This window comes from Pseudomonas sp. S2_E02 (assembly GCF_054668355.1).
The window spans coordinates 2,343,586-2,395,000 of the sequence record NZ_CP162761.1; the positions used below are offsets into that span (position 1 = coordinate 2,343,586).

Annotated in this window: 37 protein-coding genes and 2 rRNA genes (2 of these 39 running past the window's edge); 16 read left to right on the plus strand and 23 right to left on the minus strand. The window is 58.6% G+C overall.

Going from position 1 to position 51,415, the window contains the following annotated elements; translation table 11 throughout:
* Positions 1 to 629, minus strand: the start of a protein-coding gene (sthA, locus tag AB4O01_RS10420; protein WP_064117858.1) for a Si-specific NAD(P)(+) transhydrogenase. The gene continues 766 nt to the left of window position 1, outside the view; 629 of the gene's 1,395 nt are visible here — the first part of the coding sequence; it begins with the start codon at positions 627 to 629; the stop codon falls past the left edge of the window.
* 197 nt (positions 630 to 826) lie between these two features.
* Positions 827 to 1,771, minus strand: coding sequence for an FAD:protein FMN transferase (locus AB4O01_RS10425; RefSeq protein WP_460092246.1), 945 nt, complete (start codon positions 1,769 to 1,771; stop codon positions 827 to 829).
* 162 nt (positions 1,772 to 1,933) lie between these two features.
* On the opposite strand from AB4O01_RS10425, the gene tcuC reads away from it, so the two are divergent.
* Positions 1,934 to 3,235 (plus strand): MFS transporter, encoded by a 1,302-nt coding sequence (gene tcuC, locus AB4O01_RS10430; RefSeq protein WP_016986740.1) that lies wholly within the window; start codon positions 1,934 to 1,936, stop codon positions 3,233 to 3,235.
* A gap of 170 nt (positions 3,236 to 3,405) precedes the next feature.
* Here tcuC and AB4O01_RS10435 read toward each other — a convergent pair whose 3' ends face one another.
* Complete coding sequence (locus tag AB4O01_RS10435) at positions 3,406 to 4,869, minus strand: glyceraldehyde-3-phosphate dehydrogenase (protein ID WP_186624461.1); 1,464 nt, start codon at positions 4,867 to 4,869, stop codon at positions 3,406 to 3,408.
* A 354-nt stretch (positions 4,870 to 5,223) separates the two neighbouring features.
* Here AB4O01_RS10435 and mfd point away from each other — a divergent pair, with 354 nt between their 5' ends.
* From mfd to AB4O01_RS10450, 3 genes are read left to right on the plus strand one after another with little or no spacing between them, the layout of a single operon-like run.
* On the plus strand, positions 5,224 to 8,673 hold the full coding sequence (gene mfd / locus AB4O01_RS10440; RefSeq protein ID WP_460091623.1) for a transcription-repair coupling factor: 3,450 nt from the start codon (positions 5,224 to 5,226) through the stop codon (positions 8,671 to 8,673).
* 10 nt (positions 8,674 to 8,683) lie between these two features.
* Positions 8,684 to 9,250 (plus strand): CsiV family protein, encoded by a 567-nt coding sequence (locus AB4O01_RS10445; RefSeq protein ID WP_460091624.1) that lies wholly within the window; start codon positions 8,684 to 8,686, stop codon positions 9,248 to 9,250.
* Positions 9,251 to 9,261: 11 nt separating this feature from the next.
* A complete protein-coding gene (locus AB4O01_RS10450; RefSeq protein WP_093433684.1) occupies positions 9,262 to 11,952 on the plus strand; it encodes a DEAD/DEAH box helicase in 2,691 nt (896 codons plus the stop codon).
* Between the two features lie 169 nt (positions 11,953 to 12,121).
* Here AB4O01_RS10450 and AB4O01_RS10455 read toward each other — a convergent pair whose 3' ends face one another.
* From AB4O01_RS10455 to AB4O01_RS10470, 4 genes are all read right to left on the minus strand, one after another.
* Positions 12,122 to 15,415: a DEAD/DEAH box helicase gene (locus AB4O01_RS10455; protein ID WP_460091626.1), complete on the minus strand. Its 3,294-nt coding sequence runs from the start codon at positions 15,413 to 15,415 to the stop codon at positions 12,122 to 12,124.
* 9 nt (positions 15,416 to 15,424) lie between these two features.
* Positions 15,425 to 16,162 carry an S-methyl-5'-thioinosine phosphorylase gene (locus AB4O01_RS10460; protein ID WP_460091627.1) on the minus strand — a complete coding sequence of 246 codons (738 nt, stop codon included), beginning with the start codon at positions 16,160 to 16,162 and terminating at the stop codon, positions 15,425 to 15,427.
* Positions 16,163 to 16,173: 11 nt separating this feature from the next.
* On the minus strand, positions 16,174 to 17,184 hold the full coding sequence (gene nagZ / locus AB4O01_RS10465; RefSeq protein WP_093433674.1) for a beta-N-acetylhexosaminidase: 1,011 nt from the start codon (positions 17,182 to 17,184) through the stop codon (positions 16,174 to 16,176).
* A gap of 158 nt (positions 17,185 to 17,342) precedes the next feature.
* Entirely contained in the window at positions 17,343 to 18,050 is a 708-nt protein-coding gene (locus tag AB4O01_RS10470) for a TetR/AcrR family transcriptional regulator (protein ID WP_007910473.1), read from the minus strand.
* A gap of 229 nt (positions 18,051 to 18,279) precedes the next feature.
* Here AB4O01_RS10470 and lexA point away from each other — a divergent pair, with 229 nt between their 5' ends.
* Positions 18,280 to 18,888 carry a transcriptional repressor LexA gene (gene lexA / locus AB4O01_RS10475; protein WP_003226590.1) on the plus strand — a complete coding sequence of 203 codons (609 nt, stop codon included), beginning with the start codon at positions 18,280 to 18,282 and terminating at the stop codon, positions 18,886 to 18,888.
* A gap of 10 nt (positions 18,889 to 18,898) precedes the next feature.
* Positions 18,899 to 19,372, plus strand: a complete 474-nt coding sequence (gene sulA / locus AB4O01_RS10480) for an SOS-induced cell division inhibitor SulA (protein WP_095050467.1) — start codon at positions 18,899 to 18,901, stop codon at positions 19,370 to 19,372.
* A gap of 92 nt (positions 19,373 to 19,464) precedes the next feature.
* Here the strand turns inward: sulA and AB4O01_RS10485 are convergent, their stop codons facing one another.
* The 7 genes from AB4O01_RS10485 to AB4O01_RS10515 all read right to left on the minus strand — a co-directional run bounded on the left by AB4O01_RS10485 (position 19,465) and on the right by AB4O01_RS10515 (position 27,864).
* Positions 19,465 to 19,698, minus strand: a complete 234-nt coding sequence (locus AB4O01_RS10485; RefSeq protein ID WP_007910471.1) for a hypothetical protein — start codon at positions 19,696 to 19,698, stop codon at positions 19,465 to 19,467.
* A gap of 106 nt (positions 19,699 to 19,804) precedes the next feature.
* Positions 19,805 to 20,329, minus strand: coding sequence for a DUF6586 family protein (locus AB4O01_RS10490; RefSeq protein WP_099756794.1), 525 nt, complete (start codon positions 20,327 to 20,329; stop codon positions 19,805 to 19,807).
* A 145-nt stretch (positions 20,330 to 20,474) separates the two neighbouring features.
* Positions 20,475 to 23,105 (minus strand): type I DNA topoisomerase, encoded by a 2,631-nt coding sequence (topA, locus tag AB4O01_RS10495; protein WP_093433668.1) that lies wholly within the window; start codon positions 23,103 to 23,105, stop codon positions 20,475 to 20,477.
* 114 nt (positions 23,106 to 23,219) lie between these two features.
* On the minus strand, positions 23,220 to 23,456 hold the full coding sequence (locus AB4O01_RS10500; protein WP_007910467.1) for a DUF1653 domain-containing protein: 237 nt from the start codon (positions 23,454 to 23,456) through the stop codon (positions 23,220 to 23,222).
* A gap of 99 nt (positions 23,457 to 23,555) precedes the next feature.
* Positions 23,556 to 24,731, minus strand: coding sequence for an acetyl-CoA C-acyltransferase FadA (gene fadA, locus AB4O01_RS10505; RefSeq protein WP_007910465.1), 1,176 nt, complete (start codon positions 24,729 to 24,731; stop codon positions 23,556 to 23,558).
* Between the two features lie 29 nt (positions 24,732 to 24,760).
* Complete coding sequence (fadB, locus tag AB4O01_RS10510) at positions 24,761 to 26,908, minus strand: fatty acid oxidation complex subunit alpha FadB (protein WP_460091629.1); 2,148 nt, start codon at positions 26,906 to 26,908, stop codon at positions 24,761 to 24,763.
* Positions 26,909 to 27,426: 518 nt separating this feature from the next.
* Positions 27,427 to 27,864, minus strand: a complete 438-nt coding sequence (locus tag AB4O01_RS10515; protein WP_095050464.1) for a hypothetical protein — start codon at positions 27,862 to 27,864, stop codon at positions 27,427 to 27,429.
* Positions 27,865 to 27,967: 103 nt separating this feature from the next.
* Here AB4O01_RS10515 and AB4O01_RS10520 point away from each other — a divergent pair, with 103 nt between their 5' ends.
* Positions 27,968 to 28,405 carry a universal stress protein gene (locus AB4O01_RS10520; protein ID WP_093433662.1) on the plus strand — a complete coding sequence of 146 codons (438 nt, stop codon included), beginning with the start codon at positions 27,968 to 27,970 and terminating at the stop codon, positions 28,403 to 28,405.
* 174 nt (positions 28,406 to 28,579) lie between these two features.
* Here AB4O01_RS10520 and AB4O01_RS10525 read toward each other — a convergent pair whose 3' ends face one another.
* The gene (locus tag AB4O01_RS10525) at positions 28,580 to 30,502 is read right to left on the minus strand and encodes an ATP-binding cassette domain-containing protein (protein WP_093433660.1); all 1,923 of its coding nucleotides are present in this window, start codon (positions 30,500 to 30,502) and stop codon (positions 28,580 to 28,582) included.
* Between the two features lie 214 nt (positions 30,503 to 30,716).
* Between AB4O01_RS10525 and AB4O01_RS10530 the strand changes: the two genes are divergently transcribed.
* Complete coding sequence (locus AB4O01_RS10530) at positions 30,717 to 32,645, plus strand: transglycosylase SLT domain-containing protein (RefSeq protein WP_093433658.1); 1,929 nt, start codon at positions 30,717 to 30,719, stop codon at positions 32,643 to 32,645.
* Positions 32,646 to 32,727: 82 nt separating this feature from the next.
* Here the strand turns inward: AB4O01_RS10530 and AB4O01_RS10535 are convergent, their stop codons facing one another.
* Positions 32,728 to 34,533: an ABC transporter transmembrane domain-containing protein gene (locus AB4O01_RS10535; RefSeq protein ID WP_186624467.1), complete on the minus strand. Its 1,806-nt coding sequence runs from the start codon at positions 34,531 to 34,533 to the stop codon at positions 32,728 to 32,730.
* A gap of 256 nt (positions 34,534 to 34,789) precedes the next feature.
* Here AB4O01_RS10535 and AB4O01_RS10540 point away from each other — a divergent pair, with 256 nt between their 5' ends.
* Entirely contained in the window at positions 34,790 to 34,969 is a 180-nt protein-coding gene (locus AB4O01_RS10540; RefSeq protein WP_093433652.1) for a PA1571 family protein, read from the plus strand.
* Positions 34,970 to 35,137: 168 nt separating this feature from the next.
* Here AB4O01_RS10540 and pdxB read toward each other — a convergent pair whose 3' ends face one another.
* Complete coding sequence (gene pdxB, locus AB4O01_RS10545) at positions 35,138 to 36,280, minus strand: 4-phosphoerythronate dehydrogenase PdxB (RefSeq protein WP_460091632.1); 1,143 nt, start codon at positions 36,278 to 36,280, stop codon at positions 35,138 to 35,140.
* Positions 36,281 to 36,439: 159 nt separating this feature from the next.
* Between pdxB and AB4O01_RS10550 the strand changes: the two genes are divergently transcribed.
* On the plus strand, positions 36,440 to 37,849 hold the full coding sequence (locus AB4O01_RS10550) for an MATE family efflux transporter (RefSeq protein WP_099756799.1): 1,410 nt from the start codon (positions 36,440 to 36,442) through the stop codon (positions 37,847 to 37,849).
* A gap of 49 nt (positions 37,850 to 37,898) precedes the next feature.
* Here the strand turns inward: AB4O01_RS10550 and tusA are convergent, their stop codons facing one another.
* Both tusA and rlmM read right to left on the minus strand, forming a co-directional pair.
* Entirely contained in the window at positions 37,899 to 38,147 is a 249-nt protein-coding gene (gene tusA / locus AB4O01_RS10555) for a sulfurtransferase TusA (RefSeq protein WP_093433644.1), read from the minus strand.
* A 182-nt stretch (positions 38,148 to 38,329) separates the two neighbouring features.
* Positions 38,330 to 39,403 (minus strand): 23S rRNA (cytidine(2498)-2'-O)-methyltransferase RlmM, encoded by a 1,074-nt coding sequence (gene rlmM, locus AB4O01_RS10560; RefSeq protein ID WP_093433641.1) that lies wholly within the window; start codon positions 39,401 to 39,403, stop codon positions 38,330 to 38,332.
* Positions 39,404 to 39,625: 222 nt separating this feature from the next.
* On the opposite strand from rlmM, the gene acnA reads away from it, so the two are divergent.
* Positions 39,626 to 42,367 (plus strand): aconitate hydratase AcnA, encoded by a 2,742-nt coding sequence (gene acnA / locus AB4O01_RS10565; RefSeq protein WP_460091634.1) that lies wholly within the window; start codon positions 39,626 to 39,628, stop codon positions 42,365 to 42,367.
* A 444-nt stretch (positions 42,368 to 42,811) separates the two neighbouring features.
* Here acnA and AB4O01_RS10570 read toward each other — a convergent pair whose 3' ends face one another.
* Positions 42,812 to 43,300 (minus strand): SRPBCC family protein, encoded by a 489-nt coding sequence (locus AB4O01_RS10570; RefSeq protein WP_093433632.1) that lies wholly within the window; start codon positions 43,298 to 43,300, stop codon positions 42,812 to 42,814.
* A 196-nt stretch (positions 43,301 to 43,496) separates the two neighbouring features.
* On the opposite strand from AB4O01_RS10570, the gene AB4O01_RS10575 reads away from it, so the two are divergent.
* The 5 genes from AB4O01_RS10575 (at position 43,497) to AB4O01_RS10595 (ending at position 47,062) form a co-directional block, all read left to right on the plus strand.
* On the plus strand, positions 43,497 to 44,417 hold the full coding sequence (locus tag AB4O01_RS10575) for an ADP-ribosylglycohydrolase family protein (RefSeq protein WP_460091636.1): 921 nt from the start codon (positions 43,497 to 43,499) through the stop codon (positions 44,415 to 44,417).
* A gap of 57 nt (positions 44,418 to 44,474) precedes the next feature.
* A complete protein-coding gene (locus AB4O01_RS10580) occupies positions 44,475 to 44,879 on the plus strand; it encodes a lysozyme inhibitor LprI family protein (RefSeq protein WP_414926287.1) in 405 nt (134 codons plus the stop codon).
* A 604-nt stretch (positions 44,880 to 45,483) separates the two neighbouring features.
* The gene (locus AB4O01_RS10585; protein WP_460091638.1) at positions 45,484 to 46,089 is read left to right on the plus strand and encodes a hypothetical protein; all 606 of its coding nucleotides are present in this window, start codon (positions 45,484 to 45,486) and stop codon (positions 46,087 to 46,089) included.
* Positions 46,090 to 46,098: 9 nt separating this feature from the next.
* Entirely contained in the window at positions 46,099 to 46,305 is a 207-nt protein-coding gene (locus AB4O01_RS10590) for a helix-turn-helix domain-containing protein (protein WP_007910409.1), read from the plus strand.
* A gap of 85 nt (positions 46,306 to 46,390) precedes the next feature.
* Positions 46,391 to 47,062: a hypothetical protein gene (locus tag AB4O01_RS10595; RefSeq protein ID WP_099756803.1), complete on the plus strand. Its 672-nt coding sequence runs from the start codon at positions 46,391 to 46,393 to the stop codon at positions 47,060 to 47,062.
* Between the two features lie 65 nt (positions 47,063 to 47,127).
* On the opposite strand, the gene mrdA is transcribed toward AB4O01_RS10595, so the two are convergent.
* From mrdA to AB4O01_RS10610, 3 genes are all read right to left on the minus strand, one after another.
* Positions 47,128 to 49,020 (minus strand): penicillin-binding protein 2, encoded by a 1,893-nt coding sequence (mrdA, locus tag AB4O01_RS10600; RefSeq protein ID WP_034156458.1) that lies wholly within the window; start codon positions 49,018 to 49,020, stop codon positions 47,128 to 47,130.
* A 224-nt stretch (positions 49,021 to 49,244) separates the two neighbouring features.
* Positions 49,245 to 49,360 (minus strand): 5S ribosomal RNA (rrf, locus tag AB4O01_RS10605).
* 152 nt (positions 49,361 to 49,512) lie between these two features.
* Positions 49,513 to 51,415: ribosomal RNA gene (locus AB4O01_RS10610) — 23S ribosomal RNA — on the minus strand; it runs 991 nt beyond the window's last position.

Consider the following 51,415-nt stretch of genomic DNA (forward strand, 5'->3'; position numbering starts at 1 on the left):
AACTGACCACGGTTATCGACCAGTTCAACCAACACACCCAGACCGCTGAAGATCGACGCGTATTCGCAACCGATCACGCCGGCGCCGTAAACGATCAGTTTGCGCGGGGTGTGGCCGAGGCTGAGGATGGTGTCGCTATCGTAGATACGCGGGTGGTGGAAATCGATGTCCGCCGGGCGATACGGGCGCGAACCGGTGGCGATGATGATGTGCTTGGCCACCAGTTTCTCGACCACGCCGTTGGCGCAAACCACTTCGATGGTTTGCTCGTCGGCGAAGCTGCCGGTGCCGAAGAACACGTCGACGCGGTTACGGGCGTAGTAGCCGGTGCGTGAAGCGACTTGTTTGGAAATGACTTTCTCGGCGCTTTTCAACACGTCCGGGAAGGAGAACCAGCGTGGTTCGCCGATCGCCCGGAACATCGGGTTAGTGTTGAACTGCATGATCTGCCGCACCGAGTGACGCAGTGCCTTGGACGGGATGGTGCCGAGGTGGGTGCAGTTGCCGCCGACCTGGCGACGGCTGTCGACCATCGCGACCTTGCGCCCTGCTTTGGCGGCGTTCATTGCCGCGCCTTCTCCCGCCGGGCCGGAACCCAGCACCACCACGTCGTAGTTGTAGACAGCCATGCGTACTCCTCAGAACAGGCCGCGGTGCCAGCAGCACCGGCGGCTAAATCACGCCGAACGGCGGCGCGAAGGAACAATTGGGGGTCAATCAAGAACCCGGACACAGTCTATAGAAGCGTCAACGCCGCGCACATTAACCCTTGGTCGCGTCGTAGGCTACTTTTGCCTGCACTACAACGCCAGCTTTCGTATTGTTCTCAGTCAGTTTTCTTGCCAGTGAGGCGCTCGAAAGCCGTATTGGTACGAACGACAAAACCTGTATCGGCACGAATCACAAAGAATGCACCAATGTCATGTTTTTCCGCATAGTCCCACGCCCTTTCCGGGCCAAGAATCAGCAACAATGTCGATAGGCCATCGGCCATCAGCGCTGAAGGATGAATCACCGTGACGGACGCCAGGTCGTGTAGGACCGGTGCGCCGGTGCGCGCATCGAAGGTGTGGGAATAACGCCGGCCGTTCTGCAGGAAATAGTTGCGGTAGTCGCCGGAGGTGGAAACGCCGTAGCCGTCGACATTGATAATGTGCTCGGTCACCTGTTGATCGTCACGAGGCTCTTCCAGCGCGATGCGCCACGATGAGCCGTCAAGCTTTCGCCCCTTTGCCTTTAGCTCACCCGTGGCTTCAGCGAGGTAATCGTGGATGCCCATGGCATCGAGCCGTGCCGCGATGGTGTCGACGGCATAACCGGCAGCGATGCTGTTGAAATCGACCTCGACGGCGGCGTCCTTGCACAACTGCTCGCCATTGATGCGCAAGTGCTGATAACCGACGCGCGACATCACCTCGGCGAGTGCGGCGGCGCCAGGGACTTTCTCTTCGCGCCCCTGCGGGCCGAATCCCCAGAGATTCATCAGCGGTTCGACAGTCAGGTCGTAGGAGCCTTCGCTTTGCGCTGACAGTTGTTCGCCTGTGCGGACCAGTTCAAGTACCGCTGCAGGCATTTTCTGACAGCTGTTGGCGGGCAAAGCGTTGAAGCGCTCGATGTCCGAATCGTTGCGATAGGTGGATAGCTGCCGATCGACTTCGCCGAGGATCCCCTCCACTTCACCGCGAACTTGCTTCGGCTCGGGCAAGCCGGCGCGGCGCACATACTTGATTGAATACGTGCTGCCCATGGTCGGCCCACCAAAGCCTTCCATGGAGTCGCCATTGCCGCAGCCAGCCAATAAGCCAGCCAGAATCACAAGCCCCAGCAACCGTCCAGTGAACAATTATTCATCTCTCCGTAAAACCGCGACGGCCATTATGAATTAAAGGATCTGCAACATCTTTATACAAAATCCAATAGTGAGTACCTGAACATGTCCTCCACCACGGGCAAAGGCAAAGCGATTTTTCGCGTTGTCAGCGGCAACTTCCTCGAAATGTTCGATTTCATGGTCTACGGCTTTTACGCCACAGCCATTGCCAAGACCTTCTTCCCCACCGACAGCGCCTTCGCTTCGCTGATGCTTTCACTGGCAACCTTTGGTGCCGGCTTCCTGATGCGACCGCTCGGGGCGATTTTCCTCGGCGCCTATATCGACCGCCATGGCCGTCGCCAAGGTCTGATCATCACGCTGGCACTGATGGCTGCCGGTACGGTGCTGATTGCCTGTGTGCCGGGCTACGCCACCCTCGGCGTCGCCGCGCCACTGATCGTGCTGTTCGGTCGCTTGCTGCAAGGCTTTTCCGCTGGCGTAGAACTGGGCGGCGTATCTGTCTATCTGGCAGAGATCGCCACCCCAGGCCGCAAGGGCTTCTTTGTCAGTTGGCAATCCGCCAGTCAGCAAGCGGCAGTGGTTTTCGCCGGCCTGCTCGGGGTCGGCCTCAACCACTGGCTGAGCCCGGAACAAATGGGCGATTGGGGCTGGCGCGTGCCGTTCCTGATCGGCTGCATGATTGTGCCGGTAATCTTCGTCATTCGCCGCTCGCTGGAGGAAACCCCGGAGTTCCAGGCCAGAAAACACCGCCCTACCCTGCGGGAAATCGTCCGCTCGATCGGTCAGAACTTCGGCATCGTCATCGCCGGCATGGCGCTGGTGGTGATGACCACGGTTTCTTTTTACCTGATCACCGCCTACACCCCGACGTTCGGCAAGGCTGAGCTGCACCTGTCGGATTTCGACGCGTTGCTGGTGACGGTGTGCATCGGCCTGTCGAACTTCTTCTGGTTGCCGGTGATGGGCTCGGTGTCTGACAAGATCGGCCGTAAACCCTTACTGCTGGCGGCGACGATTCTGGCGATCCTGACCGCCTACCCGGCGCTGTCGTGGCTCGTGGCGAACCCGAGCTTCAGCCATTTGCTGATTGTCGAGTTGTGGCTGTCGTTCCTCTACGGTTCGTACAACGGCGCGATGGTGGTGGCGCTGACCGAGATCATGCCGGTGGAGGTGCGCACGACCGGTTTCTCGCTGGCTTACAGCCTGGCAACCGCGACGTTCGGCGGGTTTACCCCGGCGGCGTGTACGTATCTGATTCATGTGCTGGATAACAAGGCTGCGCCGGGGATCTGGCTCAGTGGTGCGGCGGTGTTGGGATTGATTGCAACGCTGGTGTTGTTCCGCGGCAATAAGCATGAACTGCGCACCGCGCAAGCGGCCATACCCGGCGGCGCTCGATAGAACGCTTTCGCGAGCAGGCTCGCTCCTACACTGGATCTGTGTCGTTCACAAATCCCCATGTGGGAGCGAGCCTGCTCGCGAAGAGGCCGCTACTGACAACACAGCTCTAAAAGGCACACAAACAAAAACGCCCCGACCTAAGTCGGGGCGTTTTCATTTGCAACGAGTGCTTAGCGCGGGAACGCTGGCGGGTTTACACCAGCCATGTCTTCCATCACGCGAACCACCTGGCAGCTGTAGCCGAACTCGTTGTCGTACCAGACGTACAGAACAACGCGGTTGTCCTGAACGATGGTCGCTTCAGCGTCGACCACACCGGCGTGGCGCGAACCGACGAAGTCAGTCGAAACCACTTCCTGCGAGTTGACGAAGTCGATTTGCTTGTGCAGATCGGAGTGCAGCGCCATGTAGCGCAGGTACTCGTTCATCTCTTCACGGGTAGCGGCTTTCTCAAGGTTGAGGTTGAGAATGGCCATCGACACGTTTGGCGTCGGAACGCGGATCGCGTTACCGGTCAGCTTGCCGGCCAGCTCAGGCAGGGCCTTGGCAGCAGCGGTGGCAGCACCGGTCTCGGTGATGACCATGTTCAGCGCGGCGCTACGGCCACGGCGATCGCCCTTGTGGAAGTTGTCGATCAGGTTCTGGTCGTTGGTGTACGAGTGAACGGTTTCGACGTGACCGTTGATGATGCCGAACTTGTCATTCACAGCTTTCAGCACCGGCACGATGGCGTTGGTAGTGCAGGAAGCGGCGGACACGATCTTGTCGTCAGCGGTGATTTCGTTGTGGTTGATGCCGTGAACGATGTTCTTCAGCTTGCCTTTGCCAGGCGCGGTCAGAACAACGCGGTCGATACCCGGGCAGGCCAGGTGCTGACCGAGGCCATCGGCGTCACGCCATACACCGGTGTTATCCACCAGCAGCGCGTCTTTGATGCCGTACTGGGTGTAATCCACCTCGGTCGGGTTCTTCGCGTAGATCACCTGGATCAGGTTACCGTTGGCGGTGATGGTGTTGTTTTCTTCGTCGATGGTAATGGTGCCGTTGAACGAACCATGGACCGAATCGCGACGCAGCAGGCTGGCGCGCTTGGTCAGGTCGTTGTCGGCGCCTTTGCGCACGACGATGGCACGCAGACGCAGACCGTCGCCACCACCGGTTTTCTCGATCAGGATGCGCGCCAGCAAACGGCCGATACGACCGAAGCCGTACAGCACAACGTCGGTGCCTTTACGTGCGGAAGCGTTTTGCTGGCCAACCACGTCAGCCATTTCTTCACGAACGAATTGCTCGGCGCTGCGGCCATTGCCTTCGTTACGGAATTTGAACGCCAACTTGCCCAGATCTACCGAAGCCGCGCCGAGCTTGAGCTCGCTCATGGCCTTGAGCAGTGGGAATGTTTCGTGGACGGAGAGTTCGCTGTCGTCGGAAGAACGGTGGCGCGCAAAGCGGTGAGCTTTGAGAATCGCGATGACAGACTGGTTGATCAGGCTGCGGCCATAGATCGAGCTCACCACGTTGTTATTGCGGTAGAGCTGACCGATAAGCGGAATCATCGCTTCTGCGAGTGCTTCACGGTCGATCCATTCACCAAGACACTGGTCGGGCTTCTGAGTCACGGTAACCTTCCACATGTAGGGGCAGAAAAAAGGGGCTACATTATGCCGCCGACAACCTCATTCAGCAATGCGCGCTTGTCGCGAAATCGGTAACAAAATCCCGTTCAAAAAAATTACGCCTCGCGCCAGCCCAGTAAAACCGGGGCTTTCAGCGCAGTCAATTTTTCGACGACTGTTAGACGATGTCTGTAACCCTCCGTAACACCAGCCACTTTCGGCACTACATAATCGCTAAAAAACCGCTGGTTTTTATGGTTACCACTACATTTCGCGCAAACATCGAAGATAGACGTAGTCTGCAACTGACAGGCGGCACCGGACGCCGCTACAATTACCGACTTTGTCGCAAAGCCTGGAGCTCAACCTTCCGTGCCCGTTCTGCGTCTACCGCTACTCCCTGCCGAGGCAGGTAAACAGCATTGGGGCAATCTGCCCGGTGCTGCCCTCAGTCTCGCGATTGCCGAGGCTGCCAGCGCTGCCAAGCGCTTCACCCTGCTACTGACCGCCGACAGCCAGAGTGCTGAACGACTGGAACAGGAGCTGAGTTTCTTCGCCCCGGATTTGCCCGTTCTGCATTTCCCTGACTGGGAAACCCTGCCGTACGACCTGTTCTCGCCGCACCAGGACATCATTTCCCAGCGCATCGCCAGCTTGTATAGGCTGCCAGAGCTGGCGCATGGCGTGCTGGTGGTGCCGATCACCACAGCGTTGCACCGGTTGGCGCCGACCAAGTTCCTGCTCGGCAGCAGCCTGGTGCTGGATGTCGGCCAGAAGCTCGATGTTGAACAGATGCGTGCGCGGCTCGAAGCCAGTGGCTATCGCTACGTAGACACGGTTTATGAGCACGGCGAGTTCACCGTTCGCGGCGCACTGATCGATCTATTCCCGATGGGCAGCAAACTGCCCTATCGCATCGACCTGTTCGACGACGAAATCGAAACCCTGCGTACCTTCGACCCGGAAAACCAGCGCTCCATCGACAAGGTCGATTCGGTCAAGCTGCTGCCGGCCCGTGAGTTTCCACTGCAGAAAGACGCAGTCACCCGCTTCAAGGCGCGTTTCCGCGAGCGTTTCGACGTCGACTTCCGTCGCTGCCCGATCTTTCAGGATCTGAGCAGCGGCATCACCCCGGCCGGGATCGAGTATTACCTGCCGCTGTTTTTCGACGAAACCTCGACGCTGTTCGATTACCTGCCGCAAGACACGCAAGTGTTCTCGCTGCCCGGCATCGAACAAGCTGCGGAGAATTTCTGGAACGACGTGCGCAATCGTTATGAAGAGCGCCGCGTCGACCCTTCGCGTCCTTTATTGCCGCCGGCAGAATTGTTCCTGCCGGTGGAAGACTGTTTCGCCCGTTTGAAGAGCTGGCCACGTGTGATCGCCAGTCAACAAGACGTGGAAACCGGCGTCGGCCGCGAGCGCTTCCCCGCGCAAGCACTGCCGAATCTGGCAATCGAGGCCAAAGCCACGCAACCGCTGGCGGCGCTGTCGGCGTTCCTCGATGAGTTCCCCGGTCGCGTGCTGTTCACCGCCGAATCCGCGGGCCGTCGTGAAGTCCTGCTGGAGTTGCTTGAGCGCCTGAAGCTGCGACCGAAAAATGTCGACAGCTGGCCTGATTTCGTCGCGAGCAAGGATCGTCTGGCGATCACCATTGCCCCGCTCGACGAAGGCCTGATGCTGGATGAGCCGGCGCTGGCACTCGTCGCGGAAAGTCCGCTGTTCGGTCAGCGTGTGATGCAACGTCGTCGCCGCGAGAAACGCAGCGACGTCAGCAATGACGCGGTGATCAAGAACCTCACCGAGCTGCGCGAAGGCGCGCCGGTGGTGCACATCGATCACGGTGTCGGCCGCTATCTGGGCCTGACGATTCTGGAAATCGACAATCAGGCGGCCGAATTCCTCACCCTCGAATACGCCGAGAACGCCAAGCTTTACGTGCCCGTAGCCAACCTGCATTTGATCGCGCGTTACACCGGTAGCGACGATGCGCTGGCCCCGCTGCACCGCCTTGGTTCGGAAACCTGGCAGAAGGCCAAGCGCAAAGCCGCCGAACAGGTGCGCGATGTTGCCGCTGAACTGCTCGATATTTACGCCCGGCGTGCCGCTCGCGAAGGTTATGCATTCGCCGACCCGAAAGCCGATTACGCGACGTTCAGCGCCGGGTTCCCGTTCGAAGAAACCCCGGACCAGCAATCGACCATCGAAGCCGTGCGCGAAGACATGCTCGCGCCGAAACCGATGGATCGCCTGGTCTGCGGCGACGTCGGTTTCGGCAAGACCGAAGTGGCCATGCGTGCGGCATTCATCGCCGTGCACGGCGGTCGTCAGGTGGCGATTCTGGTGCCGACCACCCTGCTCGCCCAGCAGCACTACAACAGCTTCCGCGACCGCTTCGCCGACTGGCCCGTGACAGTAGAAGTAATGAGCCGCTTCAAATCGGCCAAGGAAGTGAACGCGGCGATCGCCGATCTGGCTGAAGGCAAAATCGACATCGTCATTGGCACGCACAAGCTGCTGTCCGACGATGTAAAAATCAAAAACCTCGGGCTGGTGATCATCGACGAAGAACACCGTTTCGGTGTCCGTCAGAAAGAACAGCTCAAGGCCCTGCGCAGCGAAGTCGACATTCTTACCCTGACCGCCACGCCGATTCCGCGCACGCTGAACATGGCGGTGTCGGGCATGCGCGACCTGTCGATCATCGCTACGCCGCCAGCGCGACGCCTGTCGGTGCGCACCTTCGTCATGGAGCAGAACAAGAGCACGGTCAAAGAGGCCCTGCTCCGTGAACTGCTGCGCGGCGGCCAGGTTTACTACCTGCACAACGATGTGAAAACCATCGAGAAGTGCGCCGCCGATCTCGCCGAACTGGTGCCGGAAGCCCGCATCGGCATTGGTCACGGACAGATGCGCGAGCGCGAACTCGAACAGGTGATGAGCGACTTCTATCACAAGCGCTTCAACGTGCTGATCGCCTCGACCATCATCGAGACCGGCATCGATGTGCCGAGCGCCAACACCATCATCATCGAGCGCGCCGACAAGTTCGGCCTGGCACAACTGCACCAGTTGCGTGGTCGTGTCGGCCGTAGTCACCACCAGGCTTACGCCTACCTGCTGACACCGCCGCGCCAGCAAATCACCTCGGACGCGGAAAAGCGTCTGGAAGCGATCGCCAACACTCAGGATCTCGGTGCCGGTTTCGTCCTGGCGACCAACGACCTGGAAATCCGTGGCGCCGGCGAACTGCTCGGCGATGGCCAGAGCGGGCAGATTCAGGCCGTGGGCTTCACGCTGTATATGGAGATGCTCGAACGCGCGGTGAAATCGATCCGTAAGGGCGAACAACCGAACCTCGATCAGCCGCTGGGCGGTGGCCCGGAAGTCAACTTGCGAGTGCCGGCGCTGATTCCGGAAGACTACCTGCCGGATGTTCACGCGCGTCTGATTCTGTACAAACGCATCGCTTCGGCCACCGACGAGGAAGGCCTCAAGGATCTGCAAGTCGAGATGATCGACCGTTTCGGCTTGTTGCCGGAACCGACGAAGAATCTGGTGCGCATCACGGCGTTGAAATTGCAGGCTGAGCAACTGGGTATCAAGAAGGTCGATGGTGGCCCGCAAGGTGGGCGCATCGAGTTCGAAGCGCAGACGCCGGTCGACCCGATGACGCTGATCAAGCTGATCCAGAGCCAGCCAAAACGCTACAAGTTCGAAGGCGCGACGATGTTCAAATTCCAGGTACCGATGGAACGTCCGGAAGAGCGCTTTAATACTGTAGAGGCGCTGTTTGAGCGCCTCCTCCCGAAATCTGTTTGAAGGACGCCCAATGCGCCTGTTCCGCTCAGTGACTTTGCTACTTGCTTTGGTAGCCCCTTCGGCTTTCGCCGATGACCTGTATCAGGTCGAAATGATTCTGGTGCGCCAGAACGCCGTACCGGCAATCGTCAGCCGCGCCGCGCCGGAAGACTGGGCCGCTGGGGCCCAGCGTTTGAGCGACGACAGCAAACGCACACCGGCGTTGAACGACGTTGTCAGCAAACTCACCGCCAGCGGCGACTACAGCGTGCTGATGCACAAGGCCTGGCAGCAAACCCTTGGCGAAGAACCGGCAAAAGTGGCGGTCAGCGACGGTCAGGAGCAGTTCGGTCAATTCCCGATCGAGGGCACGCTGGAAATGAAACTGGGACGCTTCACCGATGTGAACGCCGATTTCTGGGTCAATCAGATCGACGCCAATGGCCTGGTCACCGCCAGCGAGCGCCTGAAGCAGGACAGCCACACCAAAAATGGCCAACTCAACTACCTGGACAACGGCCATCTGGCCTTGCTGATCAAGATCACTTCCCTGACCGCGCCAGCGCCACGGGAAGCGCCTGAAGCGATTCCGGACTGATCGAAGTCCTTATGTCCCCGCCCCTGAGTAAACCGTTGGCACCCTCCTGGGTCAGCCGATTCAAGGAACAGAGCCTGGAGCGTGGCCGCCGCTATGCCCTGGAAAACCGGGTACGCATCGCCCAGGTCGGCGATGCGACCATCACCGCCAGTTGCGAAGGCTCTGGCGGTAACGTTTACCGCCAGACCATCCAGCTGCGCGAATCCGCCAAAAACACCTTGCTGCTGGTCGATGCCAGCTGCACGTGTCCGGTTCGCAGCAACTGTAAACACTGCGCAGCGGTGCTGCTGAAAGTGCAGGAAACCCTCGATTACCCGGCCGCCGCCAAAGACGCCGAACTCTTGGAAAAGCTGCAAGCCGTGCTGGAAAATCGCAGCCCGAAGGCGCCACCGCAAGTGCTGGTCGACAATGTGCAGCCACTGCCACGCCTATGGCTGGCCAGTGTCGAGTTCAGTGCCTTCGAACCGCGCAACGGCAAGATGCAGCGCTACATTCAGCATCGCGCGGCGCTTTCGTTCAGCTACCTTGACGAGTACGTCAGCGGGCAGAAGAACAGCGATATCCTGATTCGCCAGGAAAGCCAGACGCTGCGCGTCAAACGCCATCCGGATGTCGAGCAGTCGTACCGCGAACAGTTGCGCATCCTCGGCTTTCGCATCGCCACCCGCCAGAGCAAAGCCCTGCCGGAAAGCGCCGGTGAGCTGTACGAGATGGTCAATGACAGCGCTTGGCTGACGTTCACCCTCAACGACCTGCCGAAACTGCGCAGCCAAGGCTGGGAGCTGCAGATCGACGAGGAATTCGGCTTCGATCTGACCGCTGTTGATGACTGGTACGCCACCGTCGAGCAGGTGCCGGAACGCGATTGGTTTGATCTGGAACTGGGGATCATCGTCAATGGTGAGCGCCTGAGTCTATTGCCTATCCTGCTCAACCTGATGCGCTCGCACGCGGAAATCCTCAATCCGGAACGCCTGGCGCGCCGTCGCGATGACGAGCTGATTCTGGTCAACATCCCGCAACGCACCAGCGAGCATGGGCCGCTGCAAGTGGCTTTGCCGTTGGGCCGGTTGAAGCCGGTATTGATGACGCTCGGCGAGTTCTATTTGCAAGAGCCGGGCGAAACCACCCTGCGCTTGAGCAAGGCCGACGCCACCCGCCTGAATTCGCTGGAAGGCCTTCCGCTGCTGTGGGAGGGCGGCGAGCAGATCCGCACGTTTGCCCAACGCCTGCGCGATATTCGTGATTTCAGCGCAGAGGCGCCTGAAGGCTTGAATGCGACGTTGCGGCCTTATCAGCTCGAAGGCTTAAGCTGGATGCAATCGCTGCGGCAACTGGAAGTCGGCGGGATTCTTGCGGATGACATGGGCCTGGGTAAAACCCTACAGACCCTGGCGCATATTCTCAGCGAGAAAAACGCCGGACGTCTCGATCGGCCGTGCATGGTGGTGATGCCGACCAGCCTGATTCCGAACTGGCTCGATGAGGCGGCGCACTTTACCCCGCAACTGAAAGTGGTTGCCCTGTATGGCGCCACTCGCAAAAAGCATTTCGATAATCTGGCCGACTTCGACCTGATCCTCACCACCTACGCCTTGCTGCCGAAAGACGTCGAACGTCTGGCCAAGCAGCCGCTGCATGTGTTGGTGCTGGATGAAGCGCAGTACATCAAGAATCCGAACAGCAAAGCCGCTCAAGCCGCCCGCGAGCTTAATGCACGCCAGCGCTTGTGCCTCAGCGGCACGCCGCTGGAAAACCACCTGGGCGAGCTGTGGTCGCTGTTTCACTTCCTGCTGCCGGGCTGGCTCGGCGACGTAAAAAGCTTCAACGCCGATTACCGTGTACCAATTGAAAAGCGCGGCAGTGAAGTCAGACTTCAGCACCTCAACGGTCGGATAAAACCGTTTCTGCTGCGCCGCACCAAGGAACAAGTGGCGACTGAGTTGCCGCCGAAAACCGAGATCATCCATTGGGTCGATCTCAACGAAGCGCAGCGCGATGTGTATGAAACCATGCGCCTGGCGATGGACAAGAAGGTCCGCGACGAGATCACCCGCAAAGGCGTGGCGCGCAGCCAGATCATCATTCTTGAGGCGCTGCTCAAGTTGCGTCAGGTTTGCTGCGATCTGCGCCTGGTCAATGACGCCACCCTGCCCGCTCGCGGCAGCACGTCAGGCAAGCTCGACAGTTTGATGGAAATGCTCGAGGAGTTGTTTGAGGAAGGCCGGCGGATTCTGCTGTTTTCGCAGTTCACTTCGATGCTGTCGTTGATCGAGGAAGAGCTGAAAAAACGTAACGTGTCCTACGCGCTACTGACCGGCCAGACCCGGGATCGGCGCACGCCGGTGAAGGAATTCCAGAGTGGCAAGCGTCAGATCTTTCTGATCAGCCTGAAGGCCGGCGGCGTCGGTTTGAACCTGACCGAGGCCGACACAGTGATTCATTACGACCCGTGGTGGAACCCGGCCACCGAGAATCAGGCGACGGATCGCGCCTATCGGATCGGCCAGGAGAAACCGGTGTTCGTCTACAAGATGATTGCCCGGGGCACCGTGGAAGAGAAGATTCAGCACCTGCAAAAGGAAAAATCCGACTTGGCAGCGGGCGTGCTGGATGGGCGCAAGGCTGGGGACTGGAAGTTGCAGAGTGATGATATCGAGGCGTTGTTTGCGCCGTTGCCGGATAAGTCCGACAAGCGTTGATATCTGCGTCGCCTGTTAGATAGCTTTCGCGAGCAGGCTCGCTCCCACACTGGATCTGTGGCGTTCACCAATCCAGTGTTCACAGGAATCTTGTGGATCACACAAATCTAATGTGGGAGCGAGCCTGCTCGCGAATGGCTCACCTCGGTATAACGTTTAAAACCCAGGCTCAATCCTTGGAAACCGGCAACGGTGCAAACAGCGCCTCAATGTCACTCTGCTCCAGCTTCCAGCCACCTGTCGTCCCGCCCTCAAGCACCGCCCCGGCCAACGCCGCTTTCTCCTGCTGCAGCGCCTGTATTTTTTCCTCTACCGTGCCACGAGCAATCAGCTTGTAAACGAACACCGGGTTGTTTTGCCCGATTCGATACGCACGATCGGTGGCCTGATTCTCCACCGCCGGATTCCACCAAGGGTCGAAGTGAATCACCGTGTCCGCAGCGGTCAGGTTCAACCCGGTACCGCCCGCTTTGAGACTGATGAGAAACAGCGGCACCTTGCCGCCCTGAAAATCCTTCACCGGTGTGCGTCGATCCGTGGTGTCCCCGGTCAGCAGCGAATAGGCAATGTCACGTTGCTGCAATTCTTCCTCGATCAAGGCGAGCATCGAGGTGAACTGCGAAAACAGCAGGATTCTTCGACCTTCGCCGAGCAACTCTTCGAGCATCTCCATCAGGCTGAGCAACTTGCCACTGCCGGAGCGCAGCGCCTTCGCTGTCAGCGGCATGTTGATCAGGCGCAGGTCGCAACAGACCTGCCGCAGCTTGAGCAAGGCATCCAGAATGATGATCTGACTGCGCGCCACGCCACTGCGGGCAATTTCGTCGCGGACTTTTTTGTCCATCGCCACGCGAACCGTTTCATAGACATCCCGCTGGCCGTCGCTGAGATCGACCCAATGGACAATTTCGGTTTTCGGCGGCAACTCGGTGGCCACCTGATCCTTTTTGCGGCGCAACAAAAACGGCTTGATGCGCGCTGTCAGGTGCTGCATGCGCTGAACATTGCCGTGCTTCTCGATTGGCGTGCGGTAATCGCGATTGAAGGACTTGCTGTCGCCGAGCCAACCGGGCATGAGGAAATGAAACTGCGACCAAAGCTCGCCCAAGTGGTTTTCCAATGGCGTGCCGCTCAGGCACAAGCGCTGGCGGGCCTGCAAATCGCGTGCGGCCTGCGCGGCTTTGCTGAGCGGGTTCTTGATGTTCTGCGCTTCGTCGAGAATCAGCACGCTCCACAGCTGCGGCTGTAGAACCTCGAGATCCCTCGGCAGCAAAGCGTAAGTGGTCAGTACCAGATCGTATTCAGCCAGATCAGCGAAATCCTTTTGCCGCCCCGAGCCGTGCAGCGCCAATACTTTCAACTGGGGGGTGAAACGCTCGGCCTCGTCGAGCCAGTTGGGAATCAGGCTGGTCGGCATCACCGCCAGAGCCGGGCAATCGAGGCGTCCGGCGTGTTTTTCCGTGAGCAGATGCGCCAAGGTTTGCAGCGTTTTGCCCAGCCCCATGTCATCGCCCAGAATGCCGCCTACTTCAAGCTCGCGCAGGGTTTGCATCCAGTTCAGGCCTTCGAGCTGATAGGGGCGCAGTTGCGCGTTAAGGCCGGCCGGCGCAGCGACCTGGGTGTGACTGGAATTCTGCAAGCGCTTGGCGAAGGTGCGCAGCCGCTCGCCACCCTGCCAATCCAGCGGCACGCCATCGAGCATACTCAAGCGCGCGGCATCCGGGACACTCAAGCGCAGTGCATCGCCCTGATGACCGCCCAGGTACAACTCGCCCAGCGTGGCCATCAGCGGTTTGATCCGACTCAGCGGCAGCGCGACCTTGGCGCCCGAAGGGTCGCCAAAACCGCTGGGCATGAGTTCGATCAGGAGTTTTTCGTCATCGCTGCGTTGTGCCAGATTGACCGGGTCAAGCAAGCGCGGCTGGGTGCGCAACAAGTGCAGAAGGATTGGTAGCAAACTATAGCGCTGACCATTGACGACGATACCCAACTGCAAATCAAACCACTGATGCCCGGCCTCTTCCTCGACCTCCGCGTACCAATGCTCGACTGGCTGCACATTGAAATGAAAGCCGGGACTCATCTCGACTTCCCAGTTCGAGGCGCGCAACGTGGCAAGCCCTTCGTGCATAAACCCGAGCCAGGCGGAATCATCCGGCAACGTGAACATCTCGCCGGGACGATCCAGCGAGCTCTTGCGCGTGGTTTTCTTGAAGCCGAGCTTTTGCAGGATCTGGCGCAGTTTCTTTTCCACTGCCGGCTGGCGTTGAATGCGCTGGGTTTCGGTACCGTTGAGGATCATTACTTCCGGGTTGCGATCCACCGTCGGCTGGCCGTTGTAGGTAAACACCAGGGCGGCGCGGTGCTCAAGAACGTATTCCCAGCGCGAGCGCTCCCGACCGCTGACGAGGGTGAGTTGCGGCTGCGGTAGTACGTCGTCAATGATTCGTTCGGTCAGTTGGTGTGGCGGCGGGATTCTCGTTGCCGCACTCATGCGATGACTGAACTGCATGGCCTGACGCGCCGGAATGTCCGGCGCCAGAGTCAAATGACTGGCCAGTTTTTCATCCAGTTCATTGAACAGAGGGCCAATCTGCCGCTGTTCACGATCCAGGTAATAAAGCGGCTCCAGCGCCAGCACGGTTTCCTGCGCAGCCTCGGCACTGCTCCACTGCGCGCGGAACCCGCCGTCGGCCTGCTCGGCCCAGGCGAACTGGCCGATGCGTTTCGCGCCAGACATCAACGGTTGCAGATCCTCGAAATCGAGGAACAGCCGCGAGGTGCGCAGGAGCATTTCCAGCAGTTCGGCGCCGCTGCTGCCTTCCAGCGGATAGCCGCTGTAATAGGCGTGATGGGAGTGCATGGCAACCAGCAGCCTGGCGACGCGCAGATCCAGCTCGGACAGGTAGCCGGGCTGACGCATGAGCATTTCCGCCAGCGAATACATCGGTTTGACTTCGCGCAACTCGCCGCTCTTGAGCTGGGAGACCTTGAAAATATCGAGCAGCCACTTGCCGCTCACTGACGTCGTCTTGAGCTTGTAAAACAGGCGCGTGCCTGCAGTTTGCGCGCCTTCTTCGATGGGCTTGGCCGGCACGGGAATGGTCGAAAGCCAATGTTCCAGCGCCCGCCCCAACTGGGTCTGTGCGTTACTTTCGGACGCTTCATGATCACTGCCCTGCAGGTGATAGAGCACCGCAGCGCAGTGTTTGCAGTCGATTGAGACAGGACAGGTGCACAGGCAACGCAAGTTGACGGAACCCAGCCGATCTTCGGACAGGTAAATGGTTTGTTCATACGCCTGATCTTCCGAACCGACGCAGAACGCCTCGATCTTTCTGTCATCAATCTCGATGATCTCTACCCGATCTTCGGCGGCATAAGCCCGAGCCTTGGCCAGCGCCTTGCTACTGAATGCCTGAGTCCAGGCCAACGACTTTAGCCTTTCGATGAAAATGCTCATGGGCAGTCCTTAGCCGGCCAACACCCGCGCCAACGCCGATTTCACCTTGCCCATGCCGTCATGCAACGCCTGCTCGATCTCGGCCATGGTGATCACTTCGGTGGTCTTGCCCGCCGCCGGGTTCACCACCAGCGCCAGACAGGCGTAATCCAGATCCAGCTCACGCGCCAGCGCCGCTTCCGGCATGCCGGTCATGCCAACGATGTCACAGCCATCGCGCTCCAGACGCACGATCTCCGCCACGGTTTCCAGACGCGGGCCCTGAGTGCAGGCATACACGCCTTGATCGCTGTATTCGCAGCCTTCGGCAGCCACCGTAGCAATCAACTGCTGACGCAGCGGCTCGCTGTAGGGGAAGCTGAAGTCGATATGGGTGACGTGCTCCAGATCATCGGCGAAGAAAGTGTGCTCGCGCCCACTGGTGTAGTCGACGATCTGGTGCGGCACGCAGAAATGACCGGTGCCCATCGCTGGATGAATACCGCCCACCGCGTTAACGGCAATGATTGCTTCGGCACCGGCCTGCTTCAGCGCCCACAGGTTGGCGCGGTAGTTGACCTTGTGCGGCGGGAAACGATGCGGATGGCCGTGACGGGCGAGGAACAGCACTTCCTTGCCGGCGTATTCACCGATCTGCACGTCGGCCGATGGCGCGCCGTAGGGAGTGTCCACCGCCAGTGACTGGCGAATGGTCAAGCCTTCGAGCTGGGTCAGGCCGGTGCCACCGATGATTGCGTAAACCGTCATAGCGAAAATCCTTAATCGATGAGTTGAGCATCTTTGAGGGCGCCAACGGCGGTGAGCCAGCGCGGATCCTGACGGTAATCGGTGCTGGCGAATGCCTGACCGCGCATGCGCGCGATGCGGTCTGAAGGCTTGACCTTCATGCGCTGCGCGGCGCTCAGGGCCAGTTCGGCAGCGGCGCGATCGTTGCATACCAGGCCCATGTCGCAACCGGCCGTGAGTGCGGCCTCAATACGACTGGCGGCATCGCCAACCACGTGGGCGCCGGCCATCGACAGGTCGTCGCTGAAGATCACACCGTCGAACTGCAATTCGCCGCGCAGGATGTCCTGCAACCAGCGCCGGGAGAAGCCGGCAGGCTGCGAGTCGACTTGCGGGTAGATAACGTGGGCCGGCATCACAGCGGCCAGTTGTTTGCTGAGTCTGGCGAAGGGCACGAGATCGTTGGCGCGGATCTCGTCCAGGCTGCGCTCGTCGTTCGGGATCGCCACGTGGGAATCGGCTTCGGCCCAGCCGTGGCCGGGGAAATGCTTGCCGGTGGCCGCCATGCCCGCGCTGTTCATGCCGCGAATGAACGCTCCGGCAAGCACTGCGGCGCGCTCCGGATCGCCCTCAAATGAACGGGTGCCGACAACAGCGCTGCGCTGGTAATCCAGATCCAGCACCGGGGCGAAACTCAGGTCGAGACCGACCGCCAGCACTTCAGTGGCCATGATCCAGCCGCATTGCTCGGCGAGGTATTCGGCGTTCGGATTGTCGGCGATGGCACGCATGGCCGGCAGGCGCACGAAGCCCTGACGCAGGCGCTGCACGCGACCGCCCTCTTGATCCACCGCCAGCAGCAGATCCGGACGAATCGCCCGAATCGCCGCGCTGAGCTCACGCACCTGACGCGGATGCTCGATGTTGCGCGCGAAAATGATCAGGCCGCCCACTTCGGGCTGACGCAACAATTGGCGATCTTCGGCCGTCAGCCAGGTACCGGCGACGTCCACCATCAACGAGCCTTGCAGGCCAGCAGTCATAGAGATTCCTTGAAAACGAAAAACCCGATCCGCAGCAAATCGCTACCCTGAGCAATGCTCGGCAGGTCGGCAATTTCTATGGATTTCGGGTTCAGAACGAGAGTCGGCATGGGCGGCTAGCTTAGCGGATACAAGCTGCCGCGCCCACCCGTGCGCGGTTAAACCTTGGCGGCGACCGGCGTTGATTTACTGCGCGGACGCAGTTGCGCGGTGGCCATCGCGGCGTCAGTGACGCCGGTTTCGGCACGCATGCCCGCAGCGAGGAACGGCACCATCAGGCGCATCACTTGCTCAATGGAGGTGTTGACGCCGAAATCGGTCTCGGCAATTGCGCGCAACGCCTTGATGCCAGACATGCTGAACGCCGCGGCGCCGAGCATGAAGTGCACGCGCCAGAACAGCTCGATCGGCGGAATGCGTGGTGCGGCTTCGTTGACCAGCAACATGTAGCGACGGAATACCTTGCCGTACATGTCTTCCAGATAACGGCGCAAGTGGCCCTGGCTCTGGCTGAACGCGAGGCCGAGCAGACGCATGAAGATCGACAGGTCATTGCCGCTGCGTGGTTGCACCACAAGGGCCTGCTCGACGAGGATTTCGAGCAGCTCTTCAAGCGTCGGCTTGTTTTCAGGCTTGGCCTGACGGCGCTCCAGCTCTTTATCGAGGCTGATGCAGAACGGCCCGAGGAAGCGCGAGAAAACCGCTTGAATCAGCGCTTTTTTCGAGCCGAAGTGATAGTTCACCGCTGCCAGGTTGACGCCGGCCTTGCTGGTGATCAAACGCAATGAGGTTTCGGCGAAACCTTTCTCCGCGAACAACTGCTCGGCAGCATCAAGAATGCGTTCAACGGTTTCCGACTGGGCCATGGCTACTCCGCCTGACAAACACTTGTTTGAAACATACGTTTCAGCCTGTGCCTTGTCAAGCCTGCCGGTTCGTTTTGGGAATGGTCGGTCAGCTATTTAACCACACAAGCCCAACTCATTAATAAGCACGAATGCCGACCGTCTGGCGGCCTGCAAAAAAACGGGCATTGCCAAGGACGCTTCACTGTATATAATCCCAGTCACTGTATAAAAAGACAGAGCGATCAATATGCTAAAGCTGACGCCACGCCAAGCCGAGATTCTGGCCTTTATCAAACGCTGCCTCGAAGACAACGGCTATCCGCCGACCCGTGCGGAAATCGCTCAGGAACTGGGCTTCAAGTCGCCGAACGCGGCTGAAGAACATCTCAAGGCACTGGCCCGAAAAGGCGCCATCGAGATGACACCGGGCGCTTCTCGCGGTATTCGCATACCCGGCTTTGAAGCCAAGGCAGACGACTCTACCCTGCCAATCATAGGCCGGGTCGCTGCCGGCGCGCCGATCCTCGCCCAGCAGCACATCGAAGAATCCTGCAACATCAACCCGGCCTTCTTTCATCCGCGCGCCGACTATCTGCTGCGCGTACACGGCATGAGCATGAAGGACATCGGTATTTTCGACGGTGACCTTCTTGCCGTGCACACCACCCGCGAAGCACGTAATGGCCAGGTCGTCGTTGCCCGTATCGGCGACGAAGTGACGGTCAAACGTTTCAAGCGTGAAGGTAGCAAGGTCTGGCTGATTGCCGAAAACCCCGAGTTCGCCCCTATCGAAGTCGACCTGAAAGATCAGGAACTGGTGATCGAAGGCTTGAGTGTCGGCGTAATCCGCCGCTAAAGGAGGCTTTATGCAGTTCCCACACACCCCTCAGCAAACACAACTGCCTTTATTCGAAGCGTTTCTGGCGCAACCGATGGCGCCGATCCTGAAAGACGTGGTCGAACGCCCCTGGAATGCCGAACCCGAAGTATTCAGTGAGCTGTCACTGCGTGGTGCGGCCGGGAACTGCCTGAACCTGCTCGCCCCGATTCTTCGCGAACTCAGCGAAGATCAGGACGCACGCTGGCTGACATTGATCGCACCACCTGCCAGCCTGACTCAAACCTGGCTGCGGGATGCCGGCCTGAACCGCGAACGTATTCTGCTACTGCAACCACGGGGTGCTCAAAGCGCCCAGCAACTGGCGTGCGAAGCTCTGCGGTTGGGGCGCAGCCACACTGTGGTCACCTGGCTCAACCCGCTAAACACCCACTCGCGGCAACAACTGATCAGCGCCGCACGCACGGGCGAAGCTCAGAGCTTGAATATTCGCTTGGGTTGAGGGTTGCTACTACGCGCTGTGTGAAGCGCAGGGCTTCTCCAGGGACAGAGAAGCCGATCTGAAGCGGTAACATTAAAAAGCAAAGGCGCGGATCAATGAAGAACCCGCGGCCCCTCTTCCTTATCAAACTCGCCTTCGACCATACGACCGGCCATCTGCACGCCGACGCTTAGCATCGCCTTGGCGATTTCTACATGCTGACCTTGAAGGAACGCCTTGGCATCGTCGGAGAAATCCAGCGTCACCAGAGAACCCTCGTCCTCAGCCCTGCGCAGTTCGATTCGGCCGTCTGGTAACTCGACAATTTCTAGAAAGGACGTTGGCATATAGGTCTGTTCTCCACGAAAGGCAGGGATTATATAGACATCATTCAGGCTTCGCTCGGGATCTTGACCAGCAGCATGTTTCAGATTGCCACCGTGTCAATCACCCTCAGCACTCGTTCAAGCCTTCGCGAAAGCGAATCGCCAAGCCTTTCAGATTTTGCCGCCAGCTCTCCAGCTCCTCTCGACTCAACTCTTCTGGCGCTTGTTCTTCATCCAGATTAATCGCCTGAATCAGCGGCTGAGTCACGTCCCCTTTGGGCTTGTGTGGCACCCGTGGCGGCTGGAACAGCGCCGAATGCGCAGCCAGCAGTTTTGCCAGCCAGGTTTCAGAGTTTCCCGCGAGTTCGACCATCTCGGCCAACTCGGGAATCGCGATCGACTCCAGCACCTCACGTGTCAGCAGCATCTCGGCGCGTGGTGCATTGGCCTGCGGTAGACGATAGAAACCAGCGATCTCGTGACAAAGACCGAGCAAAGCGCCGTAAAGGTGAAACAACGCCGATTCACGCCCCGCCTGAATCAACGCCAGCGAATTCATCGCTCGCCCCTCTTCGGCGCGAGCCAGAGCTTCGAGCGACAGTCCGGCGAAATAGATCTTCTGGTTGGTGCGGGTATAGAGTTCGTGAGCCATGACGGCGCTCTCCACAACGAAATATTTGCTTCACACAGGCCGGACAGTGTCGTGGATCAGCCGATCCCACCGCAAGCACAAAACAAAAAGGCCGCATGAAAACCCGGAGGGGTCATCATGCGGCCTTTCAGTATCAGGCTAACGCTTACTCAGCTTTGGCCTTCGTACGTTTGTCTTCAACCGTCCACTTGCCGCCATCGAAGTACGCCTTCCAACCGGTAGGCTTGCCATCGACTTCGGTCTGTACGTATTGCTCCTTGGTCTTGCGGCTGTAGCGAATCACCGCCGGAAGACCATCAGGATCTTTCTGTGGAGCGTCGCAGAGGAAGTGGTACTTCGGATCGATCTCGTCCTTGTGCGGCAGAATCTCGATCACCAGCGGAGCACGGGTCTCACGGTTTTTCGGGAACTGACTGGCAGCCAGGAACAGACCGGACGCACCGTCACGCAGGATGTAGGTGTCGTTGACCTTTTCGCATTTCAGCTCAGGCATCTTCACCGGATCCATTTTCGGCGGCGCCGCGTCACCGCTCTTGAGCAGTTTACGGGTGTTCTTGCAGGTCGGGTTGGTGCAACCGAAGAACTTGCCGAAACGTCCGGTCTTGAGTTGCATCTCGCTGCCGCACTTGTCGCATTCCAGGCTCGGACCTTCGTAGCCCTTGATGCGATAGCTGCCCTCTTCGATTTCGTAGCCTGCGCAATCCGGGTTGTTACCACAGATGTGCAGCTTGCGTTTTTCGTCGAGCAGGTACGCGTCCATCGCCGTGCTGCAGATCGGGCAGCGGTGCTTGCCACGCAGTACCAGCGATTCCGACTCACCCTCGTCGTCCGCAGCGATTTCATCGCCCGGCACCAGGTTGACGGTGGCCTTGCAGCGCTCTTTCGGCGGCAGGCTGTAGCCTGAACAACCGAGGAAAACGCCTGTCGACGCGGTACGAATCTGCATCGGACGACCACAAGTCGTGCACGGAATATCGGTCATGACCGGCTGGTTGGCACGCATGCCGCTGTCCGGGTTTTCGGCTACTTCGAGTTTCTTTTTGAAGTCGCCGTAGAACTCGTCCAGTACGTTTTTCCAGTCGCGCTCGCCCTGCGCCACGTCATCGAGGTTCTCTTCCATGCCTGCGGTGAAGCCGTAGTCCATGAGGTTCGAGAAGCTTTCCGACAGGCGCTCGGTGACGATGTCGCCCATCTTTTCCGAGTAGAAACGACGGTTGTGCAGAGTCACGTAACCGCGATCCTGAATGGTCGAAATGATCGCAGCGTAAGTCGAAGGACGACCGATACCGCGCTTTTCCATTTCTTTCACCAGACTGGCTTCCGAGTAGCGGGCCGGCGGTTTGGTGAAGTGCTGCGATGGATCGAGCTTGATCAGCTTCATCACGTCGCCCTGCGCCATATCAGGCAGAACGTCGTCATCACCCGGTTTGGCAATCTGCGGCATGACACGGGTGTAACCGTCAAACTTGAGGATACGGCCCTTGGCGCGCAGCTCGAAGTCACCAGCGCCTACGCTGACGGTGGTCGACAGGTATTGCGCCGGCAGCATCTGGCAAGCGAGGAACTGGCGCCAGATCAACTCGTAGAGACGCTCAGCGTCACGCTCCATACCCGCCAGCTTGCTTGGCGTGGTGTTGGCGTCAGAAGGACGAATCGCTTCGTGAGCCTCTTGTGCGCCTTCCTTGCTGCTGTAGACGTTCGGCGTTTCCGGCAGGTACTTCTTGCCGAACTCGTCTTCGATGTAAGTACGCGCCATCGTCACGGCATCAGCCGAGAGGTTGGTCGAGTCGGTACGCATATAAGTGATGTAGCCGGCTTCGTAGAGACGCTGGGCCATCATCATGGTTTTCTTCACGCCGAAGCCCAGGCGGTTGCTCGCTGCCTGTTGCAGGGTCGATGTGATGAACGGCGCCGACGGCTTGCTGCTGGTCGGTTTGTCTTCGCGCTTGACGATGCTGTAGCTGGAAGACTTGAGTTTCTCCAGCGCAGCCATGGCCTGAGCTTCGTTGAGCGGCTTGAACGCTTCGCCTTTTTCGCGAGCCACTTCGAAACGCACGGTGGAGCCTTTGGTGGTGCCGAGATCGGCATGCACTTCCCAGTACTCTTCCGGGTTGAACGCGCGAATTTCACGTTCACGCTCAACCACCAGCTTCACGGCAACCGATTGCACGCGACCGGCGGACAAGCCACGAGCGATCTTCGCCCACAGCAGCGGCGAGACCATGTAACCGACAACGCGGTCGAGGAAGCGACGCGCCTGTTGAGCGTTGACACGATCAATGTCCAGCTCACCCGGTTCCGAGAAAGCTTCCTGAATCGCTTTCTTGGTGATTTCGTTGAACACCACACGCTTGTAGCGGCTGTCGTCACCACCGATGGCTTCGCGCAGGTGCCAGGCAATGGCTTCCCCCTCGCGATCCAAGTCGGTTGCGAGATAGATGGTGTCAGCATCTTTGGCGAGCCGGCGCAGCTCTTCGATGACCTTCTCTTTACCCGGAAGGATCTCGTACTGGGCTTTCCAGCCATGATCAGGATCGACACCCATACGCGAGACCAGCTGCTTGCGCGCTTTCTCTTTCGGCGAGAGCACCGGACCTTCGCCCGCAGCAGCCTTGCCGCGCTTGGCGGCTGGCTCTTTGCTGGCGCTAGCCGAACCGCTGGTGGGCAGGTCTCGGATATGGCCGATACTCGACTTCACCACGTATTGGTTACCCAGATACTTGTTGATGGTCTTGGCCTTAGCCGGGGATTCCACAATGACCAGCGATTTGCCCATGGATCAGAAAATTCCTGAATTCTAGAAGTGAAAGGCGGTTGGCGCCTGACGCGGCACCGCTATATATAGTTGATACAAGGTGAGGTCAAGCACAGGGTTCTGTGCGCACTCGCCTTATGCCTTGGAAAAAAGGCTCGGTTCGGCTTGCACCAAAGCAAAGCGTGGCACCTGCTCGCCGTCAACCTCGACTGACTCGAGAAACATGCTCAGAGGGCGTACCCAAAAGCCGTAATCGCCATACAGGGCTTGGTAAAAGACCACTTCTTCTTCGGTCTCGGAATGCCGCGCAACACTGAATACGCGGTACTGCGGACCTTTGTAATGTTGGTAGAGCCCAGGTTGTATCGGCATGCTTCGGCCCTCACTCAAATTTTTTCAAAAATAAAAACAAAATAAATCCACAAAAACAAAAACCGGGGCACTTGGCCCCGGCTTCCATCGACGAGACGCTTAAACGCGTTCGAAGACGGTGGAGATGCCTTGGCCGAGACCAATGCACATAGTGGCCACCCCGAAGGTACCGCTATTCTGCTTCATCACGTTCAGCAAAGTGCCGGAAATACGGGCACCGGAGCAACCGAACGGGTGACCCAGGGCGATCGCGCCGCCGTGCAGGTTAACCTTCTCGTTCATCTTGTCGAGTACTTTCAGATCTTTCAGCACTGGCAGGGCCTGTGCGGCGAAAGCTTCGTTGAGTTCGAAGAAGTCGATATCGTTGATGCCAAGGCCCGCACGCTTCAGGGCTTTTTGTGTCGCCGGAACTGGACCATAGCCCATGATTGCCGGATCCACACCCGCCACTGCCATCGAACGGATCACCGCCATTGGCTGGATACCCAGGTCCTGCGCACGCTGCGCCGACATCACGATCATGCACGAAGCACCATCGGTGATCTGCGACGAAGTACCGGCAGTCACGGTGCCGCCCTTTGGATTGAAGGCAGGCTTGAGGGCCGCCAGACTTTCCAGGGTGGTTTCCGGACGAATGGTTTCGTCGTAGTCGAACAGTTTCAGGAAACCGTTCTCGTCGTAGCCCTGCATCGGGATGATTTCGTCTTTGAACTTGCCTTCCACGGTAGCCTTGTGGGCCAACTGGTGGGAACGCACGCCGAAAGCGTCCTGTTGTTCGCGAGTGATGCCGTGCATTTTGCCGAGCATTTCAGCGGTCAGGCCCATCATGCCCGAGGCTTTCGCCGCGTACAGCGACATGTGCGGGTTCGGATCGACACCGTGCATCATGCTCACATGGCCCATATGCTCGACGCCGCCAACCACGAACACGTCACCGTTGCCGGTCATGATTGCTTGCGCAGCGGTGTGCAGCGCACTCATCGACGAGCCGCACAGACGGCTGACAGTCTGACCGGCCGAGGTGTGCGGGATCTGGGTCATCAGCGAAGCCATGCGCGCGATGTTCCAGCCCTGCTCCAGGGTCTGGTTGACGCAGCCCCAGATCACGTCCTCGACTTCTGCAGGATCGACCTTGGCGTTGCGTTCCAGCAACTTGCTGATCAGGTGCGCCGACATGTCTTCGGCGCGGGTGTTGCGGTGCATGCCGCCCTTGGAGCGGCCCATCGGAGTACGACCGAAGTCGACAATCACGACGTCTCTAGGATTCAAGCTCATAAGTTCACTCTCACTCTAGTTGGGGGCGCTTAACCGAAGAAGCTCTGGCCGTTTTTGGCCATTTCGCGCAGCTTCGCGGTCGGGTGGTACAGCGCGCCCAAATCAGCGTACTGGTCAGCCAGGGCAACGAACTCGGCAACACCGATCGAATCGATGTAGCGCAGCGCACCGCCACGGAATGGAGGGAAACCGATACCGTAGACCAGACCCATGTCGGCTTCGGCGGCAGTTTCAACGATGCCGTCTTCCAGGCAACGCACGGTTTCCAGGCACAGCGGGATCATCATCCAGTTGATGATGTCTTCGTCTGTGACTTCGCGCTGCTCGTAAACGATCGGCTTGAGCACTTCCAGCACCGAAGGGTCGGCGACTTTCTTCTGCTTGCCTTTCTTGTCGGCCTCGTAGGCGTAGAAGCCCTTGCCGTTCTTCTGGCCCAGGCGCTTGGCTTCGTACAGCACGTCGATGGCCGAACGACGGTCATCCTTCATGCGATCCGGGAAACCTTCAGCCATGACCTCACGACCATGGTGACCGGTGTCGATGCCGACCACGTCCATCAGGTACGCCGGGCCCATCGGCCAGCCAAATTTTTCCATGACTTTGTCGATACGGACGAAGTCGACACCGGCGCTGACCAGCTTGGCGAAACCGCCGAAGTACGGGAACAGCACGCGGTTAACGAGGAAGCCCGGGCAGTCGTTGACGACGATCGGGTTCTTGCCCATTTTCTTGGCGTAGGCAACGGTGGTGGCAACAGCCAGCTCGCTGGACTTCTCGCCACGGATCACTTCCACCAGCGGCATCATGTGCACCGGGTTGAAGAAGTGCATGCCGACGAAGTTTTCCGGACGCTTGAGGGCCTTGGCCAGCAGGCTGATGGAAATGGTCGAGGTGTTGGACGCGAGGATGGTGTCCTCTTTAACCTGAGCTTCCACTTCAGCCAACACAGCTTGCTTGACCTTAGGATTCTCGACGACAGCTTCGACAACCAGATCGACGTGACCGAAGTCGCCGTAGGACAGAGTTGGACGAATGGCGTTGAGCACTTCAGCCATTTTCGCAGCGGTCATGCGACCTTTATCAACGCGGCCAACCAGCAGTTTGGCGGCTTCAGCCAGACCCTGCTCGATGCCGTGCTCGTTGATGTCCTTCATCAGGATCGGCGTACCTTTGGAGGCCGACTGATAAGCGATACCGCCACCCATGATGCCGGCGCCGAGTACAGCGGCCTGCTTCACGTCTTTGGCGATTTCGTCGTAGGCCTTGGCCTTTTTCTTCAGCTCCTGATCGTTCAGGAACAGACCGATCAAGCTCTGCGCGGCAGAGGTCTTGGCCAGTTTGACGAAACCGGCAGCTTCGACTTCCAGCGCCTTGTCACGACCGAAGTTCGCGGCTTTCTGGATAGTCTTGATCGCTTCAACCGGCGCCGGGTAGTTCGGGCCAGCCTGGCCGGCGACGAAACCTTTGGCGGTTTCGAAAGCCATCATCTGTTCAATAGCGTTCAGCTTGAGTTTTTCAAGTTTCGGCTGACGCTTGGCCTTGAAATCGAACTCGCCGGAGATGGCGCGCTTGATCAGTTCAAGGGCAGCTTCCTGCAGTTTTTCAGGAGCAACCACGGCGTCGACGGCGCTGACTTTCAGGGCGTCTTCAGGGCGGTTTTCCTTACCGGAGGCAATCCACTCGATGGCGTTATCGACACCAATCAAGCGCGGCAGACGCACGGTGCCACCGAAGCCTGGGTAGATACCCAGCTTGACTTCCGGCAGGCCGATCTTGGCTTTGGTCGACATGACGCGATAGTCAGCCGCCAGGCACATTTCCAGACCGCCGCCCAGGGCGATGCCATTGATGGCCACTACGGTTGGGACGTTGAGGTCTTCGAAATCGCTGAAGATCTTGTTGGCTTCGAGATTGCCAGCAACCAGCTCGGCATCCGGCAGCTTGAAGTTGTCGACAAATTCGGTGATGTCGGCGCCGACGATGAACACGTCCTTGCCACTGCTGACGATCACGCCCTTGATCGAAGCATCTGCCTTGATGGTGTCTACGGCCTGACGCAGTTCGTTCAGGGTTAGACGGTTGAACTTGTTGACGGACTCACCCTTGAGGTCGAATTTCAATTCGACGATGCCACTTTCAAGAGCTTTAACCGTGATGGCTTTACCTTCGTAAATCATCAACTGATCTCCACGATATGGAAGCTGAACAGTACACGTCGGACGCAGGCGAATGGCTCGGCAGGACGCTTTTTCGTCGATGCTAACGCCAATCCACCCGGCACACCCGCCAACGCGATAGTCGGGATTCTGTAGGAGCAGTCTGTAAGACAAACGCTCAATTCATACGCCCGTTTGATTTGGGTACGTCACCTTCACGGAATTTCCGACAATTGTCAATCGCCCAAAATACGGGTTGAAATGCGACTTTGCGGTCATTTCTGTAAGACGAAGACCCGCAACACGCGTCTGCATGTGAAGCCATTCATAGAATCAATAGTTAGAAAAGTCGCCCTAATTCGCAGCAGCCCTTGTTTAAAGGGCTACGCTGGGTGGACGACAGGGAAATGCGTTGACAGAACCTGCATCAAAAAAGATTTCCGGCCTGCCTGGCCAACCCCGCCCGATGAATCATGTCGGGCTTTTTACTGCGCGTCTGCCGGACGTTCCCCACCGTTGCAGTGGGAAAAGTCCGCGCGTCACGCCAGTGCTTTCAGAGTGGTGTCGATGTCCTGCAACACCGACGCTTCGCCCTTCTCGCCCCAGTACAAGGCGATCATCTGCTTGTCTGCTTCGACTTTGAAAACGTTGCCGGGCAACTTTTCGAAATGATTGAGCAGCGCCCGATCTTCGCAGACTTCCTGCCATTGATTGACCCACACACCCGGCGATTTTTGCCAGTAAGTCCAGCAGGCAGGCGACTTGCCACGGCGCGGCCGATGATACTGCGCACACGGATTCGGCGGCTCTTGCGCCAGCCAGTGCGGCCACTCCTGAGGCGCCAGTTGCATGGCCAGCCCCATGCGCCGCGCCTCCATGCGCAAGGCGATGCGACCGCTTTGCGCGCGCGATGGGCGCAACCACGCCAACGGACTCAAAACCACCAGCAGGATTGACACCACCAACCAGACCGTCATATCTCTATTCCCAATTCTTGGTGAGCGCATTGTGTCACTTTGGAACCAATGCGCTTGAAACCAGCCATACTTAACAATATTGAAACCTCACGAGGAGCACCTCATGCCCTACCACCACATCCTGGTCGCCGTAGATCTGACCGAAGAGTGCGACCCAGTGATTCACCGCGCCCGCGAGCTGTCGGTGAGCAATGGCGCCAAACTGTCGCTGGTGCATATCGTCGAACCAATGGCGATGGCATTCGGCGGCGACGTGCCGATGGATCTGTCACAACTGCAACAACAGCAGTTCGATCAGGCCAAGGAACGTCTTGAGCGTCTGAAACTCAAGTATTCCGAACTCGAAGGCGCCAACTGCCACCTGACCTACGGCCAGCCGCGTCAGGAAATCCATCACTTCGCCAAAGAACAGCAGTGCGATCTGATCGTGGTCGGTAGTCATGGTCGTCACGGCCTGGCGCTGTTGCTCGGCTCTACCGCCAATGACGTGCTGCACGGCGCACCATGCGACGTCCTCGCCGTCCACCTGGTCAAACGTTGAAACACTGATCATTGTGGGAGCGAGCCTGCTCGCGAAGGCGTCGGCACATTCAGCATTAATGCCGCCTGACACAGCGCATTCGCGAGCAGGCTCGCTCCCACATTGGGACTGCGCTTACATGTAAAAAGCCCGGCGTTCATCACTGAACGCCGGGCTTTTTCACATCCGGATCATTCAGGCATCCAGCTCAGCCCAACGCTCCAGCAACGCATCCAGCTCAGCCTGCAACTGCTCCAGCGAAGCAATCACTTTGGCCGTTTCAGCCGCAGGACGCTGATAGAAACCGGCTTCAGCCATTTCAGCTTCCACGGCAGCAATTTGCTGTTCCTTGGCGTCGATATCGCCCGGCAACGCTTCCAGCTCGCGTTGCAGCTTGTAGCTGAGCTTCTTCTTGGCGGCCGGGGCAGCCGCCACAGGCGCGGCAACTACAGCAGGTTCGGCAGTGACCACCGCCGAATTCAGGTCAGCCTTGCCGGATTTGCTTTCGGTTACGCCCAGCAGACGCGGCGAACCGCCCTGACGGATCCAGTCCTGATAACCACCGACGTATTCACGCACCTTGCCTTCACCTTCGAAGACCAGAGTACTGGTGACCACGTTGTCGAGGAATGCCCGGTCGTGGCTGACCATCAGCACAGTGCCATTAAAGGTCAGCAGCACTTCTTCGAGCAGCTCGAGGGTTTCCACGTCGAGGTCGTTGGTCGGTTCGTCGAGTACCAGCAAGTTCGCCGGTTTGCTGAACAGTTTGGCCAGCAACAGACGCGCACGCTCACCACCCGACAGCGCCTTGACCGGCGTGCGGGCACGCTGCGGGCTGAACAGGAAGTCACCGAGGTAGCTCAGCACATGACGGCTCTGGCCGTCGATATCGATGAAGTCGCGACCTTCGGCGACGTTGTCGATCACGGTTTTTTCCAGATCCAGTTGATGGCGCAACTGGTCGAAGTAGGCCACGTCGATCCGCGTGCCCTCTTCCACTTTGCCACTGGTCGGTTGCAGACCGCTGAGCATCAGTTTCAGCAACGTGGTCTTGCCAGTGCCGTTGGCGCCAAGCAGACCGATACGGTCGCCGCGCGTCAGCACCATCGAGAAATCCTTGATCAGGAACGGGCCGCCCGGGTGAGCGAAACTCACGTTCTCGAGGACCATCACCTGCTTGCCGGACTTGTCGGCAGTGTCCAGCTGAATGTTGGCCTTGCCGGTGCGCTCACGACGCTCGCTACGCTCCACGCGCAAAGCTTTCAGGGCGCGGACGCGGCCTTCGTTGCGGGTGCGGCGAGCCTTGATGCCCTGGCGGATCCAGACTTCTTCCTGGGCCAGTTTCTTGTCGAACAGCGCGTTGGCGGTCTCTTCGGCGGCCAACGCGGCTTCTTTGTGCACAAGGAAACTGGCGTAGTCGCCGTTCCAGTCGATCAGGCCGCCGCGATCCAGTTCGAGGATGCGCGTGGCGAGGTTTTGCAGGAAGGAGCGGTCGTGCGTGATGAACAGCACGGCGCCCTGGAAATCTTTCAGGGCTTCTTCGAGCCAGGCAATCGCACCGATGTCCAGGTGGTTGGTCGGTTCGTCGAGCAGCAGCAGATCGGGCTCGGACACCAGCGCCTGCGCCAGCAGCACGCGACGACGCCAGCCGCCGGACAACTGGGCGAGGGTCTTGTCGGCCGGCAATTGCAGGCGGCTCAAAGTGCTCTCGACCAGAGTCTGCAAGCGCCAGCCATCACGGGCTTCGAGGTCTTGCTGAACGTGCATCAGCTTGTTCAGGTCATCTTCAGTAACGCAGTTCTGCGCAAGGTGATGGTACTCGGCGAGCAACGCGCCCACGCCATCAAGGCCTTCAGCGACCACGTCGAACACCGTCCGATCGTCGGCCACTGGCAATTCTTGCGGCAATTCGCCGATTTTCAGACCGGGGGCACGCCACACCGAGCCTTCATCGGGCTTCTGGTCGCCCTTGACCAGTTTCATCATGCTGGACTTGCCAGTGCCGTTGCGGCCGATGATGCACACCCGCTCACCACGGGCGATCTGCCAGGACACCTTGTCCAACAACGGCATAGCGCCGAACGCAAGGGACACATCGCTGAATTTGAGCAGGGTCATGAGCTTCTCCAAAAACCGGGCGCGCATTCTACCTGAGTTAGGGCTTCAACAGGCCGGCAATTTGTCTGTCGAAGCACTCTGCACAACATTTGTTGCGAACTTGTGCTGCGAGGCCGGCAAAGCTTTCGCCGCTTGCTGGCAAAAGGCTAAGCTACAGACAATTCAGTGCTGACCGAGGTCGGCACTTGTCATGATTTCTCTGCCCGGATGTCTCATGCGCAGTCGCCTTTTCAGTGTCTTGTCCTGTTTGCTACTTACCGCCGCTGCCGCTCAATCCGCCCAGGCGGTGGACCTGTCCACCCAACGCCAGTATTACGATGAAGCCAAGCGCGCCCTGGCCAAGGGTGATACCGGCCCGTATTTCCGTTACAGCCAGGCGCTGGCCGATTACCCGCTGGAACCGTATCTGGCCTACGACGAACTGACCGCGCGGCTGAAAACCGCGAGCAACGCGGAAATCGAGAAGTTCCTCGCCGAACACGGTGACCTGCCCCAGGCCAACTGGATGAAACTGCGCTGGTTGCGCTGGCTCGCCGACCGTGGCGACTGGGCGACCTTCGTCAAGTATTACGACCCGAAACTCAACTTCACTGAACTGGACTGCCTGAATGCGCAGTACCAGATCAGCAGCAACCATAAGGCCGAAGGTTACGCCAACGCCGACAAGCTTTGGCTGACCGGTAAATCGCAACCTGCGGCGTGTGACGCGCTGTTCGGCATCTGGGCAGCCGATGGCCAGCTCACTGAACAGAAACGCTGGGAGCGCACCAAGCTCGCCGCTCAGGCACGCAACTATCCACTGGCCAACAGTCTGGTCAACGGCCTGACCACCCTCGCCCCGCGCGGTCGTTTGCTGGTGGATGTGGCGCAAAAACCGGAGTTGCTCAATCAGCCTTCGCGCTTCACCCCGGCCGATGAACCGATGTCCGATGTGGTCAGCCTCGGCTTGCGCCGACTGGCCCGTCAGGATCCGGACAAGGCCATGGCGTTGCTCGACGGTTACGCCAGCAGCATGCATTTCTCCCGCGATGAAAAAGTTGCGATCGCCCGGGAGATCGGCCTGACCCTCGCTCGGCGTTTCGACAGCCGTGCGCTGGACGTGATGACCAAGTACGACCCGGAGCTGCGCGACAACACCGTCTCGGAATGGCGCTTGCGCCTCCTCCTGCGTCTGGCGCGCTGGGACGACGCCTATCAGTTGACCCGCCGTCTGCCGCAGGATCTGGCCACCACCAACCGCTGGCGCTACTGGCAGGCACGCAGTCTGGAACTGGCCCAGCCGCAAAACCCGGAAGCACAGACGCTGTACAAAAACCTTGCGCGCGAACGTGATTTCTACGGTTTCCTTGCCGCCGACCGCTCGCAATCGCCGTACTCGCTGAACAACAAGCCATTGGTCCTCAGCCAGGCGCTGATCAACAAGGTGCGCAACACGCCGGGTGTACGCCGCGCGCTGGAATTCCATGCCCGTGGGCAAATCGTCGACGGTCGTCGCGAGTGGTATCACGTCAGCCGCCATTTCAATCGCGATGAAATGGTTGCCCAGGCGAAACTCGCTTACGACTTGAAATGGTATTTCCCGGCGATCCGCACCATCAGTCAGGCGCAGTACTGGGACGATCTGGATATCCGCTTCCCGATGGCCCACCGCGAAACGCTCGTGCGTGAAGCCAAGGTACGTGGCCTGCATTCGAGCTGGGTGTTTGCCATCACCCGCCAGGAAAGCGCTTTCATGGACGACGCCCGCTCCGGCGTCGGCGCCAGTGGCCTGATGCAATTGATGCCCGGCACCGCCAAGGAAACCGCGCGCAAATTCAGCATTCCGCTGGCCTCGCCGCAGCAAGTGCTGGACCCGGACAAGAACATCCAGCTCGGCGCCGCTTACCTGAGCCAGGTGCACAGCCAGTTCAACGGCAACCGCGTCCTCGCCTCCGCCGCCTACAACGCAGGTCCTGGTCGCGTACGCCAATGGCTGCGCGGCGCCGATCACCTGAGCTTCGACGTGTGGGTGGAAAGCATTCCGTTCGACGAAACCCGTCAGTATGTGCAGAACGTGCTGTCGTACTCGGTGATCTACGGCCAGAAGCTCAACTCGCCGCAGCCGCTGGTGGACTGGCATGAGCGCTACTTCGACGATCAGTGATCACCCGACTGACGCCGACTAAAGAAAAATGCCCGTATCGCGAGATACGGGCATTTTTTATGGGCACAACCTGAGCGGCTATTTAGTGAATGGCAGGATCGGTGACAGGATTCGTTGAAGCACTCTTGCCATCATTGAACTGCAAAGCCGCCAACCGCGCATACAGTGGATTGCTGGCAATCAGTTCCTGATGGGTGCCAATGGCCACAAGCTTGCCCTGATCCATTACCGCAATCCGGTCAGCGTTTTTCACCGTGGCCAGTCGATGCGCGATCACCAGCGTGGTGCGGTTTTGCATCAGGCTCGGCAGGGCTTCCTGAATCAGGTGTTCGCTCTGCGCATCAAGGGCGCTGGTGGCTTCGTCCAGCAGCAGGATCGGTGCGTCGACCAGCAACGCCCGGGCGATCGCCAAGCGCTGACGTTGGCCGCCGGACAGGCCGAGGCCACCATCGCCGAGATGGGTCTGGTAACCGTTGGGCATTTTCTCGATAAAGTCGTGGGCGTGAGCAATTTTTGCCGCGTCCTTGACCTGCTCCAGCGTCGCCCCGGGATTGCCGTAACGAATATTCTCTTCAACACTGCCGAAAAACAGCGCCGGCGATTGTGATACCAGAGCGAAGTGACGGCGCAGGTCCAGCGGATCGAGGCTGGTCAACGGCACGCCATCAATCAGGATCTGCCCTTCCAGCGGATCATAAAAACGCAACAGCAAGTCGTACACGGTGGACTTGCCAGCGCCGGACGGCCCCACCAGCGCCAGTGTCTCGCCAGCGCGAATGGTCAGATTCAAACCGTTGACGGCGTAGCTTTCCGGACGCGAAGGGTAGGAAAAACGCACGTCCTGCAATTGCAATTCACCCCGCACGCGCTCCGGCAAGGTCATCAACCCGCTGACGGGCGGCTGGATGATGTTTTCCGAACCCAGCAGTTCAGCGATACGTTCGGCGGCCCCCGCCGCGCGCTGCAGTTCGCCGATCACCTCACTCAACGTGCCAATCGCACTGCCGACGATCAGGCTGTAAAAGACAAACGCCGCCAGTTCACCCCCGGTGATGCGCCCGGCGATCACGTCCATGCCTCCGACCCACAACATCACCGCCACGGCGCCGAGCACCAGCACGATTACCATGGTGATCATCCACGAACGCTGAAAGATGCGTTTTCGCGCGGTGTCAAACGCGTCCTCGACCGTCGTCGCGAAACGCCGCTCATCCTGGACCTGGTGGTTGTAGGCCTGCACGGTTTTGATCTGGCCGAGGGTTTCCGACACATAGCTGCCGATATCGGCGACCCGGTCCTGGCTCAGCCGCGACAGATTGCGCACGCGCCGGCCGAAAATCAGGATTGGCGCAACCACGAACGGCAAGGCAATCACCACAATGCTGGTGAGTTTCGCATTGGTCACGAACAGCAGGATGACGCCACCGATAACCATCAACAGGTTGCGCAGGAACATCGACAACGACGAGCCGATCACCGATTGCAACAGCGTCGTGTCGGCCGTCAGCCGCGACTGGATCTCGGAACTGCGGTTGTTCTCGTAGAACCCGGGGTGCAGATAGACCAGATGGTTGAACACCTCGCGGCGGATGTCGGCCACGCAGCGCTCGCCGATCCACGACACCCAGTAGAACCGGGCAAACGTGCCCACCGCCAGACCCAGCACCATCAACATGAAGATGCCGATGCTCTGGTTGAGCTGGTGCGGCGACTGAGTCATGAAGCCCCGGTCGACCAACAGTTTGATCCCCTGCCCCATCGACAAAGTGACGGCGGCCGTAACGATCAATGCCAGCAGCGCAGCGATGACCTGCCAGCGGTAAGGGGCCAGAAATCGACTGGTCAGACGCAGCGCGCGACGGTGTCGTGAAGAAAGCTTCGGGGTCATTCAGGTGTACATCCGTGTTGATGAAAGGGCTAGCGTAAACCTTCTTTGGGGTGGAACTCTGTAAATCACAATGAGTCAGGTTAAATATGCCCCCAAAGACTAGGCCATAGTTGCTATCGGTCTAACGTCAAGGTTGAGACGAACGGTCATTTCTGTTGGACTGGAATGGCCGCTCATGACGGATCGAAAGGCGCTGTCACAGCCTGGTCACGTGGCGGTTTTAATCTGGGTAAACAACCTGATGAGGAGACAGGCCATGTCCTTGCAACACAGCAGCGATGACAAGATTGAAGTGATCCGCACCAAGCCCGGCCAACCTCTGGGTTGCTCGATTATCGATAAGGATGGGCGTGAAGTACCGATCACCGAAGACATGATCCAGGACGCGTGCCGCGAACTGGACAAGCGATTGGTCAAGCCTGCCAAACAAAAGTGATATAGCCACCGTCTTCCTGACCCGGCCCCTTTGGCCGGGTTTTTTCTGTCTGTAAATCCGGCATTTGTGGTGAGACCTTCGCGAGCAGGCTCGCTCCCACAGGAGATCGTCAGTGAGTGCGAGATCCTTGTGGGAGCGAGCCTGCTCGCGAAAGGGCCGACCCGGTTTCTAGAGCGTCACCGCCCCCAGCGCCGCGACGATCTTCGCCAACGCCGGCGAATCCCCTTCAATCCGCACCTTCAGCCCTTCAATCTCGCGCCGCACCGGATACTGTTTACGCAACACATCGAACGCCACCCGCTGCTCGCCAACATTACCTACAAGGCTGCGGCGAAAATCCGCATCATCACGGCGCGGGTCGTACACGCCTCGGCACAACATCGCCAGCGCCCAAGCCGGATCGCTGTCGCCATGCAAGGTCACTTGCGACAACCACGGCGCCGGTAGCAGCTCACTGAGTTGAATGCTTGCTGGCTGGCCGATGAATTGGCAGTAAGCCTGATAGATCTGCGCCGTTCCGCGCTGTTTGCCATCAAGGCTGTAACCGGCAATGTGCGGAGTGGCCAGTACGCAAAGTTCGGCCAATGCAACATCAACCTCAGGCTCGGCCTCCCAGACATCGAGAACGGCTTGCAGGTCTTCACGCTCCAGCAGCACTTCGCGCAGCGCGGCGTTATCCACCACCGGACCACGCGCCGCGTTGATCAGCCATGCACCGGGCTTGAGCTGCTGCAGACGCTGCTGATCGAACAGATGCCAGGTCGCACCAACGCCGCTGCGTGTCAGCGGTGTGTGCAGACTGATTACGTCACACTGCTCAATGATTTGCTCAAGGCTCACGTAATCGCCGCCCTCGGCAGCCTGACGCGGCGGATCGCAGACTTTGACGTTCCAGCCCAACCCTTTCAGAACCTTGATCAGACGCCCTCCCACCTCACCGGCGCCGACGACACCATAAGTCCGCTGAGTGAGATCGACACCTTCGATTTCGGCGAGGGTCATCAGACTGCCCAGCACATAATCGACCACGCCTCGGGCATTGCAGCCGGGTGCACTCGACCAGGTGATGCCGGCCTCATTGAAGTAGTCGAGATCCAGATGATCGGTGCCGATCGTGCAGGTACCGACAAAGCGCACCTTGCTGCCCTCAAGCAACGTGCGGTTGACGTTGGTCACCGAGCGCACGAGTAACACGTCGGCCTGCGCGACCGTCGCACGGTCGATGGAACGGCCCGGCACCCGGCGGATCTCGCCGAAACCGGCAAAAAAGGCATCGAGCAGCGGGATATTTTCGTCGGCAACAATCAGCATGGCGGGCTCCTTAGGCGGATCGGCAGTTTAGGTGCAGATCGTTCGCCGGGCCAGCGGGCTTTGCGCTTACAAATCCGCAACAGAGGATTTTTCCTGACCAAGGCGTCAGCGGCGTAGAATGCGGCGCCTTGCGCATCAACAGCTGTGGACGTTTTTCCCGTGAATTCTGTAACTGATCAACCTGTCGCCGTCTCCCTCACTCGCCCCGCGCGGATTCGCCTGGAGTTCAAGAACCTGCTCGCCCTGGCATTGCCGATCATCATCGCGCAACTGGCGACTACGGCCATGGGCTTCGTCGACGCGGTGATGGCTGGCCGCGTCGGGCCAAAGGATCTGGCAGCGGTGGCGCTGGGCAACTCGATCTGGGTGCCGGTGTTTCTGCTGATGACCGGCACTCTGCTGGCAACCACGCCGAAAGTCGCTCAGCGCTTCGGCGCCGGTACCCACAGCGAAATCGGCCCTATCGTCCGTCAGGCGTTGTGGCTGGCGCTGGTGGTCGGACTGATCGCCACCGCCATGCTGGTAGCCGCCGAGCCGGTGCTGCACCTGATGAAGGTCGATCCCGAGTTGATCGGCCCGTGCATGCAATACCTGCACGGCATCGCCAGTGGTCTGCCGGCGGTGGCTTTCTATCACGTGCTGCGCTGCACCAGTGACGGCATCGGCCGTACGCGTCCTGCCATGGTGCTGGGCCTGTGCGGTCTGGCGCTGAACATTCCGCTGAACTACATCTTCATCTATGGCCATTTCGGTGTGCCGGCGATGGGCGGCGTCGGTTGCGGTTGGGCCACGGCCATCGTGATGTGGGTGATGGCGCTGGGGCTGGCCGGTTATGAGCGCTGGGCACCGGCCTATCGTTCGAGCGAAATCTTCAGCCGTTTCGACTGGCCACAATGGACAGTGATCAAGCGTCTGCTGGCGATTGGTCTGCCAATCGGTATCGCCGTGTTTGCCGAGTCGAGCATTTTTGCCGTGATCGCCCTGCTGATCGGCAGCCTCGGCGCCACTGTAGTGGCCGGGCACCAGATTGCGCTGAACGTCAGTTCGTTGGTGTTCATGATTCCGTATTCGCTGGGCATGGCCGTTACCGTGCGTGTCGGTCAGGCGCTGGGCCGCGAAGAACCACGCGAGGCGCGGTTTGCTGCCGGTGTCGGCATGGGCACCGCGCTGGCGTACGCCTGCCTGTCGGCGAGCATGATGCTGTTGCTGCGCGAGCCGATTGCGGCAATCTACACCGCTGACCCGACGGTGATTCACATCGCGGCGATGCTGATTGTGTATTCGGCGCTGTTCCAGTTTTCCGACGCGATCCAGGTCACCGCCGCCGGCGCGCTGCGTGGCTATCAGGACACGCGCGTGACCATGATCCTGACCCTGTTCGCCTACTGGGGCATTGGTTTGCCGGTGGGTTACGCCCTTGGTCTGACCGACTGGCTCGGCGAGCCACGCGGCCCGAGTGGTTTGTGGCAGGGTTTGATCGTGGGCTTGAGCTGTGCGGCGTTGATGCTGTCGATTCGCCTGACGCGCAGTGCGCGCAAGCGTATTCGGATCAGTCGCTCGGCGGGTTGATCGCCCATAAAAAAAGACCTGCAGATGCAGGTCTTTTTTTTGCCTTTGATCAGGACTTTTTGCGGATCCAGTACAGATAAGTACCGGCCTCTTCGTGCTGGCTCACCAGTTCATGGTCGAGAAACACGCAGAACTTGGGGATATCGCGTTTGGTCGACGGGTCGGTGGCGATCACTTTGAGCAGGCCGCCGGGCGCCAGATCACGAATGTGTTGATGCAGCATCATCACCGGCTCCGGGCAATTGAGGCCGGTGGCGTCGAGGGTGCCGTCGACCGGGGTATCGATCATTTCACTCATGATTCACTCCTGAAACTGGCCGGCATTGTCGCGCATTGCCGGGTATTCGGTCATCTGTGGCGTTACGCCACACCCCTGTAGGAGTGAGCCTGCTCGCGATGGCGTAGTGTCAGCCAACATCAATGCTGAATGACGCAGCGCTTTCGCGAGCAGGCTCACTCCTACAGGGGTTATGTGTTGTGTCAGCGGGATTTGGCTTTCTTGGTGTCGTGACGGCGCAAATGGCAGGTCACTTCTTCGCGGTCGTGATACAGCTGTTTGCAGCCGATATCGACCTTGATCCCGCGTGCCTTGAAACCATCGGCAATGCGTTCGAGCAAACGCTTCACCTCGGCGTAACGCTGCTTCATCGGCAGTTTCAGATTGACCACCGCCTCGCGGCAATGCCCCTCGCCGATCCACTCTTCCAGCATCGCGGCATTGCGCGCCGGCTTCTCGACGATGTCGCAGACCATCCAGTCCACCGGTTGCTTGGGCTTGAAGGTGAAACCGTCTGCCATCAAATGCTGAACCAGTCCGGTATCCATCAGACTTTCAGCCATCGGGCCGTTGTCGATCGCGGTCACCAGCATGCCGCGATTGACCAGTTGCCAGGTCCAGCCGCCCGGCGCGGCGCCGAGGTCAACGCCGGTCATGTCGCTGTGCAGACGATCCTCCCACTGATCACGCGGGATAAAGTGGTGCCATGCCTCTTCCAGCTTCAGCGTCGAACGGCTCGGTGCTTCACGCGGGAACTTCAGCCGCGGAATGCCCATCGGCCACATCGCCGAATTGCCGGCATCGGCCATGCCGAGAAACACTTCACGACCGCTCTTGAAGGTCAGCAGCAGACGCGGTTTGCTGGCGTCATCCACCAGTTTGCCGGCGCCGGTCAGGGCCTTGCGCAGCGGGCCTTCGAATTTCTTGCAGAAATTCGACAGTTCCTTGCCGTCGTTGGTGTCGACGACTTCCAGCCACAGGCTGCCGCACACCGGGAATCCGGCCATGTGCGCGAGGATCACGCTGATGCGGTCGGTTTCCGGCAAATCGATGAAAACCCCGCGCGCCCACTGGCGCGGGAAGATCAATTCAGCGAAACGCTGACCGCGCATCAGGCGCTCGGCGCCGTCTTCTTCGGTGCAGACAAACTCGGCGCAGGCGGTAGCCGCTTTGGCCTTGGCGTAGCCGGCCACGTTGAGTTGCGCGGCGAGGTCGGAAATCTCCGAACAGACTTCGCCTTCGAAGCCTGGCCGGCAATGCATGAATAGGGTGTTCATTCTTACTCCTGGGCAGCGGGCGATCATTCGGCCGCCGCGCGATGCTCAGGCCTTGCGTTGAAGCAAAGCCTGTCACGAAAACCGGCGCATGATAGCCGATGTCGGAACCTTGGTTCCGCTCATAGAGTCCAGTTATTAGCCAGCTACCTAAAACAGGGCTAGGTTTAAAGCTCTATTCGTCCCCTCAATCCGTAGCCGTGCGGATTCAAAGGAGTGATCGTAATGCCGTCCCTCGATAGTCTGAAAACGCTCAAAACCCTGCAAATCGATGACAAGACCTACCACTATTTCAGTTTGCCGGATGCCGCCAAAAGCCTGGGCGACCTCGACAAGCTGCCCATGTCGCTGAAAGTCCTGCTGGAAAACCTGCTGCGCTGGGAAGATGAAAAAACGGTCACCGGCGCCGACCTCAAGGCAATTGCCGCCTGGCTCAAGGAGCGCCGCTCCGACCGCGAGATTCAATACCGCCCTGCCCGGGTGTTGATGCAGGACTTTACCGGCGTGCCCGCCGTGGTCGACCTTGCCGCCATGCGTGCGGCGATGGCCAAGGCCGGTGGCGATCCGCAGCGAATCAATCCGTTGTCGCCGGTGGATCTGGTGATCGACCACTCGGTGATGGTCGACAAGTTCGCCACCGCCAGCGCGTTCGAGCAGAACGTTGACATCGAAATGCAGCGCAATGGCGAACGTTACGCCTTCCTGCGTTGGGGCCAGAGCGCTTTCGACAATTTCAGCGTGGTGCCGCCGGGTACCGGTATCTGTCACCAGGTCAACCTCGAATACCTCGGCCGCACCGTGTGGACCAAGGATGAGGACGGCCGCACCTACGCGTTCCCCGACACGTTGGTCGGCACCGACTCGCACACCACCATGATCAATGGTCTCGGCGTACTCGGCTGGGGCGTCGGCGGGATCGAAGCCGAAGCGGCGATGCTCGGGCAACCGGTGTCGATGCTGATTCCGGAAGTGATCGGTTTCAAACTGACCGGCAAGCTCAAGGAAGGCATCACGGCCACCGACCTGGTGCTGACCGTCACGCAAATGCTGCGCAAGAAAGGTGTGGTCGGCAAGTTCGTCGAGTTCTACGGTGACGGCCTCGCCGACCTGCCGCTGGCCGACCGCGCGACCATCGCCAACATGGCCCCGGAATATGGCGCGACGTGCGGTTTCTTCCCCGTTGACGACGTAACGCTGGAATACCTGCGCCTGTCCGGGCGGCCACCGGAAGTGGTGAAACTGGTCGAGGCGTACACCAAGGCTCAAGGCCTGTGGCGTCTGCCCGGTCAAGAGCCGGTGTTCACCGACAGCCTGGCGTTGGACATGGGCAGCGTCGAAGCAAGCCTCGCAGGGCCAAAACGCCCGCAGGATCGCGTTTCGCTGCCGAATGTCGCACAAGCGTTCAGCGACTTCATGGATCTGCAATTCAAACCCACCAGTAAAGAAGAAGGACGTCTGGAAAGTGAAGGCGGTGGCGGTGTCGCGGTGGGCAATGCCGATCTGGTCGGCGAAACCGAATATGAATATGAAGGCCACACTTATCGCCTGAAAAACGGCGCCGTGGTCATCGCCGCGATCACGTCCTGCACCAACACCTCGAACCCGAGCGTGATGATGGCCGCCGGCCTGCTGGCGAAAAAAGCGGTGGAAAAAGGTCTGACCCGCAAACCTTGGGTGAAGAGTTCGCTGGCACCGGGTTCGAAAGTGGTCACCGACTACTACAAGGCTGCGGGGTTGACGCAATACCTCGATCAGCTCGGCTTTTCCCTGGTCGGCTATGGCTGCACCACTTGCATCGGCAACTCCGGGCCACTGCCGGAGCCGATCGAGAAAGCCATCCAGAAAGCTGACCTCACCGTCGCCTCCGTGCTCTCCGGCAACCGCAACTTCGAAGGCCGCGTGCATCCATTGGTGAAAACCAACTGGCTGGCCTCACCGCCGCTGGTGGTCGCCTATGCCCTGGCCGGCAGCGTGCGCAGCGACATCAGCAGCGAACCGCTGGGCGAAGATCAGCAAGGCAATCCGGTGTACCTGCGCGATATCTGGCCGACCAGCAAAGAGATCGCCGACGCGGTCAATCAGGTCAGTACGGCAATGTTCCATAAGGAATACGCCGAAGTGTTCGCCGGTGATGAACAGTGGCAAGCCATCGAAGTGCCGCAAGCGGCGACGTATGTGTGGCAGGACGATTCGACTTACATCCAGCATCCGCCATTTTTCGACGACATTTCCGGCCCGTTGCCTGAAATCAAGGATGTCAAAGGTGCACGGGTGCTGGCCCTGCTGGGTGATTCGGTGACCACCGACCATATCTCCCCCGCCGGCAACATCAAGGCCGACAGCCCGGCCGGGCGTTATTTGCGCGAAAAAGGCGTGGAGCCACGAGACTTCAACTCCTACGGCTCACGGCGTGGCAACCATGAAGTGATGATGCGCGGCACCTTCGCCAACATCCGTATTCGCAACGAAATGCTCGGCGGTGAAGAAGGTGGCAACACGATCTACATTCCGACCGGCGAAAAACTGGCGATCTACGACGCGGCGATGAAGTATCAGGCTTCGGGAACGCCGCTGGTGGTGGTTGCAGGACAGGAATACGGCACCGGCTCTAGCCGTGACTGGGCGGCCAAAGGCACCAATCTGCTGGGGGTCAAAGCGGTGATCGCGGAAAGCTTCGAGCGAATTCACCGTTCCAATCTGGTGGGCATGGGCGTGTTGCCGCTGCAGTTCAAGCTTGATCAGAACCGCAAGAGCCTCAATCTCACCGGCAAGGAAACCTTTGAAATCCAGGGTCTGACCGGCGTCGAGCTGACACCGCGGATGAATCTGCCGCTGCTGATCACCCGTGAGGACGGGCGCCAGGAGAAGATCGAGGTGTTGTGCCGGATCGATACGTTGAATGAGGTGGAGTACTTCAAATCGGGCGGGATCCTGCATTACGTCCTGCGCCAATTGATCGCCTCGTAACGCACAAACCAAAGTAGGAGCTGCCGCAGGCTGCGATCTTTTGATCTTGCTTTTTAAAAGCCAAAGTCAAAAGATCGCAGCCTGCGGCAGCTCCTACATACAGGCGAAAAAAAACCCGCCGAAGCGGGTTTTTCCCAAGACCATTATCGACTCCCTGTCGGCAGCGATCCTTGCAAATGGTCGATCATCCTTGATCCTGAAACACTCCCTGTGTCTCAGTTGATGTGTGTAGATTACGCGGTGGATCCAATCGCCAATAGTCGTAAAAGCTACCAGCGCGTGTAGGACATTCGCCATAGCAACCCTTCCGAAAACCCCTAGCCGTGTCAGGCAGCAAGCATGGAAGCCACGATCTACGCGACGTTCAGCTGTCCTGGGGCCTGTTTCCAGCACCACCGTGCACATGGCCGGCTGTCGCTGTCGTTCAGGCAAGATTCGAAGGTCTCAGCCACCGTCACGCTCGCGGGCCTTGGCGCTCTCGGCAAGAAACTGTTCGAGCCGGCTCAACTGCTCCTCCCAGCCACGGCTGTCCATGTAATACGCCTCTTTCTGGCGAATGTCAGGAATGTGCGCGAAGCCGGATTCGGACACTTTCAGCAACGTACCGCTCTCGAAGTCTTCCAGCTCGAACCTGACCAGCGTAGTCGGCTCCTGGGAGTAGTCGATCTTCGGATTGACCGCATACGGATGCCAGCGAAACGAAAACAACTGCTGCGGCTCGACCCGCTCGATCAGCACGTTCCACAACACGTGTTCATAACCCGGATACGTGACCTGCCCTTGCGTCCATTCACCGGCAATAAAACGCCTGCCCTCCAGCGCCACCCCAAACCACTGGCCAAACGCCTCGGCATCGACCAATGCACGCCAGACATGCGAACGCGGCGCCTTGAGCGTGATTTTGCGTTCGAAACTATTGGGTACTGGTTTCATACGTCACCTCCTGTTTTGAACACTAGGCCTGTATGACCACATGTCCAATGTGAAGTTGTATCAAGGCGGTGCAGTCATTCATCGGCAAGGACACATCAAGCTGCACTTTTTGACCGTTGCTGTGATGGATCCAGGCACCCTCTGCCCAACGAAACTGTTACCTTCTCCAGCGAATTTGAATCTACAAGGACGAATCATGCCGCCATCCCTCGCTGAACGTTACCGCGGAGCCCTGCTCGGTCTTGCGTGCGGCGACGCTGTCGGTACTACGGTTGAGTTCAAACCACGGGGATCATTCCCACCATTGACCGATATGGTCGGCGGTGGCCCGTTCCACCTCAAGCCAGGGCAGTGGACCGATGACACTTCCATGGCCCTCTGTCTGGCAGAAAGCCTGCTGAACAAGAATGGATTCAACGCTGCCGATCAGATGGGCCGCTACCTCAACTGGTGGCAATGGGGTTACCTCAGTTCGACCGGTGAATGTTTCGATGTCGGCATGACCGTCAGCCAGGCGCTCGCGCAGTATCAACAAACCGCTGATCCCTTCGCCGGCTCGACCGACCCGTACAGCGCCGGCAACGGTTCGCTGATGCGTCTGGTGCCGGTGGTGCTGTTCTATTTTCCCGATGCCCGGAAAATCCAGAGCTTTGCCGCCGACAGTTCGCGAACCACCCACGCAGCACCTGAAGCCATCGAATGCTGCCAATTGTTGGCCGGGTTGACTGCCAGAGCGCTTGAAGGCGCAAGCAAAGCAGAGCTGCGTCAGTTGCCTTCCGCCAGCTTCTCGCAACCCAAGGTCGTCGCCATTGCGCGTGGCGAATACCTCGTTCAGTCCGAGACGGACATCAAAGGCAATGGCTACAGCGTGCAGTCCCTGGAAGCGGCGCTGTGGTGCTTTCACCAGACGGACAGCTTCGAAGCGGCCATTTTGCGAGCGGCCAACCTGGGTGATGACGCCGATACCACCGCCGCGATCACCGGTCAGTTGGCCGGCGCCTATTACGGCGTGCGGGGCATTCCTGCACATTGGCTGGAAAGGCTGCACGATGGTGAAGAGATTGCGGCCATCGCCGACCGTTTGCTCGACGCCTCCCGAATGCGCCTGCCTGAATAAGTGCGAAGCAGCCGCTACACTGCTCGGCACTTATCTTCGATACAGCGAGACTTGACCATGTCCCCACGCCTGCTTCTGGCCCTCACCCCCTTTCTGTTCACTCCCCTCGCCCACGCCGCCGTCGACTGCGCCAATGCCAGCGATCAGGCGACGATGAATCAGTGCGCCGGGCAGGATTTCAAAGCGGCGGACAAAGAGTTGAACACCGTGTATCAACAGATCATCGGGCGATTGAAGGACAACCCGGATGGCAAGAAGCTGTTGGTCAGCGCGCAGCGGGCGTGGCTCGGGTTTCGGGATGCCGAGTGCAAGTTTTCATCGTCAAGAGTTACTGGCGGGAGCGTTTATCCGTGGGTTTACAGCAGTTGTCTGACGGGGGTGACCAAGCTGCGGGTTGAGTCGCTGAAACAGTATTTGAAGTGTGAAGAAGGTGACATGAGCTGCCCGGTGCCTGGGGCCTGATTTTTTTGCGGCGGCTTTGAGGATCCTTCGCGAGCAGGCTCGCTCCCACATTGGAATGCATTTCAAATGTGGGGGCGGAGAACATCTTTCACCTTTACGGAATTTGATGACGAGCACACTGATCAGACCTAAGGTTTCGACCCGGCAGCCATCGATGAAATCCTCGGACTCACGGCCCGCAACTTCCGCAGTGTAGTGATTCTGCCGCTAGGGCATAGAGCCACTGAGGGAGAGTGGTTGGTCAACTTGAAAAAGGTTCGGCGCTCGCGGGAAAACTTCATTACCGAGATCAAGTAAGACCGGTTAGAGCGGGGACTGAAGCATGCTTGTGGCGCATGCCCCCCGCTCCAATCATTCGCAGAACCCGTCATCGATATCAGCGGCCACCGCGTAGGTCGCGGCCCTCCCCTGCTCTCGACTTGCTTCGAACTCGAAAATCTATCGACATAGAAATCCCCGAAAATCGATTGAACTGAGGTTCACTCTATGACCACTGCGTCCGATGCCAACAACGCCCTTCACAAAACAAGAACAATTTATTATTGCCATTCGATAATTTAACATCGAAAATTAGTCATTCCCAATGACACCGCAAGGATTTTTCATGAGTACTCGTAACAACGGATTGGCACTGCAGCGCATGCATTGGGTGGGATTACTGGCAGCGATTCTTGTCTGGGTCTTAGCGGTGACCGAGGTCGGTGGCAACGCTTCGATCTGGTTCTTCCAAACGGATGAAATGCTCGCGGCTCTGCTCTACGCCTTCGCCGAAAACTCGCCGCAATTACTTGACCCGTTTGTCGAAGGTGCCCTGCTTGCCCCCAATACATGGCTCTCGCCACTGGTCACTGCGCTGCTCGTCGTTTTGGATTTCCTGCCCGTCCTGCTTTCGACCTACGTGCTCTGGCTGACAGGGTTGTTTTTCCTGCGCTTGTCCCGCGGCGAAACCTGGACCGAGCGCAACATCAAGGTGTTATGGCGAGTGGGGATTCTGTGCATCATTTCTCCGGCCGCCTACCCCCTGATAGAGACCTTGCAAGGTTTGGCCCTGTCTATTGATCTGCCGCCAGGGGATCGTATTTTTCAGTTCTCGATCGGCCTGTCTTCCACTTCTGCCTACGAGATTGTCAAAGGCGTATTGCTCTGTTTGTTTTCAATTATCATGCGCGATGCAAAAGTACTCAGCGATGAGCAAAGCCAATACATATAGAACAATACAATGACCATTATCGTCCGCCTTGACGTTGTCATGGCCACGCAAAAAATTCGCTCGAAAGAGTTGGCCAGCCTGCTGGGCATCACCGAGGCCAATCTGTCATTACTGAAGAATGGCAAGGTCAAGGGCGTGAAGATGGCCACCCTGGACAAGCTCTGCGCAGCACTCGATTGCCAGCCAGGCGATTTGCTGGAATACCAGAAAGACTGAGCCTTGCGCAGGCGTGCAAGTTAATTGTCGCCAGTCCACACCGTTTAACTCTTATTCAATCCTTAGTTTGTAAGGCGGCTTTCTCATGACCCGGTTTTTACTTTGCGCGCTGTTTTTACTGACAGCGTTGATCAGCGGCTGCGCCACGCAAATGGACGTCGCGCTAAATGCCACACCCGATCCGGACTATCATTTTGACCGAAAGGCGACTGTGCTGGTGACGTCTGCGAGTGGCAGCGACGAAAACGCTCTTAATGCCCGCTATTATCTTCGCGACATGGTTAACGCGCTGAAAGACAGGGGTTTCCAGGAGGTCTATACCGACGCCAGTCTGCCAAAGAACCACGCGCCGATAAAAATGACTGTCAGCCTCGATATTGGCAGTCGACAGGTGACTTACCGCTATACCGCCACCGACTATGGGCAAGTGCCGACCAGCACCTCTACCGTGTGCAAGACCAGCAAGAAAAAAGACGACCGACTGACCTGTACAAGTAAACCGAACACCACCTATGGACCGGTAGGGACCTCGGAGCGCACCGGTTACACCACGCTCAGCACCTTCGTTGCCACTGCCCGCGACGAAGTCAGCAAGCGCCCGGTCTACCTGCTTCGCGCGTCGTCCTATAACGAAGACTGCCAATCCACCAAGGTTGAAGCCTTTCTGGTAGAACAGGGCTTGCAGAACCTGAACTTCGAGGATCGCGTGCAGCGCAACTACACCGTCACGATGCCCGAGGGTTACCGCTGCAAATAGGCTTTGCAAGACAGATCACAGTAACGGCTCAGCTTGCATGAGCCGCTATTGTGAACTGTTGAAGGTTAAACGTGCGGGTCACCCGGCGCTTTCGTCGGCGCGGCGTATTGCGGCTTGAGATGACCGTCCTGATCAAGCAGCCAGGCGTCCATGATCTGCCGCACCACAGGGCCGGCAACACGACCACCGGCCTCGCCGTTCTCGATCATCACCGAAATCGCAATCTTCGGATGCTCGGCCGGCGCAAAGCCAACGAACAAGGCGTTATCGCGGTGGCGCTCCAGGGTTTTCTCGCGGTTGTAGCGCTCGCCCTGCTTGATCGCCACCACTTGCGCGGTACCACTCTTGCCAGCGATGCGATATTGCGCACCGGCCGCGGCCGCACGAGCAATGCCTCGCGCATCGTGCATGACCATCTGCATGCCGTGATTGACCTGCTCCCAGTCTCGCGGATCCTTGAGCAGGATGTTCGGCATCGGATGTTCGTCGACAGGAGCGACACCGTCGACGGTCTTGGCCAGGTGCGGCCGGTTCCAGACACCTTTGTTGGCGATCAATGCCGTGGCCTGAGCCAGTTGCAGCGGTGTGACCTGCATATAGCCCTGGCCGATGCCAAGGATGACCGTTTCGCCCGGGAACCAGGCTTGACGGCGGGTCGCGCGCTTCCACGCTTGCGATGGCATCAGGCCGGGCGACTCTTCAAACATGTCCAGCGAGACCTTCTCACCCAAGCCGAACATTGCCATGTAATCGTGCAGGCGATCGATGCCGAGCTTATGCGCAAGGTCGTAGAAATAGGTGTCATTGGAACGCATGATCGCCGCGTCCATGTCCACCCAGCCGTCGCCACTGTGGTTCCAGTTGCGGTACTTGTGATCGAAGTCCGGGAGTTGGTAATAACCGGGGTCGAAGACGCGCGTCTGCGGTGTCACGACGCCGGCGTCGAGGCCGGCGATTGCCACTTCTGGCTTGATCGTCGAGCCCGGTGCGTAGAGCCCGCGCAGCACACGGTTGAACAGCGGCCTGTCGATCGAATCTCGCAGTGCCGAGTATTCCTTGGAGCTGATACCGGTGACGAACAGATTCGGATCGAAGCTCGGATTGCTGACCATGGCCAATACCTCGCCCGTCGACGGATCGAGCGCTACCACTGAACCACGACGATCACCCAGCGCGGCTTCGGCGGCTTCCTGCAGTTTGATGTCGAGGCTCAGGACGATGTTCTGGCCCGGGACCGGGTCGGTATGTTTGAGCACACGCAGTACGCGACCTTGAGCGTTGGTCTCCACTTCTTCGTAACCGACGTGGCCGTGTAGTTGCGCCTCGTAGAAGCGTTCGATGCCGGTTTTGCCGATGGATTGCGTACCGCGATATTCGACCGAGTCGAGGCTCTTCGACTCTTTTTCATTGATCCGCCCGACGTAGCCGATCGAGTGGGCGAAATGCGCGCCGAGCGGGTAATGCCGGACGAACTGGGGTTCGACATCGAGGCCCGGGAGGCGGAACTCATTGACGGCCAATACAGCAATTTGCTCTTCCGTCAGCTCATAGAACAGCGTGACCGGCGTAAACGGGTGACGGGACTGCTTCATGGCTTTATCGAAGACTGTACGATCTTCTGCAGGCAAGTGCAGGAGGTTGATGACCTCGTCCAGTTCTTGATTGACGTCGGTGGCGCGCTCGCGGGTGATAGTCAGGTTGAAACTGGGGCGGTTATCGGCGAGCAAGACGCCGTTGCGGTCGTAGATCAAGCCGCGTGTCGGCGGGATCGGCAATACGTGGACGCGGTTGTTTTCGGAGATCGTGGAGTGGTAGTCGAACTCCACCACCTGGAGGATGTACAGGCGCACGACAAGGGCGCAGCTGATGGCGAAAACGAACAAGGCGCAGGCGATCAAACGTTTGTTGACCAGGCGCGTCTCTTTTTCGTGGTCTTTGATCGGGATCGGTTCAGGCATTTCTACAGCAACTCTTCGACATAAATGAGTACCGATCCGTGGGCATGACATCAGTCCGTTAAAAAAAACGAGCTGCACCATACCAAAAACTGCCCGGTCATTTCAGAAGGAATTTCCCCAATGGCCATTTCTTGCGACGGCTGGGACAGCGTTGTCTTGTGAAAACTTTCCTGCGGGCAAAACAAAACCCCAACTGCTTTCGCAATTGGGGTTTCGGAATTTAATCTTGACGATGACCTACTCTCACATGGGGAAACCCCACACTACCATCGGCGATGCATCGTTTCACTGCTGAGTTCGGGATGGGATCAGGTGGTTCCAACGCTCTATGGTCGTCAAGAAATTCGGGTACTGACTCGTGACCAGATGGCCTCGCTTCAGCAAATTGGGTATGTGACAGCTTTCGGTGTTTTGTGAACATCGAACTTTCGGTTCGTTTCGTCTTCACACACCGCAATCTGGTCTCTTCGACGCAAATTGCTTGGGTGTTATATGGTCAAGCCTCACGGGCAATTAGTATTGGTTAGCTCAACGCCTCACAGCGCTTACACACCCAACCTATCAACGTCGTAGTCTTCGACGGCCCTTCAGGGAACTCAAGGTTCCAGTGAGATCTCATCTTGAGGCAAGTTTCCCGCTTAGATGCTTTCAGCGGTTATCTTTCCCGAACATAGCTACCCGGCAATGCCACTGGCGTGACAACCGGAACACCAGAGGTTCGTCCACTCCGGTCCTCTCGTACTAGGAGCAGCCCCTCTCAAATCTCAAACGTCCACGGCAGATAGGGACCGAACTGTCTCACGACGTTCTAAACCCAGCTCGCGTACCACTTTAAATGGCGAACAGCCATACCCTTGGGACCGGCTTCAGCCCCAGGATGTGATGAGCCGACATCGAGGTGCCAAACACCGCCGTCGATATGAACTCTTGGGCGGTATCAGCCTGTTATCCCCGGAGTACCTTTTATCCGTTGAGCGATGGCCCTTCCATACAGAACCACCGGATCACTAAGACCTACTTTCGTACCTGCTCGACGTGTCTGTCTCGCAGTCAAGCGCGCTTTTGCCTTTATACTCTACGACCGATTTCCGACCGGTCTGAGCGCACCTTCGTACTCCTCCGTTACTCTTTAGGAGGAGACCGCCCCAGTCAAACTACCCACCATACACTGTCCTCGATCCGGATAACGGACCTGAGTTAGAACCTCAAAGTTGCCAGGGTGGTATTTCAAGGATGGCTCCACGCGAACTGGCGTCCACGCTTCAAAGCCTCCCACCTATCCTACACAAGCAAATTCAAAGTCCAGTGCAAAGCTATAGTAAAGGTTCACGGGGTCTTTCCGTCTAGCCGCGGATACACTGCATCTTCACAGCGATTTCAATTTCACTGAGTCTCGGGTGGAGACAGCGCCGCCATCGTTACGCCATTCGTGCAGGTCGGAACTTACCCGACAAGGAATTTCGCTACCTTAGGACCGTTATAGTTACGGCCGCCGTTTACCGGGGCTTCGATCAAGAGCTTCGCGTTAGCTAACCCCATCAATTAACCTTCCGGCACCGGGCAGGCGTCACACCCTATACGTCCACTTTCGTGTTTGCAGAGTGCTGTGTTTTTAATAAACAGTCGCAGCGGCCTGGTATCTTCGACCGGCATGAGCTTACGGAGCAAGTCCTTCACCCTCACCGGCGCACCTTCTCCCGAAGTTACGGTGCCATTTTGCCTAGTTCCTTCACCCGAGTTCTCTCAAGCGCCTTGGTATTCTCTACCCAACCACCTGTGTCGGTTTGGGGTACGGTTCCTGGTTACCTGAAGCTTAGAAGCTTTTCTTGGAAGCATGGCATCAACCACTTCGTGTTCTAAAAGAACACTCGTCATCAGCTCTCGGCCTTAAGATCCCGGATTTACCTAAGATCTCAGCCTACCACCTTAAACTTGGACAACCAACGCCAAGCTGGCCTAGCCTTCTCCGTCCCTCCATCGCAATAACCAGAAGTACAGGAATATTAACCTGTTTTCCATCGACTACGCTTTTCAGCCTCGCCTTAGGGACCGACTAACCCTGCGTCGATTAACGTTGCGCAGGAAACCTTGGTCTTTCGGCGTGGGTGTTTTTCACACCCATTGTCGTTACTCATGTCAGCATTCGCACTTCTGATACCTCCAGCAAGCTTCTCAACTCACCTTCACAGGCTTACAGAACGCTCCTCTACCGCATCACCCGAAGGTGATACCCGTAGCTTCGGTGTATGGTTTGAGCCCCGTTACATCTTCCGCGCAGGCCGACTCGACTAGTGAGCTATTACGCTTTCTTTAAAGGGTGGCTGCTTCTAAGCCAACCTCCTAGCTGTCTAAGCCTTCCCACATCGTTTCCCACTTAACCATAACTTTGGGACCT

What these genes read in the sequence shown, in the direction of transcription:
- AB4O01_RS10425 (WP_460092246.1), bottom strand. Translation starts at nt 1,771, where the DNA reads ATGGAAGGCTTTGGTGGGCCGACCATGGGCAGCACGTATTCAATCAAG.
- AB4O01_RS10585 (WP_460091638.1), top strand. Translation starts at nt 45,484, where the DNA reads ATGAGTACTCGTAACAACGGATTGGCACTGCAGCGCATGCATTGGGTG.
- mrdA (WP_034156458.1), bottom strand. Translation starts at nt 49,020, where the DNA reads ATGCCTGAACCGATCCCGATCAAAGACCACGAAAAAGAGACGCGCCTG.
- AB4O01_RS10580 (WP_414926287.1), top strand. Translation starts at nt 44,475, where the DNA reads ATGTCCCCACGCCTGCTTCTGGCCCTCACCCCCTTTCTGTTCACTCCC.
- AB4O01_RS10535 (WP_186624467.1), bottom strand. Translation starts at nt 34,533, where the DNA reads ATGACCCCGAAGCTTTCTTCACGACACCGTCGCGCGCTGCGTCTGACC.
- AB4O01_RS10470 (WP_007910473.1), bottom strand. Translation starts at nt 18,050, where the DNA reads ATGGCCCAGTCGGAAACCGTTGAACGCATTCTTGATGCTGCCGAGCAG.
- AB4O01_RS10575 (WP_460091636.1), top strand. Translation starts at nt 43,497, where the DNA reads ATGCCGCCATCCCTCGCTGAACGTTACCGCGGAGCCCTGCTCGGTCTT.
- AB4O01_RS10540 (WP_093433652.1), top strand. Translation starts at nt 34,790, where the DNA reads ATGTCCTTGCAACACAGCAGCGATGACAAGATTGAAGTGATCCGCACC.
- acnA (WP_460091634.1), top strand. Translation starts at nt 39,626, where the DNA reads ATGCCGTCCCTCGATAGTCTGAAAACGCTCAAAACCCTGCAAATCGAT.
- AB4O01_RS10590 (WP_007910409.1), top strand. Translation starts at nt 46,099, where the DNA reads ATGACCATTATCGTCCGCCTTGACGTTGTCATGGCCACGCAAAAAATT.
- fadA (WP_007910465.1), bottom strand. Translation starts at nt 24,731, where the DNA reads ATGAGCTTGAATCCTAGAGACGTCGTGATTGTCGACTTCGGTCGTACT.
- AB4O01_RS10530 (WP_093433658.1), top strand. Translation starts at nt 30,717, where the DNA reads ATGCGCAGTCGCCTTTTCAGTGTCTTGTCCTGTTTGCTACTTACCGCC.
- topA (WP_093433668.1), bottom strand. Translation starts at nt 23,105, where the DNA reads ATGGGCAAATCGCTGGTCATTGTGGAATCCCCGGCTAAGGCCAAGACC.
- AB4O01_RS10595 (WP_099756803.1), top strand. Translation starts at nt 46,391, where the DNA reads ATGACCCGGTTTTTACTTTGCGCGCTGTTTTTACTGACAGCGTTGATC.
- AB4O01_RS10515 (WP_095050464.1), bottom strand. Translation starts at nt 27,864, where the DNA reads ATGACGGTCTGGTTGGTGGTGTCAATCCTGCTGGTGGTTTTGAGTCCG.
- AB4O01_RS10570 (WP_093433632.1), bottom strand. Translation starts at nt 43,300, where the DNA reads ATGAAACCAGTACCCAATAGTTTCGAACGCAAAATCACGCTCAAGGCG.
- lexA (WP_003226590.1), top strand. Translation starts at nt 18,280, where the DNA reads ATGCTAAAGCTGACGCCACGCCAAGCCGAGATTCTGGCCTTTATCAAA.
- AB4O01_RS10520 (WP_093433662.1), top strand. Translation starts at nt 27,968, where the DNA reads ATGCCCTACCACCACATCCTGGTCGCCGTAGATCTGACCGAAGAGTGC.
- AB4O01_RS10500 (WP_007910467.1), bottom strand. Translation starts at nt 23,456, where the DNA reads ATGCCGATACAACCTGGGCTCTACCAACATTACAAAGGTCCGCAGTAC.
- AB4O01_RS10450 (WP_093433684.1), top strand. Translation starts at nt 9,262, where the DNA reads ATGTCCCCGCCCCTGAGTAAACCGTTGGCACCCTCCTGGGTCAGCCGA.
- rlmM (WP_093433641.1), bottom strand. Translation starts at nt 39,403, where the DNA reads ATGAACACCCTATTCATGCATTGCCGGCCAGGCTTCGAAGGCGAAGTC.
- tusA (WP_093433644.1), bottom strand. Translation starts at nt 38,147, where the DNA reads ATGAGTGAAATGATCGATACCCCGGTCGACGGCACCCTCGACGCCACC.
- AB4O01_RS10525 (WP_093433660.1), bottom strand. Translation starts at nt 30,502, where the DNA reads ATGACCCTGCTCAAATTCAGCGATGTGTCCCTTGCGTTCGGCGCTATG.
- AB4O01_RS10460 (WP_460091627.1), bottom strand. Translation starts at nt 16,162, where the DNA reads ATGACGGTTTACGCAATCATCGGTGGCACCGGCCTGACCCAGCTCGAA.
- AB4O01_RS10455 (WP_460091626.1), bottom strand. Translation starts at nt 15,415, where the DNA reads ATGAGCATTTTCATCGAAAGGCTAAAGTCGTTGGCCTGGACTCAGGCA.
- pdxB (WP_460091632.1), bottom strand. Translation starts at nt 36,280, where the DNA reads ATGCTGATTGTTGCCGACGAAAATATCCCGCTGCTCGATGCCTTTTTT.
- AB4O01_RS10490 (WP_099756794.1), bottom strand. Translation starts at nt 20,329, where the DNA reads ATGGCTCACGAACTCTATACCCGCACCAACCAGAAGATCTATTTCGCC.
- tcuC (WP_016986740.1), top strand. Translation starts at nt 1,934, where the DNA reads ATGTCCTCCACCACGGGCAAAGGCAAAGCGATTTTTCGCGTTGTCAGC.
- AB4O01_RS10445 (WP_460091624.1), top strand. Translation starts at nt 8,684, where the DNA reads ATGCGCCTGTTCCGCTCAGTGACTTTGCTACTTGCTTTGGTAGCCCCT.
- fadB (WP_460091629.1), bottom strand. Translation starts at nt 26,908, where the DNA reads ATGATTTACGAAGGTAAAGCCATCACGGTTAAAGCTCTTGAAAGTGGC.
- AB4O01_RS10485 (WP_007910471.1), bottom strand. Translation starts at nt 19,698, where the DNA reads ATGCCAACGTCCTTTCTAGAAATTGTCGAGTTACCAGACGGCCGAATC.
- nagZ (WP_093433674.1), bottom strand. Translation starts at nt 17,184, where the DNA reads ATGACTGCTGGCCTGCAAGGCTCGTTGATGGTGGACGTCGCCGGTACC.
- AB4O01_RS10435 (WP_186624461.1), bottom strand. Translation starts at nt 4,869, where the DNA reads ATGTGGAAGGTTACCGTGACTCAGAAGCCCGACCAGTGTCTTGGTGAA.
- sulA (WP_095050467.1), top strand. Translation starts at nt 18,899, where the DNA reads ATGCAGTTCCCACACACCCCTCAGCAAACACAACTGCCTTTATTCGAA.